The sequence below is a fragment of the Desulfovibrio intestinalis genome, assembly GCF_014202345.1.
GTDB classification, from domain to species: Bacteria; Desulfobacterota; Desulfovibrionia; order Desulfovibrionales; family Desulfovibrionaceae; genus Desulfovibrio; species Desulfovibrio intestinalis.
The window spans coordinates 346,029-403,699 of the sequence record NZ_JACHGO010000002.1 but is presented as its reverse complement, the minus strand read 5'-3'; the positions used below and the strand labels follow the sequence as shown (position 1 = coordinate 403,699).

General features: G+C 55.4%; 50 protein-coding genes and 1 riboswitch (1 of these 51 only partly in view). Of the genes, 26 read left to right on the top strand and 24 right to left on the bottom strand.

Features of this window, described 5'->3' with window-relative positions; genetic code table 11:
- The 4 genes from HNQ38_RS04580 to HNQ38_RS04565 form a co-directional block, all read right to left on the bottom strand.
- Window positions 1–744, bottom strand: the start of a protein-coding gene (locus HNQ38_RS04580; RefSeq protein WP_183718223.1) for a penicillin-binding transpeptidase domain-containing protein. The gene continues 1,392 nt to the left of window position 1, outside the view; 744 of the gene's 2,136 nt are visible here — the first part of the coding sequence; it begins with the start codon at window positions 742–744; the stop codon falls past the left edge of the window.
- A gap of 119 nt (window positions 745–863) precedes the next feature.
- A complete protein-coding gene (locus HNQ38_RS04575) occupies window positions 864–1,166 on the bottom strand; it encodes a hypothetical protein (protein ID WP_183718222.1) in 303 nt (100 codons plus the stop codon).
- Complete coding sequence (gene rsmH / locus HNQ38_RS04570) at window positions 1,163–2,146, bottom strand: 16S rRNA (cytosine(1402)-N(4))-methyltransferase RsmH (protein ID WP_183718221.1); 984 nt, start codon at window positions 2,144–2,146, stop codon at window positions 1,163–1,165. The genes HNQ38_RS04575 and rsmH overlap by 4 nt, the downstream gene beginning before the upstream one ends.
- An 8-nt stretch (window positions 2,147–2,154) precedes the next feature.
- Window positions 2,155–2,601, bottom strand: a complete 447-nt coding sequence (locus HNQ38_RS04565) for a division/cell wall cluster transcriptional repressor MraZ (protein ID WP_183718220.1) — start codon at window positions 2,599–2,601, stop codon at window positions 2,155–2,157.
- Between the two features lie 412 nt (window positions 2,602–3,013).
- On the opposite strand from HNQ38_RS04565, the gene pyk reads away from it, so the two are divergent.
- From pyk to HNQ38_RS04550, 3 genes are all read left to right on the top strand, one after another.
- Window positions 3,014–4,432, top strand: a complete 1,419-nt coding sequence (pyk, locus tag HNQ38_RS04560) for a pyruvate kinase (protein WP_183718219.1) — start codon at window positions 3,014–3,016, stop codon at window positions 4,430–4,432.
- A 3-nt stretch (window positions 4,433–4,435) separates the two neighbouring features.
- Window positions 4,436–5,479: an HD-GYP domain-containing protein gene (locus tag HNQ38_RS04555; protein ID WP_183718218.1), complete on the top strand. Its 1,044-nt coding sequence runs from the start codon at window positions 4,436–4,438 to the stop codon at window positions 5,477–5,479.
- A 212-nt stretch (window positions 5,480–5,691) separates the two neighbouring features.
- A complete protein-coding gene (locus tag HNQ38_RS04550) occupies window positions 5,692–6,690 on the top strand; it encodes an Ldh family oxidoreductase (RefSeq protein ID WP_183718217.1) in 999 nt (332 codons plus the stop codon).
- Window positions 6,691–6,934: 244 nt separating this feature from the next.
- Here HNQ38_RS04550 and HNQ38_RS04545 read toward each other — a convergent pair whose 3' ends face one another.
- The 5 genes from HNQ38_RS04545 to carB form a co-directional block, all read right to left on the bottom strand.
- Window positions 6,935–7,717, bottom strand: a complete 783-nt coding sequence (locus HNQ38_RS04545; RefSeq protein ID WP_183718216.1) for a 4Fe-4S ferredoxin — start codon at window positions 7,715–7,717, stop codon at window positions 6,935–6,937.
- Between the two features lie 271 nt (window positions 7,718–7,988).
- Window positions 7,989–8,231, bottom strand: a complete 243-nt coding sequence (locus tag HNQ38_RS04540) for a glycine zipper domain-containing protein (RefSeq protein WP_183718215.1) — start codon at window positions 8,229–8,231, stop codon at window positions 7,989–7,991.
- Between the two features lie 47 nt (window positions 8,232–8,278).
- Window positions 8,279–8,713 (bottom strand): hypothetical protein, encoded by a 435-nt coding sequence (locus tag HNQ38_RS04535; protein ID WP_183718214.1) that lies wholly within the window; start codon window positions 8,711–8,713, stop codon window positions 8,279–8,281.
- A gap of 143 nt (window positions 8,714–8,856) precedes the next feature.
- Window positions 8,857–9,987, bottom strand: coding sequence for a glutamine-hydrolyzing carbamoyl-phosphate synthase small subunit (gene carA / locus HNQ38_RS04530; protein WP_183718213.1), 1,131 nt, complete (start codon window positions 9,985–9,987; stop codon window positions 8,857–8,859).
- Window positions 9,988–9,990: 3 nt separating this feature from the next.
- Entirely contained in the window at window positions 9,991–13,233 is a 3,243-nt protein-coding gene (gene carB, locus HNQ38_RS04525; protein WP_183718212.1) for a carbamoyl-phosphate synthase large subunit, read from the bottom strand.
- 209 nt (window positions 13,234–13,442) lie between these two features.
- Here carB and HNQ38_RS04520 point away from each other — a divergent pair, with 209 nt between their 5' ends.
- The 14 genes from HNQ38_RS04520 to HNQ38_RS04455 all read left to right on the top strand — a co-directional run bounded on the left by HNQ38_RS04520 (window position 13,443) and on the right by HNQ38_RS04455 (window position 30,670).
- Window positions 13,443–14,648 (top strand): argininosuccinate synthase, encoded by a 1,206-nt coding sequence (locus HNQ38_RS04520; RefSeq protein WP_183718211.1) that lies wholly within the window; start codon window positions 13,443–13,445, stop codon window positions 14,646–14,648.
- A 192-nt stretch (window positions 14,649–14,840) separates the two neighbouring features.
- Window positions 14,841–16,241 carry an argininosuccinate lyase gene (gene argH / locus HNQ38_RS04515; protein WP_183718210.1) on the top strand — a complete coding sequence of 467 codons (1,401 nt, stop codon included), beginning with the start codon at window positions 14,841–14,843 and terminating at the stop codon, window positions 16,239–16,241.
- A 13-nt stretch (window positions 16,242–16,254) separates the two neighbouring features.
- Complete coding sequence (locus tag HNQ38_RS04510) at window positions 16,255–17,199, top strand: hypothetical protein (RefSeq protein WP_183718209.1); 945 nt, start codon at window positions 16,255–16,257, stop codon at window positions 17,197–17,199.
- 20 nt (window positions 17,200–17,219) lie between these two features.
- Window positions 17,220–19,262, top strand: coding sequence for an elongation factor G (gene fusA, locus HNQ38_RS04505; RefSeq protein ID WP_183718208.1), 2,043 nt, complete (start codon window positions 17,220–17,222; stop codon window positions 19,260–19,262).
- A gap of 12 nt (window positions 19,263–19,274) precedes the next feature.
- The gene (gene rsmA / locus HNQ38_RS04500) at window positions 19,275–20,111 is read left to right on the top strand and encodes a 16S rRNA (adenine(1518)-N(6)/adenine(1519)-N(6))-dimethyltransferase RsmA (RefSeq protein WP_183718207.1); all 837 of its coding nucleotides are present in this window, start codon (window positions 19,275–19,277) and stop codon (window positions 20,109–20,111) included.
- A gap of 119 nt (window positions 20,112–20,230) precedes the next feature.
- Window positions 20,231–20,503, top strand: a complete 273-nt coding sequence (locus HNQ38_RS04495) for an HU family DNA-binding protein (RefSeq protein WP_179981664.1) — start codon at window positions 20,231–20,233, stop codon at window positions 20,501–20,503.
- Window positions 20,504–20,861: 358 nt separating this feature from the next.
- Window positions 20,862–21,065 (top strand): 30S ribosomal protein S21, encoded by a 204-nt coding sequence (rpsU, locus tag HNQ38_RS04490; protein ID WP_183718206.1) that lies wholly within the window; start codon window positions 20,862–20,864, stop codon window positions 21,063–21,065.
- A gap of 108 nt (window positions 21,066–21,173) precedes the next feature.
- Window positions 21,174–21,641 (top strand): GatB/YqeY domain-containing protein, encoded by a 468-nt coding sequence (locus HNQ38_RS04485; protein ID WP_183718205.1) that lies wholly within the window; start codon window positions 21,174–21,176, stop codon window positions 21,639–21,641.
- Window positions 21,642–21,926: 285 nt separating this feature from the next.
- The gene (locus HNQ38_RS04480) at window positions 21,927–24,380 is read left to right on the top strand and encodes an endonuclease MutS2 (protein WP_183718204.1); all 2,454 of its coding nucleotides are present in this window, start codon (window positions 21,927–21,929) and stop codon (window positions 24,378–24,380) included.
- A gap of 181 nt (window positions 24,381–24,561) precedes the next feature.
- A complete protein-coding gene (gene dnaG / locus HNQ38_RS04475) occupies window positions 24,562–26,304 on the top strand; it encodes a DNA primase (RefSeq protein ID WP_183718203.1) in 1,743 nt (580 codons plus the stop codon).
- Window positions 26,291–28,060, top strand: coding sequence for an RNA polymerase sigma factor RpoD (gene rpoD, locus HNQ38_RS04470; RefSeq protein WP_183718202.1), 1,770 nt, complete (start codon window positions 26,291–26,293; stop codon window positions 28,058–28,060). Before dnaG ends, rpoD begins: the two co-directional genes overlap by 14 nt.
- A gap of 302 nt (window positions 28,061–28,362) precedes the next feature.
- Window positions 28,363–29,307: a thermonuclease family protein gene (locus tag HNQ38_RS04465; RefSeq protein ID WP_343060087.1), complete on the top strand. Its 945-nt coding sequence runs from the start codon at window positions 28,363–28,365 to the stop codon at window positions 29,305–29,307.
- 26 nt (window positions 29,308–29,333) lie between these two features.
- A complete protein-coding gene (gene queC / locus HNQ38_RS04460; RefSeq protein ID WP_183718380.1) occupies window positions 29,334–30,086 on the top strand; it encodes a 7-cyano-7-deazaguanine synthase QueC in 753 nt (250 codons plus the stop codon).
- Window positions 30,068–30,670, top strand: a complete 603-nt coding sequence (locus HNQ38_RS04455; protein WP_183718201.1) for a serine/threonine protein kinase — start codon at window positions 30,068–30,070, stop codon at window positions 30,668–30,670. Before queC ends, HNQ38_RS04455 begins: the two co-directional genes overlap by 19 nt.
- A gap of 197 nt (window positions 30,671–30,867) precedes the next feature.
- On the opposite strand, the gene HNQ38_RS04450 is transcribed toward HNQ38_RS04455, so the two are convergent.
- Entirely contained in the window at window positions 30,868–31,764 is an 897-nt protein-coding gene (locus HNQ38_RS04450) for a Rossmann-fold NAD(P)-binding domain-containing protein (RefSeq protein WP_183718200.1), read from the bottom strand.
- 293 nt (window positions 31,765–32,057) lie between these two features.
- Between HNQ38_RS04450 and HNQ38_RS04445 the strand changes: the two genes are divergently transcribed.
- The 7 genes from HNQ38_RS04445 (at window position 32,058) to HNQ38_RS04415 (ending at window position 38,287) form a co-directional block, all read left to right on the top strand.
- Complete coding sequence (locus HNQ38_RS04445) at window positions 32,058–32,714, top strand: HAD family hydrolase (RefSeq protein WP_183718199.1); 657 nt, start codon at window positions 32,058–32,060, stop codon at window positions 32,712–32,714.
- Window positions 32,715–32,717: 3 nt separating this feature from the next.
- Window positions 32,718–33,440, top strand: coding sequence for an ATP-binding protein (locus HNQ38_RS04440; RefSeq protein WP_183718198.1), 723 nt, complete (start codon window positions 32,718–32,720; stop codon window positions 33,438–33,440).
- A gap of 193 nt (window positions 33,441–33,633) precedes the next feature.
- Entirely contained in the window at window positions 33,634–34,575 is a 942-nt protein-coding gene (metA, locus tag HNQ38_RS04435; protein ID WP_183718197.1) for a homoserine O-acetyltransferase MetA, read from the top strand.
- A 36-nt stretch (window positions 34,576–34,611) separates the two neighbouring features.
- Window positions 34,612–35,055, top strand: coding sequence for an RrF2 family transcriptional regulator (locus HNQ38_RS04430; RefSeq protein WP_183718196.1), 444 nt, complete (start codon window positions 34,612–34,614; stop codon window positions 35,053–35,055).
- On the top strand, window positions 35,039–35,875 hold the full coding sequence (gene nifU, locus HNQ38_RS04425) for a Fe-S cluster assembly protein NifU (RefSeq protein ID WP_183718195.1): 837 nt from the start codon (window positions 35,039–35,041) through the stop codon (window positions 35,873–35,875). Before HNQ38_RS04430 ends, nifU begins: the two co-directional genes overlap by 17 nt.
- A 4-nt stretch (window positions 35,876–35,879) precedes the next feature.
- Complete coding sequence (gene nifS / locus HNQ38_RS04420; RefSeq protein ID WP_183718194.1) at window positions 35,880–37,034, top strand: cysteine desulfurase NifS; 1,155 nt, start codon at window positions 35,880–35,882, stop codon at window positions 37,032–37,034.
- Window positions 37,035–37,249: 215 nt separating this feature from the next.
- Complete coding sequence (locus HNQ38_RS04415) at window positions 37,250–38,287, top strand: bacteriohemerythrin (protein WP_183718193.1); 1,038 nt, start codon at window positions 37,250–37,252, stop codon at window positions 38,285–38,287.
- Between the two features lie 276 nt (window positions 38,288–38,563).
- On the opposite strand, the gene nrdG is transcribed toward HNQ38_RS04415, so the two are convergent.
- The 12 genes from nrdG to rplM all read right to left on the bottom strand — a co-directional run bounded on the left by nrdG (window position 38,564) and on the right by rplM (window position 53,217).
- On the bottom strand, window positions 38,564–39,091 hold the full coding sequence (gene nrdG, locus HNQ38_RS04410) for an anaerobic ribonucleoside-triphosphate reductase activating protein (RefSeq protein ID WP_246387983.1): 528 nt from the start codon (window positions 39,089–39,091) through the stop codon (window positions 38,564–38,566).
- The gene (gene nrdD / locus HNQ38_RS04405) at window positions 39,084–39,254 is read right to left on the bottom strand and encodes an anaerobic ribonucleoside-triphosphate reductase (protein WP_183718192.1); all 171 of its coding nucleotides are present in this window, start codon (window positions 39,252–39,254) and stop codon (window positions 39,084–39,086) included. Before nrdD ends, nrdG begins: the two co-directional genes overlap by 8 nt.
- Window positions 39,255–39,333: 79 nt before the next feature.
- On the bottom strand, window positions 39,334–41,589 hold the full coding sequence (locus HNQ38_RS04400; protein ID WP_183718191.1) for an anaerobic ribonucleoside triphosphate reductase: 2,256 nt from the start codon (window positions 41,587–41,589) through the stop codon (window positions 39,334–39,336).
- 208 nt (window positions 41,590–41,797) lie between these two features.
- Window positions 41,798–41,981: riboswitch (cobalamin riboswitch) on the bottom strand.
- A 636-nt stretch (window positions 41,982–42,617) separates the two neighbouring features.
- Window positions 42,618–45,248, bottom strand: a complete 2,631-nt coding sequence (locus HNQ38_RS04395; RefSeq protein ID WP_183718190.1) for a M16 family metallopeptidase — start codon at window positions 45,246–45,248, stop codon at window positions 42,618–42,620.
- A 234-nt stretch (window positions 45,249–45,482) separates the two neighbouring features.
- Window positions 45,483–46,205, bottom strand: a complete 723-nt coding sequence (locus tag HNQ38_RS04390; protein ID WP_183718189.1) for an ABC transporter ATP-binding protein — start codon at window positions 46,203–46,205, stop codon at window positions 45,483–45,485.
- Window positions 46,206–46,259: 54 nt separating this feature from the next.
- On the bottom strand, window positions 46,260–47,081 hold the full coding sequence (locus HNQ38_RS04385) for an ABC transporter ATP-binding protein (RefSeq protein ID WP_183718188.1): 822 nt from the start codon (window positions 47,079–47,081) through the stop codon (window positions 46,260–46,262).
- Complete coding sequence (locus tag HNQ38_RS04380) at window positions 47,078–48,118, bottom strand: branched-chain amino acid ABC transporter permease (protein WP_183718187.1); 1,041 nt, start codon at window positions 48,116–48,118, stop codon at window positions 47,078–47,080. The genes HNQ38_RS04385 and HNQ38_RS04380 overlap by 4 nt, the downstream gene beginning before the upstream one ends.
- A complete protein-coding gene (locus tag HNQ38_RS04375) occupies window positions 48,118–49,011 on the bottom strand; it encodes a branched-chain amino acid ABC transporter permease (protein WP_183718186.1) in 894 nt (297 codons plus the stop codon). The genes HNQ38_RS04380 and HNQ38_RS04375 overlap by 1 nt, the downstream gene beginning before the upstream one ends.
- A gap of 135 nt (window positions 49,012–49,146) precedes the next feature.
- Window positions 49,147–50,292: an ABC transporter substrate-binding protein gene (locus tag HNQ38_RS04370; RefSeq protein ID WP_183718185.1), complete on the bottom strand. Its 1,146-nt coding sequence runs from the start codon at window positions 50,290–50,292 to the stop codon at window positions 49,147–49,149.
- A 119-nt stretch (window positions 50,293–50,411) separates the two neighbouring features.
- A complete protein-coding gene (locus HNQ38_RS04365) occupies window positions 50,412–52,205 on the bottom strand; it encodes a YcaO-like family protein (protein ID WP_183718184.1) in 1,794 nt (597 codons plus the stop codon).
- A gap of 171 nt (window positions 52,206–52,376) precedes the next feature.
- Window positions 52,377–52,769, bottom strand: a complete 393-nt coding sequence (gene rpsI / locus HNQ38_RS04360) for a 30S ribosomal protein S9 (protein WP_183718183.1) — start codon at window positions 52,767–52,769, stop codon at window positions 52,377–52,379.
- A gap of 13 nt (window positions 52,770–52,782) precedes the next feature.
- The gene (rplM, locus tag HNQ38_RS04355) at window positions 52,783–53,217 is read right to left on the bottom strand and encodes a 50S ribosomal protein L13 (RefSeq protein WP_183718182.1); all 435 of its coding nucleotides are present in this window, start codon (window positions 53,215–53,217) and stop codon (window positions 52,783–52,785) included.
- A gap of 261 nt (window positions 53,218–53,478) precedes the next feature.
- Between rplM and HNQ38_RS04350 the strand changes: the two genes are divergently transcribed.
- Window positions 53,479–54,720, top strand: coding sequence for an HD domain-containing protein (locus HNQ38_RS04350; RefSeq protein WP_183718181.1), 1,242 nt, complete (start codon window positions 53,479–53,481; stop codon window positions 54,718–54,720).
- Between the two features lie 3 nt (window positions 54,721–54,723).
- Window positions 54,724–55,509: a translation initiation factor 2 gene (locus HNQ38_RS04345; protein WP_183718180.1), complete on the top strand. Its 786-nt coding sequence runs from the start codon at window positions 54,724–54,726 to the stop codon at window positions 55,507–55,509.
- A gap of 232 nt (window positions 55,510–55,741) precedes the next feature.
- Here the strand turns inward: HNQ38_RS04345 and HNQ38_RS04340 are convergent, their stop codons facing one another.
- Both HNQ38_RS04340 and HNQ38_RS04335 read right to left on the bottom strand, forming a co-directional pair.
- Entirely contained in the window at window positions 55,742–56,383 is a 642-nt protein-coding gene (locus tag HNQ38_RS04340) for a LysE family translocator (RefSeq protein ID WP_183718179.1), read from the bottom strand.
- A 40-nt stretch (window positions 56,384–56,423) separates the two neighbouring features.
- A complete protein-coding gene (locus HNQ38_RS04335) occupies window positions 56,424–57,269 on the bottom strand; it encodes an AraC family transcriptional regulator (protein ID WP_183718178.1) in 846 nt (281 codons plus the stop codon).
- Window positions 57,270–57,671 lie beyond the last annotated feature (402 nt).

The following is a 57,671-nucleotide window of genomic DNA, read 5'->3' as shown; positions in this document are numbered from 1 at the left end:
GCTTTGTCCCTCTTCGTGCAAATAAAAACGGCGGCCCATGGCATCACGCTGCACGATCTGCCTGGTGGGGGTGCAGCCCAAGCGGGCTTCCATCGAGCGTTCGATGCCCTCAAGGCCTTTGTCGTCCATTCCAACAAACCCAAGCACCTGACCAGCCATATGCTTGAAGGGGTACACACGGTCGTACTCTTTGGAAAGACCAATACCGGCAATGTTGGTTTTGTGCACCGCCTCAGCCGTAAAATCGTCCACTTTGCGCTTGATCCAGACAAAGCGGCGCTTGGTTTGCGAAAGATCGTCGTAAAGTTTCTGCGGCTCAATACCCAAAATAGGGCCAAGCGTATTGGCCATAGCCTTAAAGTCTTCTATTTCCTGTGGCCGCGCGTAAACAGAACGCGCTTCAATGCTGCGTGCCAGCACTTGCCCATTGCGGTCGAAAATCATGCCGCGGCGGCCGGTGACCAGTTCGGAAGCCGTGTGCTGCCGGCGCGCCCGTTCAGCCAGACGTGGCCCTTCAACCATCTGGAGGTACCATGCCCGGCCCCACAAGCCAGCCCACAACAGACAGAAAACGACCACAACCATCTTGATGCGGATGCGGCCCCAATCAAATTTTTCTGTCCAGGCGAAACGAACCTTGCCCTCAGAAGCATTAACCCGTGCGCGCTTGGCGGGACGGGACACTTTTTCAGCTCTGGGGGCATCAGTATGCCTATTACCCTTGCGGGAATTGAATTTGAACATGGCTTATCCCAAATAGCTTCCGGGTTGTTCCGGTATGGTGAAATCCGGCTTGTTTTGCCGGACCTGTATTTGCCTCATTGGGGCCCGAGCTTTCTTCGGGCACTCTTTTCAACAGGGGTCTAGCGTGCCTCCATGCGGCGAATCTGGCCGGGTTTCGGCTCCCGCATGGAAAATTCCTCGGCCTTGCGGCGCAGTTCGTAAGGCGAAAGCAGACGCTCCCGCTCTACTTCAAGCTTTGCGCGCAACGCGCGGCGTTCACGCATGGTATTCTGCGATATGTTGATGAAATAGGTGGTGTCCATGCGTTCAATGTTGCTCCACACAAGCACCAGTCCCATCACCATGCAGGCCAGCAAACCAAGTACAAGAAACAGCAACCATCCCCTGCCTCCAGCTGGCTTTGCGGTAATGTTGCGCTTCATGAACCGGAAGCCTCGGCTATTTTTTCCACAGCCCGCAGCTTGGCGCTGCTTGCGCGAGGATTGACAGCCAGCTCGTCCGAACCAGCTTGCACGGGCTTTTTGTGTAAAATGCGCACTTCGGGCTGATGCCCGCATACGCAACGCGGAATATGTCTCGCACAGCGGCAGCCTTCAGCCCAATGGCGCATGGCCTGCTTGACCATACGGTCTTCCAGCGAATGAAACGTGATGACGGCCAGACGGCCTCCCACAGGCAAATAGGCCAGAATTTGATCTAAAAAGCGCTGCAATTCGCCCAGTTCATCGTTAACGGCCATGCGCAAAGCCTGAAATGTGCGCGTGGCCGGATGACGCCGGGCCTTGGCCCGCCAGGCTGCCGGATAGGCTTTTTCCACAAGGTTAGCCAACTGGGCCGTAGTATCTATGGCGTCTTTTTGCCTGGCGTCCACAATGGCCCGGGCTATGCGCCCCGCCTGCGGCTCTTCGCCAAGGGTGGCGATGCAATCCTTGAGTTTGTCAAAACTTTCGCGGTTGACCCAATGCCATGCCGAAGGCTGACCAGAACTCTGGTCCATCCGCATGTCCAGCGGCCCGTCGCCATAAAAGCTGAAACCGCGCCCCGCCTCATCCAGCTGGAGAGATGAAACGCCAATGTCCAGCAACGCGCCGTCTACCTTGCTCCAGCCAAGCTGGCCCAAAGCATCGGCAAAACCACTGTAGCGGCAATGAAACAAGTGCGTTCTCGCACCGAACGTCGCCAGACGCTGCTTTGCGAGTTCCAGGGCATCTTCGTCACGGTCAAGGCCACAAAGTTCTATATCTGGCGCAGACGCCAGAACAGCGCTGGCGTGACCGCCCATGCCAAGGGTGCCATCCAGGTAGCGCCCCCCGGCACGCGGAGCCAGCGCGGCCAGCGTTTCCAGAGGCAGAACAGGCACATGACGAACCTGTTCTGCATTTTCGTGCATGGTTTGCATCATGATTAAACCTAAAGGCTGATTGCCACGCCGCTGGCAGCGAGTTCGTCGGAGACGTCCTCAAGCTCCAGAGCGTCAAAGCGAGTCTGATCCCAGACTTCGAATTTGTTGAGCATGCCCACAAGCATGACGTCCTTCTGGAGGCCAGCTTCACGCATGAGGGCTTGCGGAATGCGCACTCGGCCCTGGGCATCGGGCAGCATTTCCTGCGCGAGCCCCATGACCTTGGTCTTGAAGTGTGAAAGACGAGGAGAAGGCATGGGAATACGGCTCAGTTGTTCTGTGATCTTTTCCCAGTCTTCAGGCAGATAGGCCACAAGGCGGCCATAATAAGCTGTAAGCCAAAAAGCGCCCGTGCCGCCCTCCGCATAAAGCCCATCCCGGTATTCCGGCGGCAGCATAAGACGACCCTTGGGGTCTAGGCTGCGAGAGAGACTTTTGGTGAAGAGCTTTTGCACGATTTTTACCACTTTATTACTTACAATTACCACTTTTTCCCACTTATGCCCCAAGGCAATAGGGGTGTCAAGCTAACTGGAAGAAAAGTGTAATATTTATGCCTGAAGCCATTTTTTCGGCGAAATACTTATCAGAAAACCCCTTTTTCATAAGGGTGCGAGCCTGTGGTAAAAAGTGGTTTTTACCACCCTGCTGATCCTGCCTGTGGGTTGGACGCCACGAGCCATGTCTCTGTTCACTTATGGCAGTTCACACAAAAGTTTAGTGGATCTTCACTCCCGGTGCGCGAGGCCGAATATCTTGACAATGCACGGTAAAATCAGGATGATTTAATGTGCTGGCCCCATAATGTTCTTCCCTTGCGCCAATGCGCCGGACCAGCCCCACTTGCCCTCCAAACAAGGACACATCATGAGAACTAAAATTGTTGCCACCATAGGACCCGCGTCCAATAGCAGAGAAAAGCTGCAAGAGCTTGCGGAAGCAGGCGTCAGTGTTTTTCGCCTCAACTTTTCGCACGGTTCTGCCGCAGACTTCGTAACCATCATAAAAAATATACGCGAGGTTGAGCAGGTCATTGGCAGGCCCATCACCATCATGCAGGACCTTTCTGGCCCTAAAATCCGTCTCGGAACGGTGCCCGAAGGCACTATTGACGTAGACAAAGGCATGCATCTGCTGCTGGGCGCAAGCGCTGACCGCACCGACGAAATGCCCTACCTGCCTTTTGACCACGAAGTCATTCTGGAAAGCCTTGACCCCGGCGACCGCATGGTGCTGGCGGACGGCGGACTTCAGTTCATCGTGAAAGAACGCCGCCCGGATGGCCGTGTGCTTCTGGAAGCAGACAATGCGGGCATTGTCACATCCCGCAAGGGCCTGGCCCTGCCCGGCAAGGCCACCAAGGTGCGCGCCCTGACTGACAAGGACAAAAAAGACCTTGCCGACGGCCTTAAGCTTGGTGTTGACGCCGTAGCCATTTCTTACGTTCAAACGGCTGACGACGTGCGCGAAGCCAAGGAACTCATTGCCGCCGCGGGCCTGAAACTGCCCGTGGTAGTCAAGCTTGAGCGCCAGAGCGCCGTGGACAATCTGGCTGAAATTCTGGCTGAAACAGATGTGGTTATGGTGGCGCGCGGCGATCTTGGCGTGGAATGCCCCCTGCCCTTGCTGCCCGCTCTGCAAAAGCGCATCATCAGCGCCTGCAACAAGGCCTCAAAGCCTGTTATTGTTGCCACGCAAATGCTGCTTTCAATGGTGAACAGCCCCGCCCCCACCCGCGCTGAAACCACAGACGTGGCCAATGCCGTTCTGGACGGAGCCGACTGCGTAATGCTTTCTGAAGAAACGGCCATGGGTAATTTTCCCGTGGAAACCGTGCGTTACATGCGGCGCATCACTGATGAAGCCGAAAAGCTGCTCTTGCTTAACCACAGGCTTGAAGAACCCGATGCAGACAAGGGCATTCCCGAGTTTCTGGCGTATTCGGCCTGCCTGCTGGCAGACAAGGCCCAGGCCAAAGCCATTGTGTCCCACAGCCTTTCCGGCAGTTCGGCCCGTCAGGTTTCCGCCAGGCGGCCTCCGCAGCAGATATACGCCCTCACGCCTGATCCCGTGACGGTCAAGGCCCTCAACTTTGTTTGGGGCGTCAAGCCCGCCTTTGTGGCGAGTCCGCAAGATGAAGAAAGCCACCTTGTCAGGGCCGAGCACTTCATCCACAACAGCGCCGACTTTGATCCCGATGACTGCGCCGTTATCACTGCTGGCCAGGTCAAGGGTTCTTCCGCCACCCCCAGAGGCACCAACCTTGTCAAAATCTATTGGAAGTAGGGCATGGCTGAACAAGCACGGTCTGCAAAAGAAGTTCCTCAAAACATTAACGAGGAGTACTATCAGATAAGCAGCGAAATTCTTTCCAGCTTTCCTAAGTATCGCCCGCCGGTGGATCTTTTCAGCTTTCGTGATGACATCATGGTGCTGGCTCCTTATTGCAAAAAGGAAACACGCCTGACCAACGAACAGGTTGAAGAGGTGGCCCGGCTTTGCGATGCTGGCGATCTTTTTGTGGCCCGCTCAGATCACCACATCTATTCGCGCCACATCGTCAAGCAACTTGATCTTGTTTTGCAAGACAAGAACCTCAAGGAAGCCGAAATCGCTGACATCTGCATCCGTGCGCTGTTCCTTCGCTATACCGAATTCAACAGCCAACCCATCAAGCCGCTCTTTGACCCGCTGTACCGCGATGTTATGGTGATTACAGAATATCTGTGGGCAGACAGACATCGCGTCAACACGTTCATGCGCCGCCTGTTCCGCAAGTACCAGCCCGCGCGCCATGCCATAAACAGCATGGCGATCGGCCTCTGGATGTGGATGCAGGTGGGCGGTGAATACCGCCGCAAAGATCTTGACCGGATGGCTTTGGCCTTTTTGCTGCATGATATTGGCATGAGCAAGGTTCCTGCCTTTCTGCTCAATAAGTCTGGGCCTCTTAAGCCCGAAGAGCGTGAAAAAATGTTGCCCCACCCGCTTGTGGGCATCAAGCTTATGCACAAAATGGATGTAAGCTTTGAAGAGCTGGTTCGGGCCTGCTATGAGCACCACGAACGCATGGATGGCTCTGGCTACCCCCAGCACCTGAAAGCGCATCAGATCAGCCGCGTGGGACGCATCACCGCCATCGCGGACTCCTTTTCTGCCATGATCTGCCACAAGCCATATGGCGAAGCCAAGGAACCTCTTGCGGCAGCAAAAGATCTTGCCGGAGACGCCCGGTATGACGGAGAACTCACCAACCTGCTGCTCACAGGCTTTGCCTCGGGCAATATTGGTCAGCTGGTGGATATGGACAAGGTTGTGGATACCCCGCTGTAGCCGCGCCAACTGGACAAATCGAAAATGAAAGGCCGCGCTATCAGGGTGCGGCCTTTCATTTTGCCCTATCATGCGGGCACGGCGGGGGTATATTTGCCGCTTTTCGTCCACTGCATAAACTGTTATCTGCCTAGTTGGTTACAGACACGTATGGGGCAGTGATGCCTTCCCCCCAGGTATGGCGACAACTACCCAACCTTTAAGGTGGAAATATGAGTTCCATTTCGCTGAATGACGCGCGCGACCTCGGCCAGCGCATTCTTACGCGGCACAAGGTCAGTCATGAAAACGCCGTTGTGACGATTGAAGCCCTGATTCGTGCCGAGATGCAAGGCATCCCTTCACACGGTTTTTCCCGTATACCCTATTACGCAGCCCAGGCTCTCGCTGGCAAGATTGACGGTTTTGCAGAGCCGAAGATATTGCGCCCAAGGCCGGGGACCATACTTACAGACGCCCACTGTGGTTTTGCCTTTCGAGCCATTGCTGACAGCCTGCCAGTTGCGGCACAGGCAGCCAAAGAAAATGGCGTAGCCTTGCTGGCTATCAACAATTCGCACCATGCTGGTGTCTTGGGGCTTGCTGTCGAGGATTTTGCCAAGCAGGGTCTTCTGGCGATGGCTTTCGCCAACAGTCCTGCGGCTCTGGCTCCTTATGGAGGCCGCAAGGGAACCTTTGGCACCAATCCTATGGCTATGGGCTGCCCCCGAAAAAACTCGCCGCCCCTGGTTATTGACATATCAATGGGATTAATGGCCCGTGGCAAAATTTTGCAGGCAGCTGAAAAGGGAGAACTCATACCTGAAGGCGCCGCAGTTGATGCTGAAGGCAAGCCCACTCGCGATCCGGCCAAGGCCTTTGCAGGCGCGCTTCTGCCCTTCGGTGGCCCCAAGGGCTACGCGCTGGCGCTGATGGTAGAAATTATGGCAGCTGTTTTGCCGGGTGCTGCCCTGGCAGTGGAGGCAAGCTCATTGTTCACGACGGAAGGGCCGTCGCCGCGCATCGGGCAAAGTTTTCTGATAATGGACCCTGCGGCTACCGCTGGGGAACACTTTACTGAACGGCTTGATACCTTGCTGCACTTTATTACCGATCAGGAAGGCGTGCGCCTGCCCGGTGACCGGAGAACAGCGTTGGAGGCCACAGTACAGGCAAAGGGAGCAATTGATTTGCCAGACCCCCTGCTTGCGCAGCTCCACAGCCTCTGCTAGAGCAGACTAACGTTGAGATGCTTTACATTTCAACGTTGCCACTCGGCTGAGAAATGCACATTTTGGCAGCGCGCGCCCTTACGGCATGCAACGCTGTGTGTACAGAATTTGGGCAGATAAACTTTTTCAAAGTTAAAATGCTCTGATACTTCTCAGTCTGTCAGAAAATAATCTATTGAAAAAGGGGATATGCAAAAGCATATCCCCTTTTTCAATGCGCTCCGATTTGCAGAATCTGGGCAGTCTAAACCGTATAAAATTCCGGTTCCCTGCGGTCTCGGCATTTTTCTTCCAGCATGCCGATTATCTTCAGCACAGGTTCCTGATCGAAGAACTTTGCCTGCTCCGGGCATGCCTTGACGCAAGCACAGCAGCGAATACAGCCCTGCCCCACCACGGCAGGGTTATCTTCACTGATAATCTGCATGGGGCACTGGCTCACGCAGAGCAAACACTGCGTACACGCATCTGATGTTTTGGGCCGTATATCCATTGCTGGAGGCAGATCCTTGTAAGGACGCTTGCCCGGCACAGTTACCGGCCCTGCATGGCCCGAAAGAGCAGCTTGCGCCGCGTGGTGGGCAAACTCTTCGGCGTTTTTCAAATCTTGATTATCTGGCCTGCCCGTACCAACTTTCGGCGTCAGGCTATGCTCCGCCACAAGGGCTCCTGCGGAAACTACGTCACAATGATGTTCCTGAATCGTATCCACAGCCTCCAGCAAGGCGTCGTCGTAGTGGCGGTTGCCATAGACAGCCAGAACCACAGCCCGCGCTCCCCCGCCACTCAGCTGTGCCAAAAAGCTGTTGAGCAGACGTGGAACGCGCCCGGCATATACGGGGAAAGCAAAAAGAAAAATGTCGTCGCTGGTGCAGTGCAGAGATTTGTTGCGGCCTTGGGGAAAGGTCAAATCGTGTTCGCAAAGTTCTTTGCCAAGTGCCTGCGATAAAGGCCATGCGACGGCACGGGCAATTTTTTTGCTGCTACTGGTTGGACTGAAAAATACGGTGTGCAGGGTGCCACTCATGTGAACCTCCCTCATTAGAGCATGCTAACTTTGAAAAAACTTAATTGTACTGCATTTCAACGTCAGTCTGCTCTAGAACAAGTTACGAATAAAATGAGTCAATGATTCTAAACTCTTGCCGCAAACAGACTCAGGCGAGCTTTGCTAGCCGTAAAGCAACTATTTCAAGTATAAATATTTCAGGTGGTTATGCGCCACTCGATGTCCTTCACGCAAAGGGGGCCGGAAACCCGGCCCCCTTTCAAATCCTGAACAAAGTGCAAAAGGTGGGTTACCAGCTGTTGCCCTTGCTTTGCTCGTGACCAACAATGCCACCAGCCAGCGCGCCGATGCCGGCACCGGCAAGAGCACCCCAGCCAGCAGCGCCGCCAGAAATGGCAGCAATACCTGCACCGCCCAGAGCGCCCAGAGCCGCGCCGCTCGCAACGCCCTGCTGGGTTTTATTCATATTCGTGCAACCAATGCCGCTGGTGAACATGACGGCCAGCAGGCCAATAATCAAAACTTTTTTCATGATGATTCTCCTGAAAAGTCTTGTCATCGCATTGAAAGGCTAATGCCCTACTTCGTGGCAAGACGCGGGGCAATCAGTTCATACCAAATAACACCCAAAACCGGACGGTCAAGCTTGTCGGGGTTGGCCGCATACCACTGGTCGACCATCTTGACGATGTCCGCGCGGTTAACGTCCTTGAAAGCCTTCATCCAGCCCTTTTCAAAGGGCGACAGGGTGCAGGTGGGTTTTTTGCCGGTTTTGGCGGCTTTTTCCGTTATTTTGGCATTAACAAAGTATTCCACGGCAATGGCAGATTCGACTCCAAGAAGAAAGGCTGCCTTATCGGCTTCAGCCGTCTTTTGCCATACTTTGCCTGTAAGCTGCTCAACCGGATTACTCTGAATCGCATCGCTGACGGCGGGTGCTTCTGCCGCACGAACGGGAGCGCAGGCCAGAACCAGAGCCAAAACCAGCCCAAGGCTCAAAACTGACTTTTTCACACGAAGCTCCTTGCTGTTTGCAGATAAGGCGGCCTAGACCGCCGGAATATCCTCATACCAGAAAATAAAAAGCGCTAATCGCTATCAGTGCTTGCCACAATCTAGCCATAAGAAGACGTGCATATCAAGTCTTTTCCGAAGAATCAGGACCCAGTGGCCTCGCCAATCAGTTTCCTGAAGCTGGCAAACAGGTATTCTCCGTCATGCGGCCCGGCGGCGGCTTCCGGGTGATACTGCAAGCTCATGACTGGCAGCGTTTTGTGGCGCAGCCCTTCAAGCGTATTGTCATTAAGATTAATGTGGGTAGCTTCTACATCTTCCAATCCGTCCAGAACCACATGAAACCCGTGGTTCTGCGAAGATATTTCAATGCGGCCCGTGGTCAGGTCCTTGACCGGATGGTTGCAGCCGTGGTGGCCGAACTTGAGCTTATCGGTGGTGCCCCCAAGGGCGTGGCCGATGAGCTGATGGCCAAGGCAAATTCCCGTAACAGGAAAAGCCTGAATAAGCTCGCGCACCAGTGCAATTTCATTGGTCAGCGTGGCCGGGTCGCCGGGGCCGTTGGACAGAAAGACCCCTTTGGCCCCACTGGCTTTGGCCTGAACGGCACTGAAGTTTGGCGGCACAACCAGAGGTTCAAAACCAGCTTCACACAAGCGGCGCAAAATATTCCACTTGATGCCGTAGTCATAAACCAGAAGCGGCAGCCCGGCGTTACGCCATGCGTAACTGCCGTCTTCGGCCATTGGTGCTTCCTGAACGGCGTTATCGTACCAGGTGTAGGGAGCTTTGGCAGCCACAAAAGGCACGAGATTGCGTCCTTTCATGGTTGGCAGCGCCTTGGCGCGTTCCTGCAACACGCGAAGATCCATTTCCTTTGTGGAAATGATGCCGCGCATGGCTCCGTTGATACGCAGATGCAAAGTCAGAGACCGGGTATCGATTCCTTCCATGCCGGGCTTTTCATAGCGCTGTAAAAACGTCGGCAAAGACATTGTGGAACGCCAGTTAGAAGGCTTTTTGCAGCACTCCTTTACCAGCAGAGCCGCGCAGTGCACCCCGGCAGACTCCATATCTTCACGGCTGGTGCCATAATTGCCGATGAGGGGGTAGGTCATGCAGACCATCTGCCCATAATAAGAAGGATCGGTAAGAACCTCCTGATATCCAGTCATACCTGTAGTGAAGATAACTTCGCCACCGGTTTCAAATTCGCCAGTAAAGGACTTGCCTTCAAGCGTAAATCCGTCTTCCAGCACCAGCAATGCTTTCATAACTTACCCCCGCACTTCCCGCGCGTAGTATTCCTGCAAACTTTCCACATGGGTTTCGTCCCGCCGCGAACCGATGGCCGTGGCCGTGGCGCGCGCCGCAGCGATGGTGGTGCAGTACGGCACCTTGTAGTTCAGAGCCGCCTGACGAATGGCCTTGGAATCCTTGGCGGTGTGTTTGCCCGAAGCCGTATTCACGACCAGAGCCACCTCGTGATTGATAAGCAGATCCACAATATTGGGGCGGCCTTCGTAAACCTTACGCACTTCCTCAACCTTGAGGCCGTGCTCGCGCAGAATCGCCGCAGTGCCTTTGGTCGCCAGCAGATCAAAGCCCAGATTGGCAAACTTTTCTGCCACTTCAGGCAGGAAGGGTTTGTCGCGGTCATTCACAGAAAGGAAAAGCTTGCCTCCCTGCGGCGGCACCTGACCTGCACCAAGCTGGCTCTTGAGGAAGGCTTCACCAAAGTTGGAGCCCATGCCCATAACTTCGCCAGTGGAGTGCATTTCAGGTCCAAGTATTACGTCCACACCCGGGAAGCGCTGGAAGGGCATAACCGCTTCCTTCACGCAGGTGAAACCACCCTTGCGCATGCTCCAGGGGTCAAGTTCGTCCAGAGTCTTGCCCAGCATGACCTGGGTGGCAAGGTACGGCAGGGGCACGCCCGTGGCCTTGGACACAAAGGGAGCCGTACGCGAGGCGCGCGGGTTCACTTCAAGGATATAGATATCGTCGCCCTTGATGGCAAACTGGATATTCATGAGGCCCACAACTTTGAGTTCGCGGGCCAGAGCTTCAGCCTGAACCGCAATAAGGGCCACATGGTCGTAAGACAGCGAATAGGAAGGCAGCACGCAGGCCGAATCGCCGGAGTGAATACCGGCTTCTTCGATATGCTCCATAATGCCAGCCACATACACGTCCTTGCCGTCAGACAGGGCGTCCACATCCACTTCAACCGCATGTTCAAGGAACTTGTCGACAAGGATGGGGTGTTCCGGCCTTTCGGGCACCTGGGCGTGGAAGTACGCGGTCAGCTCCGAAGCGTCATACACAACGGCCATAGCGCGGCCGCCAAGCACGTAGCTTGGCCGCACCACCACAGGGTAGGTGATGCGCTCGGCCACTTCCAGAGCATCTTCAAGGCTCATGGCTGTGCCGTTGGGCGGCTGCAGCAGACCCAGCTTCTGAATCAGAGCCTGAAAACGCTCGCGGTCTTCTGCGCGGTCGATGGCGTCGGGGCTGGTGCCAAGAATGGGCACGCCTGCACGCATGAGCGGCACAGCCAGATTCAGCGGAGTCTGGCCGCCAAACTGAACGATAACGCCTTCGGGCTTTTCTTTTTCCACAATGTTCATGACATCTTCGAAGGTCAGCGGTTCAAAATAGAGCCGGTCTGAAGTGTCGTAGTCTGTGGAGACCGTTTCGGGGTTGGAGTTTGCCATAATGGCCATAATACCGGCATCCCGCAGAGCAAAGGAGGCATGGCAGCAGCAGTAGTCAAACTCGATGCCCTGGCCGATGCGGTTGGGGCCACCGCCCAGGATGAGCACCTTACGGCGGTCTTCAAGTTTGATTTCTTCACCCTTCTCGTAGGTCGAATAAAAATAGGGTGTGTAGGCTTCAAACTCCCCTGCGCAGGTGTCGACCAGATAATAGGTCGGCAGGATGTTCATTTCGTCGCGCAAACGGCGAATATCGGCTTCAGGGCGCTTCCACATTTCGGCAAGCTGCCTGTCGGAGAAACCGTATTCCTTGGCTTCGCGCAAGATGACCGCCAGAGCTTCATTGCTGGCTGTCATGTCATTGGCCATGCCAAAGTTGCGGATGCGCTGCTCCATATCCACGATGTCCTGCAACTGCCGAACAAACCAGGGGTCGATGGCGGACACGTCAAAGATTTCTTCTTCCGTGATGCCCGCCAGCAGAGCCTGACGCAGCGCAAATATGCGGCGTGAATTGGGCCGCTGCAGAGACTCAAGGATAACTTCGCGGTCAGGCAGTTCGGCGTTGAAGTTGAAACCCAGGCCAGTGGCCCCGATTTCCATAGAGCGCAGGCCCTTCTGCAAAGCCTCCTTGAAGGTACGGCCAATGCTCATGGCTTCGCCCACGCTCTTCATAGAAGTGGTGAGTTCGTCCTTGGCACCGGGGAATTTTTCAAAGGTAAAACGCGGAATCTTGACCACGCAGTAGTCGATGGCAGGTTCAAAGCTGGCCACCGTCTCACGCGTGATGTCGTTGCGCAGTTCGTCCAGCGTGTAGCCCACAGCCAGTTTGGCCGCGATTTTGGCGATGGGAAAACCCGTCGCCTTGGAGGCCAGCGCCGAAGACCGCGACACGCGCGGATTCATCTCAATAACAACAATTTCGCCGTTGGCCGGGTTGATGCCAAACTGCACGTTGCTGCCGCCGGTTTCCACGCCGATTTCACGCATGATGGCAATGGAAGCATCGCGGATCTGCTGATATTCGGCGTCGGAAAGAGTCTGCACCGGAGCCACGGTGATGGAGTCGCCCGTGTGAACGCCCATGGGGTCAAGATTTTCAATGGAGCAGATGATGACGCAGTTATCCTTGGCGTCGCGCATCACTTCCATTTCAATTTCTTTCCAGCCAAGCACGCTCTGCTCGATCATGACCTCGGTGGTGGGGCTGGCTGCGAGGCCGTTGCTTGCCACTTCTTCAAGGTCGGCAAGATTATAGGCTACGCCGCCGCCCGTGCCGCCCAGGGTAAAGGCCGGGCGCACAATGAGGGGGAAAGGCAGTATGTTGCCGAGGTGGCGAACTTCTTCGATATTTCTGGCAATACCGCTGGCAGGCATATTGAGGCCGATGTGCTCCATCGCTTCGCGAAAAAGCTCACGGCTTTCGGCCTTTTCAATAACCTCAGCGCGTGCACCGATAAGTTCAACGCCGTACTCCGCCAAAACGCCGCTCTTGGCAAGTCCAAGAGCGGCGTTCAAAGCCGTCTGCCCGCCAAGGGTCGGTAACAGTGCGTCGGGGCGTTCTTTTCGGATGATGGCAGTCAGGGTATCATGTTCGATGGGTTCCACATAGGTGGCGTCGGCCAACTGGGGATCGGTCATGATGGTAGCGGGATTGGAGTTGACCAGCACCACTTCGTAGCCCTCTTCTTTAAGGGCTTTGACAGCCTGTGAGCCGGAGTAGTCAAACTCGCAGCCCTGGCCGATGATGATGGGTCCCGCGCCGATAACAAGAATCTTGTGTAAATCCGTACGCTTAGGCATTGGACATTCCTGCGGCTTTGGAGATCGGTACGAAAGGGGCGACTCAAGAGTCGCCGTTTGCTCAAACTGAAGAATAATACATGCACTTCGACTTGACGTCAACATTTTCTCTGAACAGGCAAACAGGAACACTGTAGCCTATTAAAGCCTTGCGCACCATCCTGATTTACGCAATAATTCACCTCTTGAATCCATAAGGGGGCTTGATAATGCAAGACATAAAAAAAGTTGTCCTCGCCTATTCTGGCGGGCTTGATACATCTGTTATTCTAAAGTGGCTTATTGAGACTTACAAGTGTGAAGTCATCGCCGTCACCGCCAACCTTGGCCAGCCTGAAGATCTTTCCGGTGTGGAAGAAAAGGCGCTCAAGACCGGCGCTTCCAAGGCCTATGTTGTTGATTTGCGCGAAGAAATGGCTAAAGATTTTGTGTTTCCGATGATGCGCGGCGCGGCCATCTACGAAGGACGCTACCTGCTTGGAACCTCCATTGCACGCCCCCTCATTGCCAAAGCTCTGGTTGACATCGCCCGCAAGGAAGGCGCTGACGCCATTTCGCACGGCGCCACCGGCAAGGGCAATGACCAGGTGCGCTTTGAATTTGCCGCCAGCGCTCTGGCCCCTGACATCAAGGTCATCGCCCCCTGGCGCGAATGGGAACTCATGTCCCGCACGGCCCTCACCGCCTTTGCCGAAAAGCACGGCATTCCCATTTCCAGCGCCGCCAAGCGCTACAGCATGGACGCCAACATGCTGCACACAAGCTTTGAAGGCAGCGAGCTGGAAAACCCCGGCAATGAACCGCACGAATCCTGCCACGAGCGCTGCGTGCCCGTTGAGCAGGCGCCGGACACTCCTGAAATTGTCAGCGTTGATTTTGAATGCGGCAACCCGGTTGCCGTTAACGGCAAGGCTCTTTCGCCAGCGGCCATCATTACCACCCTGGCCGAAATCGCTGGCCGTAACGGTATTGGCCGCGACGACATGGTGGAAAACCGTTTTGTCGGCATGAAGTGCCGCGGCGTGTACGAAAACCCCGCTGGCACCCTGCTGTACAAACTGCACCGCGACCTCGAAGGTATCTGCCTTGACCGCGAACTGCTCGGCATCCGCGACATGCTGGCCGTGCGCTATTCCCAGTGCGTTTACAACGGCTTCTGGTACTCGCCCGAACGCGAGGCCATGCAGGCCTTTATGGATAAATCGCAGGAAAGCGTCACCGGCACCGTGCGCGCCAAGCTGTACAAGGGCGGCGTGTGGCCCCTGGCCCGCACCTCCCCCAACTCGCTTTTCTCTGAAGATCTGGCTACCTTTGAAGGTGGCGACTACGACCACAAGGATGCGGCGGGCTTCATCCGCCTCAACAGCCTGCGGCTGCGGCTGCATGCGGCTGTCAAAAACAAGATCGAAGGTTAGTGCGCCCAGACGGGCCTGCATAATGCCTCCGTCGGCCAGACAATGGTCCCCGGGCCAACCGTCTGGCAAGCCTTCAGCGGTGGAGCATGGCTCCACTGATATGGCCCAAGCGTGATGGGACTTCGGGGGCAGGAGCGTTCACTATGGCGTCCCTGCCCCCGAATTACTACTTTAAAAGCAATGGATACTGCCATGAAGACCAACCAGAGCTGGGGCGGACGCTTCGCCGAAGGCCCCAAGGAAGCTGTAGCCCAATATACGGACTCCCAATCCTACGACAGGGCGCTTTACGCCCAGGATATCCGCGCCTCACAAGCCCACGCCCGCATGCTGGGACGCCAGGGCATCATCGCCCCCGGCGAGGCGCAGCTTCTGGTTGAAGGACTCGACCGCGTGCGCGAAGAAATCCGCTCTGGCAATTTTGTCTGGAAGCCGGAACTGGAAGACGTGCACATGAATATTGAAGCACGCCTGACGGAAATTATGGGCAATGTGGGCAAAAAACTGCACACTGGCCGTAGCCGCAACGACCAGGTCGGGTTGAGCTTTCGTCTTTTCGTGGCAGACAGGCTTGAAACCTGGCGGCAGCGTGCCGCTGGCCTGTGCGCCGTGCTGGTGCAGCGCGCCACCGAACACGCCAATGACATACTGCCAGGCTGCACCCACTTGCAGCCCGCCCAGCCCGTGAGTTTGGCGCACCACCTGCTGGCCTATGCCTGGATGTTCCGTCGCGACGCCCTGCGTCTGACCGACTGTCTTGACCGTGTGTGCATATCCCCTCTGGGAGCGGCCGCACTGGCGGGCACAACCTATCCCCTTGATCCGCAAAGCGTAGCGGAAGACGTTGGATTTTCCGGCATTTACGGCAACTCGATGGACGCTGTTTCCGACAGGGATTTCGTGCTGGAAGCTCTTTTTGACGGCTCAACCATCATGATGCATCTGTCACGTATGTGTGAAGAAATCATTTTGTGGGCCAACCCTGCTTTTGGCTTTGTGCGCCTGCCCGACAGCTACGCCACAGGCTCATCCATCATGCCGCAAAAGAAAAATCCTGACGTTGCCGAACTTATGCGCGGCAAAACGGGGCGCGTCTATGGTTCGCTCATGGGCCTGCTCACCACCATGAAGGGTTTGCCCCTGGCCTACAACCGCGACATGCAGGAAGATAAGGAAGGTTTTCTCGACGCCGACAAGACCGTCGAAGCCTCCCTGCGCCTTATGGCGGGAATGATGGAAGAACTGACCTTCCGCACTGACCGTATGCGCGAAGCCTGCAAGGCTGGCTTCCTCAATGCCACAGAACTGGCAGACTACCTTGTGGGCAAAGGCATACCCTTCCGCGAGGCCCATCATATAACGGGGCAATGCGTGGCTGCCGCCGAAAGCCAGGGCAAGGGACTTGAAGACCTCCCCCTGCCTGAAATGCAGGCGCTTGAACCCCGCATTGAGGATGATGTTTACGCCATACTGGATTACGCAGCCGCTGTGCGTCGGCGCGAAACGCCCGGCGGCACTGGCCCGCAGTCTGTGGCGGCCCAGGTGGCGCAACTCAGAACGTGGCTTGCCGGTATGGACGGCATGACCAGATAGTCCGGTAAACACTATGACTGCCTTCACGGATCAGAAGCCGGAAATCCCGCAAAACGCCTATTGGCCCCAATGGGTAGAAGACGCGCGCCTGAGTGACGACCTTGTGGCCCAGTCCTACGAAGAGACCCCTCCGCAATGGCGGGCGGCCATCAAGACGGGACTCGCCCTGGCGCATATGCACTTTGGTTCAAACTCTGACCAGCTGCGTGAACAACGCAGCAACAGGCATTTGGGATTTTGGCAGCGATCTGAAAGCAGTGCCGCCCCGTGGGCCATCATTGCCTTCACTCCTTCCTATGCAGCGGCTGCCAGACTGGCCGCCGCCTGCATCCCGGCAATCCTTGCGGGCGTGCCCCAGATCGGGGCCGCATGCGTGGGCGGGCAGCCCCACCGCTCTGCCTTGGTCAGTCTGGAATTGAGCGGTGTTGAAGACATCTTTGTTTTGGATTCTTCAAAGTTACAAGCGCTGCTTGAAGAAAGCTCCGGCCCCGGCCGTCTGGTGCTGCTGCACACTGGCGAACTGTCGCAGATTGCTGATTTCGCGCACGCTGCGGGCCTGCCCTGCTGGCAGGAAAGCCGCACGCCAAGGCTGGCTCTGACAGAAGGAGACAGCCTGAATGACGGGCAGGGCTTGTCTGCTGAAGACGACTATCTGGATTTGGAAGCGCTGTATTTTGCCCAGGCGGAAGCTCTGGATTCTGCCATAAGCATTGCCCCCGGCACCTTGGCTAATGGCTCGCAAGAAGTGGCTATGATTGCTGCGGGTAATTCGCCACTGGCAGATGCTCTGTACCTCGCCTCTACAGCCGGGCAAGCGGCGAACCTTCCTCAGAGTGAATTCTTTTCCCCAAACGGCCCTGAATTGGTCCTGACACCGGGCTGTGAAGGTTTCTGGCTGCACCCCGGCCTTACGCCGGATTTTTTCCGGGTGCGCCGTCTGGCTTTCGGCACACTGTAAAAATCTGCCCAGGAGCCGTCATGTCCAACATCAGCCGCATTCGTAACATTGGCATCATTGCCCATATTGACGCTGGCAAGACCACCTTGTCGGAGCGCATGCTTTTTTACAGCCGCAAAATCCATCGCATGGGCGAGGTTCATGACGGCGCTGCCACAATGGACTACATGCCCGAGGAACAGGAACGTGGCATTACCATCATGTCGGCCTGCACCACCTGCCAGTGGAACGAGCATACTATCAACCTCATTGATACCCCCGGCCATGTGGACTTTACCATCGAGGTTGAACGCTCCTTGCGCGTGCTGGACGGGGCCGTGGGCGTGTTTTGCGCCGTAGGCGGCGTTGAACCGCAGTCTGAAACCGTATGGCGGCAATCAGAAGATTTCGGCGTGCCCAAGATAGCCTTTGTAAACAAGATGGACAGGTTGGGCGCAAATTTTGAAGCGACGCTGGAAGCCATGCGGCAGCGCCTTCACACCAATGCCGTTGCTGTTATGGCTCCCCTGGGTCAGGGTGAAGATTTTAGCGCCGTTCTTGATCTCATTCATGAAGAATGCCTGTTTTTTGATGAAGACGATCAGGGGCAAACAATAAAGCGTACTCCCTTTACTTCAGAGCAGGCCGCACTGGCCGCTCCCTGGCGCGATCTGCTGCTGGAAAAACTGGCTGAAGCTGATGAAGATTTTCTGGAGCCCTATCTGGAAGGCGTTTACAGCACAGAAGACATTCATGCAGCCCTGCGCCGTGCGACGCTGGCCCGCAGCATCACCCCCGTATTCTGCGGCTCCGCCCTGCGCAACACAGGCATACAGCCCGTGCTGGACGCCGTTTGCCGCTGGCTGCCCTCGCCGCTGGACGTGCCTGCGCCTGTTGGTGTGGATTCTGAGGGCAACGAAGTCGCTGTTATGGCCGATCCCGACGCTCCGGCTGTTGCTCTGGTCTTTAAGGTTCTGCTCGAAGACAGCCGCAAGCATTCCTTTATTCGCATATATGCGGGCCGTATTCATGAAGGTGACAACCTGCGCAACACCACCCAGAACAAGGACGACAGGCTGGGCCGTCTTTACCGCCCCCATGCCGACAGACGCGAACAGCTTGAATCCGCAGGAACTGGCGAAATTGTTGTTGCCGTTGGCCTGCGGTCTGCCCATACGGGCGAGACCTACACCGCGCGTGAACGCCTTCTGAAGCTTGAAAGCATTGAGGCCAACGCGCCAGTCATCACGCTTGCCCTTGAGCCGCGCAATGCCGACGAAGGTAAAATTCTTGACGAAGCGCTGACTCGGTATGTGGAAGAAGACCCCACGCTCAAGGCGCAACTGGACGATGCCACTGGCGCACGCATGATTTCCGGCATGGGCGAACTGCATCTTGATGTTCTGCTGGAACGTATGCAACGCGAATACGGCATCAGCCCCCGCGCGGGCAATCCTCAGGTGGTTCTGCGCGAAACCATACGCAAAGAAGCTGACGCCAGCGTGGTTTTTGACCGGGAACTGGGCAAGGAACACCACCAGGGTGCAGTCGCCCTTCATGTAAGTCCGGGCGCGCGTGGCAGCGGCAATACAGTGACCGTGGGCGATTTTCTGCCTGCCGATCCCAACGAAGCTCGCAAGCTGCTGCCCCAGATATACCTGGACGCGGCCCTTGAGGGAGTGCGTGATGCCCTGCAAAGCGGTGAACTCACGGGCTACCCGGTAGAAGATGTGCAGGTGATGGTTACCAATGTGGAACGGCGTGAAGGCCTGACCACCCTGCCGGGCTGCCATATGGCTGCTGGGCAAGCCTTGCGTGAGGCTTTGGGCACTGCCGCTCCCATTGTTATGGAGCCCATTATGCGGGTGGAGATAGTGGTGCCCGATGATTTTCTGGGTCCCTCAATCAGCCTGTTCAACTCTTGCGGCGGCAAGGTCGAAAACCTTGAAGACAATGGAACGCGCAAGGTGTTGAGCGGTATTGCTCCCCTGCGCCGCTTGTTTGGCTTTTCCACCTCCCTGCGTTCAGCTACGCAGGGCCGCGCCGGACTTGTGATGACCTTTGACCGTTTTGACCTTCCATGAGGCCTTATACCCGTGACATCCAGTAATTCAGGCAACAACTCCGGCAAGGGGCACGCCCCTCGCGCCAAGAAAAGCCTTGGCCAGCATTTTTTGCGCCGTGAAGATATTTGCCACCGTATTGCCGCTCTCATCGCCCCTTGCGCCACTGACCGCATTATCGAAATCGGCCCTGGCCCCGGCGCGCTGACCCGCGCCATCGAAGCCGCGCCGCATGCCCGCCTGCTGCTGCTTGAAAAAGACCGCCATTGGGCCGCTGAACGGCAACGCCTGGGCGGCAAGCATACGCAGGCAGTGCTTACAGACGCCCTGCGCTTTGACTGGCGGCGCATCAGCCCTCAAGAGCCGTGGAAAATCATAGGCAACCTGCCCTACAATGTGGCATCCCCCCTTATATGGGATATTGTGTCCCTGTCTGAAGGCTGGCAGCAGGCCGCATTTATGGTGCAAAAAGAAGTGGGACAGCGCCTTGCCGCACCGCCGGATTCCGGCCACTACGGCGCGCTTTCAGTGTGGGTGCAAAGCTATTCGCGCCCGCGTGTGGAATTTGTGGTGGGGCCGGGAGCTTTCAGTCCTCCTCCCAAGGTGGATTCCGCAGTATTGAGCTTCATGCCCTTGCCCGTCAGTGAGCGTCCTGCACATCCCGCGCTTTTATCTCGCCTGTTGCGTATCTGTTTTCAGCAACGACGTAAGCAACTTGGCGGAATATTTCGCCGTGCCGCCCAGCCTGGTCTGGAAAACGCGTTTGAAAGTGCGCAAATTGCATCCAACTTGCGTCCTGAAGTTCTTTCTTGTCACGATTTTCAGCGCATAGCTGCTTTTTGGGCGTCACAGCTTGACAACAAGGCATAAAAAGTTTTCAGTCTATCCATACTCTTGCTGCGTTGTGCACCAGTGGTGCATTCAGGCAAGTGGTCATGCAAGAGGCCATTTGTAAACAACGCCGGGGAACTTTTCAGGAGGACATGCTGATGACTAAGGCTGATCTGGTTGAAAAAATCGCTGCCAAGGCCAATCTGACCAAGGCCGCAGCCGAACGGGCTCTCAACGCTTTTCTCGCTTCCGTCGAAGACGCTCTTGTCAAGGAATCCAAACTTACCCTCACTGGCTTCGGCACCTTTGCGGTAGAACACCGTAAAGCCCGGCAGGGCCGCAACCCCCGCACCGGTGATACTCTCACCATTCCCGCGTGCAAGATTCTCAAGTTCCGCCCCGGCAAAATGCTCAAAGATTCTTTAAACTGATCTTATGCAGCCGTGCCGCACGGCATGGCGCCAACCGGCAATGCTGGCTATCACTAAAGCCAGCATACCGGGGTACAACTGTAGATGACATGTATGCCCGCGGCGACTGGGAGTCGGGGCATGCGTGTCATTTGCGGTTTCTGGGCATGCGCTCTGGTAGCCTGTGTGCTGCGGCCCATGCAACGTGTACTTTTCATCTTACCCGCCTTATCAAGAAAAAACTTGCCCTTTTCAATATTGCGGGCTATATGAACTCTTCATTTGGCGACACTGTCGCTGTCCGTAGACGGGTAAACCGTTGACGGTTATTTTTGTGGGCTGCTTATAGCACGCCCCGCCGCCGAAGGGGGTGATTTTCTTGCCCGGAGTTTTTCTTAACGACGACGATTATAATTTCGATATCGCGCTGCGCCGCTTTAAGAAGCAGGTAGAAAAGGCCGGTGTTCTTTCAGAAATGAAGAAGCGCCAGCACTACGAAAAGCCCAGCGTCATGCGCAAAAAGAAAAAGGCCGCCGCTCGTAAGCGGCTGATGAAAAAAATCAGGAAGATGAACATGGCTTAACCGGCTGCGCATTTATGCGCCCGGGGCCTTCATCCGGCCAGTTATGCGGGAAGCCCCTAGGGTTTCCCGCATTTTCTGCATTACTCCACCCTCCACCCAACGACAATTATGACCGCCACTACCACGCTTTTTGACCAGATCGAAAAAGATTACATTTTGGCCTACAAAGCCAAGGACAGTGTTCGGCTCATGGTGCTGCGCCTGTTGAAAACGGCGGTCAAAAACCGTCTGGTGGACTTGCGGCGGCCCGGCGGCAGCCTTTCCGACGAAGAAATGATGGACGTCATCATCAAGGAAGGCAAACAGCGTCAGGATTCCATTGAGCAGTACACGGCGGCCCAGCGCCCCGACCTTGCTGAAAAAGAAGCTGCCGAGCTTGTAGTCCTTAAAGAATACCTGCCCAAGGCCCTCAGCCAGGAAGAACTGCTGTCTCTCGTTGAGTCCACAATTACCGAGCTGAGCGCAACTTCCCCCAAGGATATGGGCCGGGTTATTTCTGCCATTATGGCAGGGCATAAAGGTCAGGTGGACGGCAAGGTTCTGTCCGAGGCCGTCAAAAAACGCCTGCAGCCGTAGCCAGATCCTGCCATTTTTGCACAGCGGATATGTAATTGTTCGCCGTGCAAAAGTGACCACATTCTGTTTTCAAGCCGCATTTCCGCAATGGCGGGCGTGCTGCCTCATTCCTGTGTGAAACGCCCCACGGCCTGACTTGTCGCCCCATCGGGAGTTGCCTCACAATATGGAAAAACTGTGCGTCCGGCGAAAGAGCGTTCGTAGCGCTCTGTGGGCTGCAAGGTCCAGCAGTTCGTGCGTTCTTTTCTCTACGGCAAGCCATACCATCATTTCCGAGGCATCAGCATGATTCACGCCCGCACTCTTCAGGCCCTTGAATACCATCATATCACCGACCACCTCGCGTCGCTGTGCATTTCCGGCGTAGGGCGTGAACGTGCCCAGGGGCTGACCCCGTTTGCCGAAGCAGAGGACGTCAATCTTGCCGCCCGGATATATGCGGAAGCTGCCGACTGGTCTTCACGCCCGGCTATCGGCGGCGCAGTCTTTGCGCTCAACGCCTTTCCTGATGTATCGGGCTTTTTGCAAGCGGCACAAACATCCCGTGCCCACGCCTTTCAGCCAGACCTTGATGCGTTTTGGGCTTTGCGGGAAGTGTTAAGCATGGCACGCGATGCCCATGCCTCCATTGCCGCGCCCGATGCCGCCAAACAATGGCCGCATCTGCTGGCTATGGCTGACGGCACGCCCCTGCCTGTACAGCTGACGGCAGCCCTTTTGCGCTGCATTTCCGACGACGGCTTAATGAAGGACGAAAGCTCGCCAGAGCTTTACCGCCTGCGTGGCGAACTGCGCCGCCTGCACCAGAGCTGCATGGGCAAGGTGAAAGATTACGCCCTTCAATATAACATGCTGGCTTATTTGCAGGATGAGTTCATGACTCTTTCGTCGGACCGTTATGTGCTGCCGCTCAAAGCCAATTTCAAAGGCCGTATGCAGGGCATCATTCATGACTGGTCGCAAACGGGTGAAACCTGTTATTTTGAGCCTATGTTCCTGGTGGAGATCAACAACCGCCTTCAGGAGCTGAAACGCGAAGAGCGCGAAGAAGAACGCAAGATACTGCTATACTTGCGGGGCCTGCTGGAAGCAGAGTTGCCCGGAGCTCAAGCGGCCCTTGAACTTCTTGCCCAACTGGATCTTTTGCAGGCCAAGCGCCGCTTGGCTGCGCTGCTGGATGGCCGCTGCCTGCCGCTTACCCCTGTGACCGAAGGCATTCAACTGCTTGAAGCCCGCCATCCCCTGCTCGTGCTTAACAGGGCCAAGGCCGCCAACGCGTCAGATTCTGCCCATAGCGCCAAAAATGCAGCAAAATCCGCTGCTGCGGTGCGCCCGCTGGACATCATTCTGCGCCCCGGCGAACGCGCGCTGGTCATCACTGGCGGCAATGCGGGCGGCAAAACCGTTTGCCTCAAAACTCTTGGGCTTATCGCGGCAATGACCCTCAGCGGGTTGCCCGTTCCGGCTGGCGCTGGTTCGCACCTGCCCTGGTTCAGCCGTATGGATGCCTTTATCGGCGACGAACAGAGCCTTGCCGACAACGTGTCCACATTCACCGCCCAAATCGAGCATCTGGGCAAGGCATGGAAGCATCTTGACGGCAGCGGCATTGTCCTGCTGGACGAATTTGGCGCAGGTACCGACCCGGCTCAGGGCGCGGCACTGGCGCAGGCGGTACTTGACGAATTGCTGGACAAACATACCTTTGTCTTGGCAGCAACACATTTTCCCGCGCTCAAAAGCTATGCCCTTACCAAGGAAGGGGCCAGGGCGGCCTCTATGCTCTTCGATACACAGAGCAAAAAGCCTTTATTCAAGCTGGCCTATGACCAGGTTGGGGCAAGTCAGGCTCTGGATGTGGCGCGTGAACACGGCTTGCCTGAAAGCATTATACGCCGGGCCGAGCATTATCTTTTGCAGGACGGGCAAGACGCCACTACCCTGCTTGCGCGCCTTAATGATCTGGCTGCCAACCGCGAAGAAGAACTTGTGCTCCTCAAACAGGAGCAGGAAAAGGCACGTTCCGTTGCCAAGCATGAGCGTGAAAAGCTGGAAAAAGAGCGCCTGCGCCTGCATGACGAGGTGCGTGCCCAGGCAACCGAGCTTATGCGCGCCTGGAAAGAAGGACGGGCTACTCACAAGCAGGCCCTGAAAGAAATGTCACGGCTACGCGCTTCGCTGGCAACGGATAATGATCCGGAGCAAAACCAGTCAATATTGCCAAGCCCCCAGCATTTTGCCGTGGGCCAACAGGTGTTGCATACGATTTTTAACAAACGCGGTGTAATCACTGACGTGGACGAACGCAAAAGCCGCGTTCGCCTGGACATGAACGGCGTGAACCTGTGGGCCGATATGAAGGCGCTGCGGATACCGGGGCAGCAGGCACCTGCAAACGCTCCGGGCAAACCCTCTTCCATTCTTGACAGCACACCCCGTCAGGCTGCCGCCCCCACAAGCGGAGGTTCAGCCCGCCCGGCGGGAGCGGCAGATGGAGCATCACTACGACTTGACATGCGGGGACATCGTGCCGATGTAGCTCTTGCAGAACTTGAACGCTTTATGGACAAGACCCTGCTTGCGGGTTTTCGCGAAGTGGAAATAGTGCATGGGCGCGGCACAGGAGCCTTGAGACGACAGGTTCATGAATTTTTGCGGGCCTTTCCCGCTGTGGAAAAATTCAGCCTTGCCCCTGAAGATCAGGGTGGCGACGGCATGACCATTGTGACCCTGCGCTAGGCGAGCAGCCAGAAAATTACGCTTCAAAGCTATAGAAATTCTGTGTTGGGAGGCATTTTTTGCCCGCATCCTGACGAAACAAGTGTTGTTATCGGCAGAGAGCAATTTTTTTCAGGCCGTCAGGCCTGAAAAATACAGCCACGAGTCTGAACGCTGTTCTCTGATCAAGGAAAAATCTGCAATGCAGTCCAAGGATGCCATACGCGCCATCAAGGAGCGCATGAATATTGTGGACGTTGTGCGCCGCTATGTGGAGCTCAGGCGCAACGGGCCACGGTGGGTGGCGCCTTGCCCATTTCATCAGGAAACAAAACCGTCTTTTTCAGTTAACGAAGAGCAGGGACTGTTTTACTGTTTTGGGTGCCACGCATCAGGTGATATTTTTGATTTTTACAGCCGTATCAACGGACTGGATTTTAAAGAAACGCTGGAACAACTGGCTGCGGAATCGGGTATAACCATTGACCGCGGCCCAAACAACGCCCGCCAGCAGGGTGAAGAACGTGAACGCCGCTCTTCGCGTCAGCAGATGCTGCGTATGTATGAACTGGCTGCCGGGCATTTTGCTGCCACGCTCAATGGCCCCGACGGCGAAGAATGCCGCGCGTACATAGAAAAGCGCGGCCTGAGCCAGGAAATAGTGCAGCGTTTTGGCATCGGCTGGGCCAAAAGAGAATGGCAATCACTGGCAGACGCGCTGCGGCGCGCGGGTTTCGACGCCCGCATGGCGGTTGAATCGGGGCTTTTGGGGCAATCGGGCAATGGGCGTGCCTATGACCGTTTTCGGGGCAGGCTTATTTTCCCCATCAAAAGTCTGTCCAACCAGATCATAGCCTTTGGCGGACGCATCATCGCTGATGAAGAAGAAGCCAAGTACATAAACAGCGCCGACACGCCCATCTATAAAAAGGGCGAGCATCTTTACGGCCTGGCGCAGGCCCGCAAGGGTATGGTCACCAAGGGGCGGGTGCTGCTGACCGAAGGTTACATGGACGTGCTGACCCTGCACCAGTTCGGGTATGACAATGCCGTGGGCGTGCTGGGAACAGCGCTGACCCCGGAACAGATCAAGCGGCTTTCAGGGTTTGTTTCGCAGCTGACGCTGCTTTTTGACGGCGACCGCGCCGGGCGCAAGGCGGCCCTGCGCTCGTGTGAAATGCTGCTTACGCGCGGCCTGTCCTGCTCGGTAGTGCTTATGCCCGAGGGCGAAGACATCGACAGCCTGCTGCGCGGTGCTGGACCAGAAGCCTTTGAGACCTTGCAGGCTCAAGCCCCGGACGGCCTGCGCTTTTGCGTTGATGTGCTCAAAGCGCTTGCCCCACGCGAAACTGTGGAATGGGCGCGCAACTTTTTGCGTCAAGTGGAAATTCCCGAGTTGGTCAGCCCCTATGTTTCACGGCTGGCCGGGCAGTTACAACTTTCAGAAGCCGACCTGCGTGAAGGGCTTGTTCAATCACGCGGCTCCCGGCCAGACAAGGCACGCGCAGAAACAGGCGGAGCACCGTCAGGAAATGCGCGCCAGAACATACGCGACCGTGAAGTCATGATGTACGCCGTGCGTTATCCTCAGCGTCTGGCAGATATGCAGGAAATGGGGGCCGACCTGGCTCTTCAGTCTCCAATAGCCCGTCAGCTGTGGGACAAAATCGAAACGCATGGCCCGGAGGCAGTTTTTCACCAACTGGACCAGAGGGAAAAAAATTTCTGGTGCAAATGTTGTGGCCCTGAGGCCGCGCCACGCGACGATGGCGACAAAGAACTGGAATCACTGCGGCATTACTTGAATAATTATTACGCATCAGCGCAAAAATCTTCTCTATCCGCAGCCTTGAGAGCTAACACCGGCACAGGTGACTTTGAGGCTGATTTGGACTATCTTCGCGCACTTAAGGAAACCTTGGAGAAAGGGCATGAGCAATCTTAAAGATATCCAGCAGATTCAATCGCTTATTGCGAAGGGCAAGGGCGCGGGCTTTCTGACTTTTGAAGAAGTCAACAAGGCTCTCCCCGTGGAGATGAGCACCCCCGAGCAGTTTGAAGAGATTATCGGCATTTTTGAACAGCTGGAAATCGTTATTGTGGACTCGGAAAAGGAAGGAAAGAAAATTTCTGCCGCCGCCACCGAGTCTGATGAAGAAATAACTGACAGCTCCCTTGATCTGTCCGAAGACGAAGAGTCTGCCGACTATTCGTCACGCAGCACTGACCCTGTGCGCATGTATCTGCGCGAAATGGGTGCCGTGCCGCTGCTGGACCGTGACGGTGAAGTTGTCATCGCCAAAAAAATCGAAATGGGCGAGCAGGATGTGCTTTACGCCTTGGTTGAAGTTCCGGTGGCGGTTGAAGAACTCATCAATGTTGGCGAAGACCTGCGCCAGAACCGCATCAAGCTTAAGGATGTGGTTAAAACCATTGAAGAAGACGACCCCAGCGAAGACGAAATGAACCAGCGCTCGCGCGTTATTCTGCTGCTTGACGAAATCAAGCAGACCTTCAAGAAAAAACGCAAGATTTACAAAAAGCTGGATACATGCGCCTGCATGGACCGCCGCGTCACTGCCGTGCAAAAGGAAATTATCTGCTTCAAGGAAGAGATCGTCCTTCGTCTGCGCGACATCAAGCTGGAAAAGACCCTCATCGACCGCATCATTGAAACGGTTGAAGACTATGTGCGCCAGATGCACAACTGCCAGCGCGACCTTTCGGCCTATATTCTTTCCACGGGCCGCACCCAGGCTGAAATTCAGGCCATGTTCGACGGTCTTGAAAAGCGCGAGGTCAACCCTGTTGACGCTGCCCGCGACCTCAAACTCAGCGTGGACGAGCTCTTTTCCTTTAAGGAAATGATTATCGGCAAGATCGAAATTCTTAGCCGCCTGCAGGAAAAGTGCTGCCACAACGTCACTGACCTTGAAGAAGTGCTGTGGCGCATCAAGCGCGGCAATACTGCGGCCATGCGCGCCAAGCAGGAGCTCATCCGCTCCAACCTGCGCCTCGTGGTCTCCATCGCCAAAAAGTACACTAACCGTGGCCTGCAATTCCTTGATCTTATTCAGGAAGGCAACATCGGCCTTATGAAGGCCGTGGACAAGTTCGAATACCAGCGCGGCTACAAGTTTTCCACCTATGCCACATGGTGGATTCGGCAGGCCATTACCCGCGCCATTGCCGACCAGGCCCGTACTATCCGTATTCCCGTGCACATGATCGAGACTATCAACAAGCTTATTCGCACGTCGCGCTACCTTGTTCAGGAACTGGGACGCGATCCCACTCCGGAAGAAATCGCCGAACGTATGGAATACCCGGTGGAAAAGGTCAAAAAAGTACTCAAAATCGCCAAGGAACCCATTTCGCTGGAAACTCCCATTGGTGACGAAGAAGATTCGAGCCTGGGCGATTTCATTGAAGACAAAAAGGCTGTTGCCCCGGCGGAAGAAGTTATCAATACCAAGCTTTCAGAACAGTTGGCTGCGGTATTGGCCGACCTTACCCCACGCGAAGAGCAGGTTCTGCGCAAGCGTTTCGGCATTGCTGAAAAAAGTGACCACACCCTTGAAGAAGTGGGCAAGCTCTTTAACGTAACCCGCGAACGTATCCGCCAGATCGAAGCCAAGGCGCTGCGAAAGTTGCGCCACCCTGTGCGCAGCCAACCCCTGCGCTCATACTACGAAAACTAGTTCGTCCCAGAGCGGCTTGGTCTTTTCAAGGCCAGGCCGCTCTGATGTTAGAGCATTTTACCTTTGAAAAAATTTGAATGCCCTAATGCAATACAAGGATGCAGCACGCCGCAGCGCGGCGTAAAGTTTGCCTCAAACTGTATTTTTTGGCAAAATGATAACTTTGGAATGTAAAGCATTTCAAAGTTTGTCCGTTTTAGAAGCGTTGACAGTACACTGAGACCGTTTTACTTCCGGTACAAAACAGTTTGAGGGGCGGATCTAACCCGCTACTTTTTTCACTCATGCAGCAGGATACCATAGTGGTTGTGTCAGTTTTGCGCAGATTCGGGCGGCTGCACAGTGCGCCCAAGTTCTTTGGCCTTCTTTGTCTGCTGGCTCTTCTGCCTTTCCTGAGCTTCGGCGCAAATGCCCAAGCTTCCGAGCAGGTTGCCGCCGAGCGGCCTGTGGTGAACACAGAAGGCGACAGCGCGAGTACGGCGTCCCGAGACACCACGGCAGTGCTTACTGATGGGGCTGAAGCTAATATTCCTGTTCCCGAAGCACCAGCTGATATGCCACCCCCCGATTTTCCGCCGCCTCCTCCGCCTCCGCCCGGGCCCGAAGACGATCCGGCTTTTTTTGATCCTTCTGATCTGCCCCCAAAGGCCCCGCCCCTGCCGCAACCACTTGGTTTCGTGGCGCATTGCTTTGACGGCGACACCTTCAAGCTTACAGACAGACGTATAGTGCGTCTGGCGGGCATTGACGCTCCCGAGCTGTCCAAGGGCGACCGAAAGGGCCAGCTTTTTGCGCGTGAAGCCAGAGGCCAGCTTACAGATTTGACGCAGGGACAGCAGGTGATGCTTCTTCAGGCAGGCGTTAAGCACCGTGACATACATGGCCGTATTCTGGCCGAAGTTTTGCTGCCAGACGGCAGTTCGCTGAATGAAATTATGGTACGCAACGGTGCGGCCTATTTCTATCCACACCGCGACCTGAGCCCTCAGTTGCAGGAACGCCTGCGCAATTTGCAGCACGAGGCTATTGCCGAACGCCGTGGCATGTGGGGCTTCTTGCTTTCGCAGCCTGTCGCCAAGAACAACTACCTTGGCAACAAGGAGTCTTTGCGCTTCTTCCCCGCTGACTGCGCAGAAGCGCAGAGCATACGGCCAAGAAACCGCGTATATTTTGGCAACTTGATGGACGCCTTTATGGCGGGCTATGCACCTGCACGGGTTTGTCCTTTCTGGCCGGTGACGCCATGAACGCGTGCTCCCGCCAAAACGAGGCCATGCTCAGTCCCTTGGCAGAGCAAACAGCTCTGGTAATTTTTTCCGGCGGTCAGGATTCTGCAACGTGCCTGGCCTGGGCCTTGGACAGGTTTGGCTGCGTGCGCACCCTTGGCTTTGATTACGGGCAGCGCCATTCCGTCGAATTGGCCTGCCGTGAAAATATCCGCCAGAAAATGGCAGCCATGAATCCGCAGTGGCAACAACGTCTCGGCCCGGATTGTCTGCTGGACATTGATCTTTTTCGCCAGCTTGCCAATACGGCACTCACCTCCACTGCTCCTATTGAAGAAAACGGTCCTGAGGGCCTTCCAAACACCTTTGTGCCCGGACGAAACCTCATCTTTATTTTGCACGCGGCAGCCTGGGCGTATGGGCAGAACATACGGCATATGGTGCTGGGCGTGTGCCAGAGCGATTATTCCGGCTACCCCGACTGCCGTGACGACAGCATCAAGGCCATGCAGGTAGCCCTTAATACGGGAATGGCTGCGAACTTCGTTTTGCACACGCCTCTTATGTGGCGCAGCAAAAAAGACGCCTGGACTCTCGCCCGCAGCTTGGGCGGCCCGGCGCTTGTAGATCTGATTGTTGAGGAAAGCCACACCTGCTATGCGGGCCAGCGCGGCAACCGCCACGCCTGGGGCTATGGTTGTGGCCAGTGCCCTGCCTGCCGTTTGCGGGCAGCCGGGTACGCCGAATATATGACGCCCCTCCTTCAAGAAAGTGAAGAGTCATGTCCAAAAAACAATTGAGCGCCGCACAGGGCATTGAAGCCGCCTGCATTCTTTTTTCCATCAATACTGATGCAGAGGGTATGGTGCGCCTGGCGCACAGCGCCCAGTTGCCGCCAGTCTATCTTGAAGGAGCGGGAGCCATCTGCTTTTGTTCAGAATGGCGCGCCTTCACCCATGCGGTGGTCACGGCAGGGCTCATGCAGTACGCCCCCAACAGTGTTTTGATGGGCTATCTGCGCCAAACAGGCAATCTTTTGCAGAATGCCGCCAAAGCGCAGCCCACAGATCCGGCCAAGCCTGTAAATCAGGAGGCACCGCCTGCATCGGAATCTGCATCTGCAGAAAAAACGGACGGCCTGCCCTCTGGCCTGGAAGCCTTTGTTGATGGGCCCTTTGCCCAGTATATGCCCTTGCTGGCGCAGAGTGAGCAATCACAGTGCCCGGAACTTTTTTGTCAGCGCCTTGCGGTAGAGACTGCCAGAGTGCGGGGTGAAGCCTCGCCGCTGGACGATCAATCCAAGGCCCGGCTGACAGCCGTAATGGCCATGCTTATCAGCGCAGTGTGGGACAAACTGGAACAATACGAAATACTGGCAGACTAGAGCATTTTTACGTTGAAAGAATTTGGGCGACTGTGTTGGCAGACGTCCGGCAAGGAAGCGTAAGCGCTGTTCTTTTGCGGGGGTAAATGCCGTGGCTGGCATGCCTTGAACTACGAGGATGCATATCCTCAAAATTCATCTGTTTCAAATTTTTCAGTATACAACAGAAACGCCCGTTCTTACGGGCGTTTCGATTTTTACATATCGTCTTCGTTATCCAAAAACGCCCAATGCAACATGCGTTTATGCACACGCAGGCGGTATTCAGACTGTTGCGCCAGCAAGGATGTTTTGTTGTTGCGCAAAATATTGCTTCCTACCATGATGGCATCGGCGGGCGCCGCGCAGAGCATGACCCTTGCGTGCGGTTTTGCCTTGGCCAGCAGCTCTTCGCTTACGCTCCAGTCTTCATATTCTTCAGCGGTAATGCCGCCGCGGCAGCCGACCAAAAGATAATCGGCGCCCTTTACCGCTTCATCCGGCGTATCCACGAAGGTGATATTTGTTCCCAACCGGGCCGCTTCCGCTTTAAGAGGAGCAGCGTCCACATGCTCCGGCAGAGCCACACGCAGAGCAAAGGGAAACCATGCTGTGGCTTCAATCAAAGAGTGTAAAGTGCCGTTGAGGCAGCCAAGCCATGCGCAGGTTACGCCGCGAAGATCCCGTGAGTTACGCAGCATGCAGGCAATGTCGGCCAGAGCATGCGCAGGGTGCGCATCAGGGCTGCCCGCATTGATTATCGGAAAACGAAGGTCAAGACGGGCCGGATCCCAGGAACTTACAGTCAGTCCATGCGTATAGAGGCAGTCGACGTAGTAGCTAAAGATTGGCATAAGCTGTTCACGAAAAGCCGCCAATTCTTTGCGCCAAACAGTGCGGCTGCCTTCATAAACCACAGACCCGCCCATTTGACGCACGGCAGCAGATACGCAAAGCCTTTCAGGCAGCGAATTATCGGCAAATAAAAGCACTGCCACCCGATCCGCCATAAAATTGGTGTGCGTTTTGGCCTCTGGCATGCCCATTGCCTGTTGCACAAGCAGCCAGGACGCCTTTTCTCCCAAACTTTTGATGGTCAGAATATGTCGTGCCATAGATCCTCCGTGACGAAGGTCACATACGTTAGTTCACCCTAGTGCTAAGACTCTATCAAGGCGATATGCCTCTGTCCAGAAGTACGGCGCAACCATTTGACACCATAAGCAAAGCATTTGTACAAAAACAGTCTGGCCTCAACGGACCTGTTTGAAACAATGCCCTGTGCCACAAACAGCGCAGATGCTTTTTACCCGGATGCAGACTTGTGACTTGTACTGCTTATCCGCTACACTGTCTTACAGAATCCTTGTGAAATCTTTCTTGTTACCAAGGACCAACGGGAGTTTTGATGAAAGCCTTTTTCTTTGACCTTGACGGCACTCTGCTCGATTCTCTTGCTGACATAGGCAATGCCTGCAACGCCATACTGGAAAAACATGGCTATCCCACACACCCCTTGCCGAAGTACAGGCATTTCGTGGGGAACGGCTTTGGCAAGCTTGTTCGCGCTACCTTGCCCGCTGACGCTGCGCTGGACGATCAGACCAAGGCGCAGCTGGTTGAAGAGGCGCGCCAGTACTATGGCCTCCATATGTACGATTGCACGCGCCCTTACGACGGCGTGATTCCCGCCCTGGAAAAGCTGTCTGCAGCGGGGCACCCTCTGGCTATCCTTTCCAACAAGCCCGAAGAGCATACCCTGGAAATCGTTCAGCGCTACTTTTCCGCCATACCCTTCACACTGGTTCGTGGCGCGAGAAAAGACGTGCCCTTGAAGCCCCAGCCCCATGCCCTTCTGGACATGATGAAAACAATGAATACATCTGCTGCACAAACCCTGTATGTGGGCGACAGCGATGTGGATGTTCTGACTGCACGTAACGCTGGCGTGATTTCAGTAGGCGTAGCCTGGGGATTCCGCGGCGCAGATGAACTGCGTCAGGCCGGGGCCGACCATATAATTGACACACCATCACAATTGCCAAAACTGGCAGAAGAGGCGTAGTGTATGAAACGTCTTATAATTCAGATTGACGAAGACAAGTGTAACGGCTGCGGCCAGTGCATACTGGACTGTGCCGAAGGCGCATTGGCTATAGTTGACGGCAAAGCCAAACTCATTAAAGATTCTTACTGTGACGGGTTGGGAGCTTGCCTGAATTGTCCTGAAGGCGCATTGCAGCTTATTGAACGTGAGGCAGACGACTTTGATGAAGAGGCTGCCCTGACTGCCAAGGCTGAACGTGAAGGACACGGCAAGCCCATTGGAGGCTGTAGCCCCCACGGCATGCCGCACAAATCAGGCGGCGGTTGCCCCGGCAGCATGGCGCGTGCCCTCAAACCCCTGTCGCCCGGCGCAGTAGCCAGCAACCCGGGTTTAGCCGTTGAGCTGCCTTCATGGCCCATTCAGTTGCGGCTTGTGCCGCCCACGGCTCCCTTCCTTAAAGGAGCCCATGTACTGTTGGCAGCTCATTGTGCTGGCTTTGCCCTGCCCAATCTGCACAAAGACTGGATTGCAGGCCGCATTCCCATTATTGCCTGCCCCAAACTTGAAGACAATGCGGCCTTGCTGGAAAAACTTACGGCCATCATAAAGTCGGGGCAGATAGCAAAACTGACAGTGCTGCGCATGAGCGTGCCGTGCTGTGGCGGTCTTGAAAGGCTGGTTCAGCAAGCCCTGAAAGACGCGCAAAGCGATCTGCAGATGGAATGCCATGTGGTTACGGTTTAGCACCAAGGATCAATATTTCTGCTATCTGTGAAAACAATAGCGGGCACAGCATCTTGACAAAACATATCTAATTGCTATGTTTTAAGCGGTATCCCGACATAGTTTATGTTATACAGGAAACCAGCATTGAACAAAGCGCATAGTTTGCAAGAACTGCTGCCTGCATAACAACTTCAGGGTCAAGGAAGAGGACATGCCTATCAAGATCCCGGCGGATTTGCCCGCCTGCGCAGCTCTCGAAAACGAAAATATCTTCGTGATGACCGAAGACCGTGCAGTAATGCAGGACATCCGCCCTCTCGAAATAGCTATCGTCAACCTTATGCCTACCAAGATCGCAACAGAAACCCAACTGTTGCGGCTCTTGAGCAACTCGCCGCTCCAGGTCAACATTACCCTGCTGCGTACCGAGGCGCACGAGTCCAAAAATACTCCGGCACGGCACCTTGAACGTTTTTATAAAACGTTCAGCGAGATACGGCACGACAGTTTTGACGGCATGATAGTAACGGGCGCGCCTGTGGAGCACCTGCCCTTTGAAGATGTGGATTATTGGCACGAACTGCTTGATATCATGAATTACGCGGCCAACCACGTCTATTCGACCCTATACATTTGCTGGGCTGCCCAGGCGGCCCTGTACCATTTTTACGGGATACCCAAATTCAGCCTTTCACGTAAGCTTTCCGGCATCTATGAGCACGACATTTTACAGTCGGGTTGCCGCCTTTTTCAAGGTTTTGACGACACGTTCACAGCCCCGCACTCGCGAAACACCGAAGTGCGCGCCCAGAGCATTCTTGAAGAATCCCGCCTGCGCATGCTGGCCCAGTCCGCGCAGGCAGGGGTAACTCTTTTGGAAAGCATTGATCATTCGCAAGTTTTCATGACAGGCCATCTGGAGTATGATCGGGGCACGTTGGATGCTGAATATCGCCGCGATGTTGACCGGGGTCTGAACCCGGATGTGCCTGAGCATTACTATCCGAACGATGATGCCTCTGTCATGCCGCATATGAACTGGCGTGCGCACGCACATTTGTTCTATTGTAACTGGCTTAACTATTATGTGTACCAGGAAACTCCATTCAGCCTCACAGCCATTACCAGGAACCGCGAAGGGCGGCCCTTGTAATAACCAAACCGACCGCTTGCCGGAGACGAGGAGCCTATGCGATTTTCAACCAGAACCCGTTATGGATTGCGTTTTCTATTGCGGCTGGCAGCCCAGCCTCAGGGCAGCCTTTTGCAATTGGGGCAAGTGGCTCGCGAAGAAAGCATTTCTTCGGGCTATCTGGAGCAGATTGTCCGGGCTTTGCGCCCGATGGGCATACTGAGGGCAGTGCGCGGTTCAGGCGGAGGCTACGCCCTGGCGAAAGCTCCGGCAGATATCAATATGGAAGAAGTTTTTCAGCACCTTGAGGGCGAAATATCTCCAGTGCGCTGCTTGAGCAAAGGCCGTTCCTGCCTGCGGGAAAAGCATTGTTCAACGCGCGGCTTCTGGAGTGAACTGGACGGACATATCCGCAGCTTTCTGCAACAAAGAACGCTGCAAGAAATCATAGATACAGAGAAGCACTCCGCTTCGGGAGGCAATTATGTGGAACTACACTGAAGCCGTACATGACCATTTTCTCCGTCCGCACAACGTGGGGCCGCTGGAAGGAGCCAACGCCATTGGCGAAGTGGGCAGTCTGGCCTGCGGCGACGCCCTCAAGCTTTACCTCAAGATCAGCGAACAGGGCATTATTGAAGACGCTACCTTTGAAACCTTTGGCTGCGCCAGCGCCATTGCCTCCAGTTCCGTACTTACGGACATGATCAAGGGCATGCACGTTGAAGACGCCCTCAAGATCAGCAACAAGGACATCGCCAACTCCCTCGGCGGGCTGCCCAAGCAGAAGATGCACTGCTCCGTCATGGGGCAGGAAGCTCTGGAAGCTGCAATTCGCCAGTGGAAGGGCGAGCCTCCGGTGCCGCACGCTCATGAAGAAGGCAAGCTTGTCTGTAAGTGTTTCGGCGTAACCGATGCCCAGATCATTCGCGCCATCCGCGAAAACGGGCTCAAGACCGTTGAAGAAGTCACAAACTACACCAAGGCCGGCGGCGCTTGCGGCGAATGCCTGGATGAAATTGGCGAAATTCTGGCGGCTGAACTCAAGCAGACGTCTTTTGTGGAACTGAAGCCCAAGCAGCGCCTGACAAACGTGCAGCGCATGCAACTGGTGCTCAAGACCATTGAAGAAGAAATTCGTCCCCTTCTTGCCGCTGACGGCGGTGACATAGAACTGGTGGATGTGGATGGCCTGCGTGTGGTGGTATCCCTGCGCGGACGCTGCGCGCAATGCCGGTCCAGCGATGTGACCATCCGTGACCTGGTGCAGCGCCTCCTGCGTGAACATGTGGAACCGGACATTGTGGTCGAGGAGGCATAGGGCCATGAAAACTATCTATCTTGACAATAATGCCACCACGGCGGTTGCCCCTGAAGTTCGGGACGCCATAGTGCCCTACCTTTCAGATCTTTACGGCAACCCTTCCAGCATGCACACCTTTGGTGGGCAGGTGGGCGACGCCGTGGAAGCCGCCAGGGAAAATCTGGCGAACCTTCTGGGCGCCAGCCCGGACGAGATACTGTTTACCTCCTGCGGGTCTGAAAGCGACAATGCCGCCATCTGGTCGGCTGTTCAGACGCAGCCGGAAAAACGCCACCTTATTACCACCCGCGTGGAACACCCCGCTGTGCTCAATGTCATACAGCACTGGGAACGACACGGCTATCGCGTTACCTACCTTGGAGTGGACAACAAGGGCAGGCTGGACATGGATGAGTACGCCCAGGCTTTGTCTGAAGACACTGCCCTCGTCTCCATCATGTTTGCCAACAACGAAGTAGGAAACATCTATCCCATTCAGCGCATGTCAGAAATGGCGCACGAAAAGGGCATACTTTTCCACACTGATGCCGTGCAGACCGTAGGCAAGACGCCTATCGACCTCAGCCATCTGCCTGTGGACATGCTGTCCCTTTCCGGCCACAAGCTGCATGCTCCCAAGGGCATCGGTGCTCTTTACATCCGTAAGGGCGTGCGGTTCCGTCCCTTCCTGCGTGGCGGACATCAAGAACGTGGGCGCAGGGCCGGAACAGAAAACGTGCCCTACATCATCGGTATGGGCGTTGCCGCACAGCTGGCTCTCGACCATATGCAGGAAGAACGCGTGCAGGTAGCCTTGCTGCGCGACAAGCTGGAAGCAGGCATTCTTGAGCGCATCCCCGACTCTATGGTCAATGGTGATATTGAAAACCGCCTGCCCAATACCTCCAACATCTCGTTCAAGAATGTTGAAGGCGAAGCTATTCTGCTTATGCTTGACAGGCTGGGCATCTGTGCCAGCTCAGGTTCGGCCTGTACATCGGGCAGCCTTGAACCTTCACACGTTCTGCGAGCTATGGGCGTGCCCTTCAACTATGCTCACGGATCCGTTCGCCTTTCGCTTTCACGGTACACGACCGATGAAGATGTAGATTTTGTGATCGAGCATTTTCCCCAGGTCATTGAAACCCTCAGAGCCATTTCGCCTTTCAAGGACTAGACGCGTCAGCCTGACCAGTTCGTCCGTCTGCATTGATATTGATACCCGCCGTGGCGTTGACCTTTGGCCACGGCGGGGCAATTCTTGAGGCTTTGTACAGCCATGCAGCCGTGTGCCTTGCCTTTGGCGGCGCCCTCCCCCGAATATGCCTACAAAGCCCGTGCCTTCCGGCAAGTTCGCCAATGGCATGTGCAGACATCACCCAAGGATGCCATATGCCTGCTTTTTTTCTTCTTTTGGCCATTGCCCCCGCTATTGGCGCGGCGGGGCTCCTTCTCTATCCGCCCCTTTCTTATGTTGCAGGCATAGCGGGGCTTGCATGCGGCTTTGGCGGACTTTTTCTCCTTTACCGAAGCCTGCTCAAACCTCTTCGAAATATCTGCGACAGCCTCAAACAACCTGGGGCGCTTCATTTGCCCCACGACTCCGATTGTGGGGCCTTGTGTTATCTTGCTGAACTGATGGCTGCCCACGGGGAAGCGCGCGCCAAAGAACTTGCTGCGACCCGCCGTGACATGGAACAATCCCGTCATGATGCCGCTGAATGGCATGAGAAATATAAAATTGCCATGTCTGGCCAGGCCATGACCAAGGACAGCCTGCGCGAGGCCGCACGCAAACTGCACAGATTGGCCGCAGATCAGGCAGAGCAAGAACGAAAGCTTGTGTCAGCACACCCGACATTGGCGCAAACGCCCCTTCGGGACGGACTTACCACACAATGGCTGGACAAGATCGCTGCGGAGCTGGAATACTGCGAGAACTATCTGAACCAGATAAATGCTTTTCTGGGTAAGGAAAGCTCTTCTTTGAGCCACGCGGAATCCGAGCAGGAAGACGAGTATTTTAAGTGGTCAGCCAGCTACTCCACTGGGGTACCCGTTATTGACGGCCAGCATAAGCTGTTGCTTTCCTATATTAACAGGCTGCACAATGGCCTTCGCCAGGGCAAGGACCCTGCCCTTCTTCTCGAAATCCTCGATGCTCTGGCAGGGTACGCCTTCACTCATTTCAATACAGAAGAAATTTTCTTTGCGCACTCCGACTACCCCATGTCCAAAGAACACGTCGAAGTTCACCAACGGTTTAAAGACAAGGTCGTTCTTTTTAGAGAAGCCCTTTTGGAAGGCAAAGCCGACGTTGATCTGGCCCTGCTTGAATTTTTAAAGACGTGGCTGATTGAACACATACAGGGTATGGATGTAAGTTTTGCTCCCTATGTAGCGCAGCGCCACGACATTGCACAGGACTAAAGCCAGAACATATGAACTAGAGCTATTTTAACTTTGAAAAAATTACATACGTTAACGCTGCTCAGGAGCGCAGCAAGCTGCAACGCGGTGTGGATTCCGCCGAAAATTGCATTTTCCGGCAGCATGACAACTTTGAAAAGCGATACATTTCAAAGTTAATTTGCTCTAGACATTTTTTTGCTTTGCCTTCATTGACCGAGCATCAGTAAAAAAGCCCGCCAAATGGCGGGCTTTTTTACTGATGCTGATATGACCAAGCAGACTAAACTGCCAATACTACTTTTTGGACGTTTGAAGATACATTGCAAGAGATTCGCGGTCTTGCCTGCTCAGCAGCCGTTGATTGGAGCTACCACGAAAAAGCAATTCCAGATCGCGAAGCTCTTCCACATAGGGGCCATCAATCAACAAATCTGTAAGCTCCAGCAGGCGCGCGGTCCAGGGGTCCCCTTGGGCGCGCTGCCACAGATCCTCAAATGTGTACCCTGTGTAGGTAATCACAGTCTTGCCCTTGCTTTGCACGCCTTGCGCTACAACACAAAGGGGAGCTGCCTGGGCAAAAGGCTCGCCGCCAGAAAGAGTCACGCCTGCAAGCAGGGGATTTTCTTCAAACTGCTTAAGCGCGTCTTCTGCCGTAAATAGAAAACCGCCATCAAAGCTGTGTGTCTGCGGGTTGTGGCACCCTTTACAATGGTGCGGACACCCCTGAGTAAAAAGCACATATCGCAGCCCCGGCCCGTCTACTATGGATTCCTCCACAATACCGGACAGACGCATGGACTGCGAAGCCGCGTCCTCAGGCATGCTTTACCCGGTCGCGTTCCTCGGCGCGCTTGGCGTTGTTGAAGCGGTCCAGCGTGCCCACAAGGTAACCGGTGATGCGGCGGGTGCGCTCAAAAGTCATGCCCTGTCCCACCAGTTTCTGCGCGGGCTTCACTTCATCAAACAAACGCGACTTCATCAACATAGACTTTCTCCTTGAGCTTAAAAATAAGTATTAGGTTCAGGGCAGGCCGCCGAAGCGGCCGCCGTAACAGCAAATAAACTTAGCTCCACTTGGGAATGTGCGGATACTTTTTGCGCAGTTCGTCAAGAAGTTCGGGGCTGATGCCTTCGCCTTCCTTGCGTCCGCAACGTGGGCAACAACCGTTGATTACGCCCACATAGCCGCACAAAGGATCACGATCAAGCGGGTGGTTGACCGAACCATACCCAACGCCATTGTCGTGCATGAAGCGGATAATGCTTTCAAAAGCCTCCGGATTCTTGCACGTGTCGCCATCCAGTTCCACATAGGTAATGTGGCCGGCGTTGGTCATGGCATGGTAAGGGGCTTCGATCTCAATTTTTCTGAAGGCCTTGATGTGGCAGTACACGGGTACATGGAAGGAGTTTGTGTAGTAATCCTTGTCTGTAACACCGGGAATGTTGCCAAACTTGGCCTTGTCCAGCGTAACAAAGCGACCGCTGAGGCTTTCCGCAGGGGTAGCAATGAGCGAGAAGTTGAGTCCGGTACTTTCCGATTCATCATCGCAGCGCTTGCGCATATGATTGATGATCTCAAGACCGAGCTTCTGAGACTCTTCGCTTTCGCCGTGGTGCTTGCCAAGCAGCGATATGAGCGCTTCAGCCAGGCCGATAAAGCCCATACTGAGCGTGCCGTGCTTCAACACTTCTTCAATGCAGTCGTCCCAACCCAGCTTTTCAGAGTCAAGCCAGATCCCTTCACCCATCAGGAAGGGATAGTTACGCACCTTCTTGGTGCTCTGCACCTTGAGCCGGTGCATGAGCTGACGAAATACCAGGTCGATCCTGTCATCCAGCAGGGCAAAGAACTTTTTTACGTCGCCCTTGGCTTCAAGCCCCAGCCGCGGAAGGTTCACCGAAGTGAAGCTCAGGTTGCCGCGCCCGCAGGTAACCTGCCTGTCCTTGTCGTACACGTTGCCGAGAACGCGCGTGCGGCAGCCCATATAGGCGACTTCGGAGTTGTAGTCGCCCGGCTTGTAGTACTGAAGGTTAAAGGGAGCATCCAGAAAGCTGAAGTTGGGGAACAGCCGCATGGCTGAAACTTCAATGGCCAAGAGGAAGAGGTCGTAGTTGGGGTCTTCTTTATTGTAGTTAACCCCGGACTTCACCTTGAAAATCTGCACGGGGAAAATGGATGTTTCCCCATTGCCAAGACCAGCCTTGGTGGCCTTGAGCAGATTTTTGGTCACCATGCGGCCTTCGGCGGAGGTGTCAGTACCATAGTTGATGGAACTGAAAGGAACCTGAGCCCCGGCGCGTGAGTTCATTGTGTTCAGGTTGTGGATAAAAGCTTCCATAGCCTGATAAGAGCGGCGCTCGGTGTACTTCAGGGCTTCTTCGGCGGCATAGGCATGGGCTTCTACTGCCATGCTCTTCTGCTCCGCAGGCATGACCTCGTTCAATTTACGGCCAAATTCTTCCATATTGCCAAGGCGCGGGCACAGGTCGACACTTGCCAGCAACTTTTCAGTAAAGGCAGCAGCTTCCGTAGCTTCGAGATGCATGGCAATGCGCACAAAGGCCGTAAAAGCCCTTTCGTATTCCTTACGGTACGTCTTGATAACGCCTTCGGCCATAGCGAAATCAAAGTGCGGCACACTCTGCCCACCGTGCATTTCATTCTGGTTGGCCTGAATGGCTATGCAGGCAAGAGCCGAATAGCTTTCAATGGCGTTGGGTTCACGCAGATAGCCGTGCCCGGTGGAAAATCCGTTTTTGAACAATGGGATAAGATCTATCTGGCAGCACGTTTCCGTGAGCATATAGAAATCTTTGTCATGAATGTGGATATCGCCATTGATATGTGCTGACGAAGCATCCTTGGGCAAAATATAGTTGTCGATAAAGTACTTGGAGCCTTCGGAGCCATACTTGAGCATGGTGCCCATGGCCGTATCACCGTCAATATTGGCATTTTCACGCTTGATATCTTCGTGAATGGCCGGGGAATACGTAAGCTTTTTATAAATATCCATGAGATACGATTCCGCATTGCGGATCTTCGTATGCTCGGCGCGGTACAGAATATAAGCTTTGGCAGTCTTGGCGTAGTCGTACTGAATCAGTGTTTCTTCAACCAAGTCCTGAATTTCTTCAACGTGCTTCAGCTCGCGTGCGTCCAGTTTTTTGCAGACTTTTTCCGTTACAAATAAAAGATCGGTAGGGGACATATCCTCACCACCAACGGCCTGATTGGCCTTGGTAATGGCGTTGAGGATCTTGACAGAATCAAAAGGCACTGCCGTGCCATCGCGCTTGGTAATGCTGGCGGGCATGGAGAAAAACTCCCAAACGTAACAACTGTGAACAAAGGTTCGTTCGGAACCCGAACGAACAAAACACCGATGACCTATATGGGGCGATGGTTGTAACCCAAAGACATGCCTGTAGTCGGGAGCAGGTAGCTCCCCGGCAATGGACTGGTCGGCAAAGGCCCCGTACCGACAACCCATACTGAGTCTGCTCAGGAATATACCTGGCAGCCGTTGATTATGTTTGAAAGCAGGTCTTCCGGCTTGTCGACCATCTTTTGGCCTTCCCAGGCTGTCAGCCCAGTGGCACATGTAAAAAGGTGGCATTTATCCGACTTACGGCGGCGGGTCCGCTCCCGTTTTTCACGGGATTCTCTATTAAGCCCCAAAAGGGCGCTTTCAATGTCTAGAAAATCTCAAAAGAACTGCACCGTGTCAATCGGGGTAGGCAAAAAAGGCTTCCTAGCTTCGTAGGAACAGTTCAGTTTATATTGAGAAAATTTATTATAAAGCCTTTCTTAGGCCGAAAAAAGACCGCAAAAAAGCGATGGACACGAGCCGTACTCTGCCCAAGATGCATCTGCCGGAACCGCCATTGAAAGTTCCGCAGCCTGTTATGGTTGGCTGGTGACTCCCTAGGTGCAGAGTGCAATCTAGCGTACTGGGCAGAGGATTTCAAGGTTGATCAAGCCCTTGGGAAATGCGGATTTGCGGATGTGAGCGCCGGAAAACCGCACTAACTGCCACTTTTCCGAGGTGCATTTTTTTCAATAAATATTCCTGACAAGCAAGATAAACCGCTTCTCCAGTGCCTAAACAGCAGCTAGCAGGCTTAGTTTATTAACAAAAAATATGTGCTCTTTTGCCTGCCCAATGCTGTCGTTCTCCGCCATGCCGTGCACAGGGAGGGGCAATCAGCTCCACCGCATTGTGAGGGGATCGGTTGAGCGCGCCTGGCCGCTAACCCCATTCCTCCACCCAGCACGCAAAGATCCCCCGGCGCTTGCCGGGGGATCTCCCGTTCAAAATGTACTAATGTACTGCTGAATATACTACGGCAGCAGTATCAAGTCATAGGCATTGGCCTCGCCCAGATACTTCTTGGCGACTTCCAGAACCTGAGCCGGGGTCAGTTTCGCAGCCTTTTCGATGAGCTGGCGCTCAAAGTCGAAGGGGCGTCCCAGCAAGGCGTCGCTGGCGGCGTCTGCGGCGCGTGATCCAAGGCTCTGCCTGTCACGGTAGTATGCGCCAAGCAGGCGGTTGGCCCCGGCTTCCAGAAGAGGCACGGGCAAAGGCTTTGTCATGATGTCACCAATAATTTTGGCAAAACCCTTCTGGGCCTGCTCGACCTTATCCGGCGTGGTGCCAATATAGAAGGCCATCATGCCAGCCTCGGGCATACTGCGGTAAAAGGCCGTTACAGTATAGCCAAGCCCTTCCACATCACGCATCTGGCTGAATAGCAGACCGCTCTGCCCTGAAAGCACAGACTGAAGCAGCATGAGGGCCGGAGCATCCGCATGGGTGGCGGGCACAGCTTTGAAGACCTGAAGCACATGGGCCTGGTTTCTGCCGGGCAAGTGAAGGTCGAGCTTTTTGTCTTGCCCCCAGGTGGGAGCGCCGGGCGCGGGAATATCTGTTTTGGGTGCGGGCAGGGAGCGGGCAAAGGCCACCACAGCTTCACGGTCAAAATCACCAGCCACGGAAAGCACCCACGGCTGCCCCATCTGTTCCTGCCAGAACGCACGAACGTCCTTATTGGTAAGGCGGTCCAGCGTTTCCACGCTGCCTAGCCCGTCGTACCCGTAGGGTTGCCCGCCGGGGAAAAGAAGCCCGTTAAGGCGTGAGAAAAGGAAAGACGTAGGCCTGTCCGCACGCTGCCGGATAGCGGCCTTCATGCTGTCTGCCTCACGGCGTATTTCCTTTTCTTCAAAGCGCGGACTGCGCAACACTTCAGTCAGCATTGAAAAATAATCGGCGTTGAAACGAGCCGGGCCAGTGATGGACAGGGCAAAGCTTTGCAGCCCGGCGCTGGCGTCAATGGCCGCCGCCCTGTCTGCAAAAAAGCGCTCCATTGCCTGAGCATCCAGTTTGCCGCTGCCTGTGGTGAGGGCACGGGCTGTCAGACCGGCAAGCCCCTGTTGAGCAGGTTTGAGCATGGCATTGCCGCCGGGCAGCATCATATCTATAGCCACATACGGAATAGTGGCGTCTGGCAAAAGAATGAGGGTACGCCCAGCGCCCAGTTGCAGAACTTCGCGCTCACCCGCTTTCATGGCGCGGGCCTTCTGCGCATGGTCGCCATCCAAGCCGGGCCAGTTCTGTTGCAGTATGGCTTCCAGATCAGGCAACTTGGCCCCTTCGGGAGCCAGAACGCGCACGCGCGCCTGACGGGGGTTAATCCATTGTTCCAGAGCCTGCGCCAATTGCGCAGTGTCCACATTACGCTGGGCAAAACGCAGGTTCATTTCAGCCTGCTCGCCGCCCAGCTCAAACTGCACAGTGCCAAGCCAGGAGGCCAGCCCGTTGAGCGTTTCGCCAGCGCGGTCCATATTGTCTTCAAGGTTGAACCGGGCACGAGCGATGGCTTCGGGTTTGAACTGCCCTGCCTTGAGCGCGGCCATATCCTTGGTCAGTTCACGCCAGAAGGGCTCCACCTTGTCCACATCAAGCTGCGCGCTCAGATAGACAAGCCCGGCACGCGCCAGACTCATGTTGCCCATGCTGATGTTGTCCACCATCTGCTTTTCGTACTTGAACTTGCGATAGAGGTCTGAGGTGCCGTCGCCGCCCAAAAGATAGCAAAGGATATCAAGGTCAACAGACCGCAAATCGCGCAGCCCCGGCACGGGAAAAGCCATGCCCATGTAAACCTTGTTCCAGGGGCCGTGTATGACTTCAACGCGGGGGCCGCCCGAGGCATCAGCCAAACTTATGGGCTGGGCTTCAGCCAGGTCGCCGCTGTTGGTCAATCCGCCAAAAAGCTTTTGGCTGTAGGCCAGAACCGCCTGTGGTTCAACATCGCCCGCTACGAGAAGCAGCATATTTTGCGGCTGGTACCAATGACGCACATAGGCGCGCAGGTCTTCTGCCGTAACAGCGCGTATGGTGTCTTTGAAGCCGATGATGGGCCGCCCGTAAACTGTATTCTGCAGGGCAGACGTTTGCAGGCTTTCAAACAGCCTGCTCATGGGAGAATCCTGATCGCCTTCCAGTTCGGAGATGACCACGTCCTTTTCCGATTCCAGTTCCTTGGGATCAAGCGAAGGCTGGAAGGCCATTTCCTTTACCACATCCATGCCTGTGCGCCAGTGCGCGGCGGGCATATCAGTCATGTACCAGGTTTTGTCAAAACTGGTGGCCGCGTTGAGGTAGCCGCCAAGGGCTTCCACATCACGGGCAACCTGGCCCTTGGGTCTGTGCTCCGTGCCTTTGAAAACCATATGCTCCAGCAGGTGACTTATGCCCGCCTGCTCCGGTTTTTCATTGGCTGAACCAGTACGGACGTAAAGGCGCGTGGCTACAAGGGGAAAACGTGCATCCTTGATAATATAGACTGTAAGCCCATTGGGCAGCCGTGTAATAGTCCGGTCATCATTCTGAACCTTTTCGCTGGCCGCCAAAACTGTCGACGACAGAGCCAGTATCAGGGTCAGAACTACAAAAGAAAAGAAACGCCGCATGAATCCTCCTGCGCTGCGGCCTTGGCCGCTGTTGATGTCGGGCTTTTCACATTTTTACGGTTCGCTGTGAACCGCAAAAGGAAAAGCCTTGCAGGGATGTAAAAAAAGCGGGACCTTTCAGCCCCGCTTATAATGATAGTTCTCAATGCGCTGCGAAGCAAGCTCACCAGCATCAACTTCACAACTTGACGCCCTGCCCTGCTCCCGCGTTTTCCGCAACCAGGACGCGACGATCTAGCCGCCCAGGTACGCGTCCTTGACTTTGGGATCTTCCAGCAACTGCTTGCCCGGGCCTTCCAGAACCACGCGTCCCACTTCCAGAATATAGGCATAGTGCGCAACGGAAAGAGCCGCATAGGCGTTTTGCTCAACCAGAAGCACGGTTTTGCCGTCAGCATTGATGCGCCGGATGATTTCAAAAATCTCACGCACCAGCAGCGGAGCCAAGCCCAGCGACGGCTCATCAAGCATGAGCAGGTCAGGACGGCTCATAAGCGCCCGGCCAACGGCCAGCATCTGCTGTTCGCCACCGGAAAGGGTGCCGCCCTTCTGCCAGCTACGCTCTTTGAGGCGCGGAAAAAGCGAATAAACCCACTCTATGTCATCGGCGATTTCTTTGCGGTCACTGCGGGAATACGCGCCAAGCATCAGGTTTTCTTCCACCGTCAGATGGGGCAGAATGCGCCGCCCTTCGGGCGAAAGCGAAATGCCCCGCCGCACCATATCCTCGGGTTTGAGCCCCATAAGCGATGACGGGCTTTCGCCTTCGTGTCTGGTCAGCAGAATTTCGCCGGTAACGTTTTTGTTCAGGCCTGCAATGGAACGGATGATACTGCTCTTGCCCGCACCGTTGGCTCCAATGAGCGTCACGATACTGCCGCGCGGTATCTTGAGGCTCACACCCTGTACGGCCTGAATGCCGCCGTAGCGCACATGAAGGTCACGAATTTCAAGCATGCTGCACCATATCCATTATTTCTCCAGCCATCATGGCAACATTATGGCCGCACATCAAAACATGCCGCCCGAACCCATGTCCTCGCCGAGATAGGCGCGGATGACCACGGGATTGTTTCGGATATCTTCCGGATTGCCTTCCGCAATAAGGGCGCCGTATTCCATAACCCATATATACTGGCATACACCCATAACGACCTTCATATCGTGCTCGATGAGCAGAATGGTCAGGTCGAATTCTTCACGGATATGGCCGATGAAGTGCATGAGCTCAATGCTTTCCTGCGGGTTCATGCCCGCAGCGGGCTCGTCCAGCAAGAGCAGGCGTGGTTCGGTGGCCAGAGCGCGGGCGATTTCAAGGCGGCGTTGCGCCCCATAGGGCAGGCTGCTGGCCAGATCATCAAGGTGATCGCCAAGATTTACCCTTTCGGCCAACAGGCGGCTTTTTTCCTTGATGGCGGCTTCTTCGCGGTAGAAGGCGGGCAATCCCAAGGGAGCCATCCACCAGGGGCAGTGCCGCCGCACATGACAGCCTACCATGATATTTTCAAGCACGGTCATGTGCTGCGAAAGGCGGATATTCTGAAAGGTACGGGCCATGCCGCGCCGGCAGATGTCATAGGGTTTCAGCCCTTTGATGTTCTGTCCGTCAAGCGTGATCTCACCTTCCTGAGGCGTGTAGAACCCGCTTAACACGTTGAAGGCAGTTGTCTTGCCCGCACCGTTGGGGCCGATGACTCCCGCAATGCTTCCCTTGGGCAACGCCAGGGAAAGCTCGCTCACGGCAGTTACACCGCCAAACCGCATGGTTACGTCCTTGGCAACCAGCAGCGCGCCTTCATAATGCGGGGGACGGGGCAGAATGAATTCGCTCATGCCTTGTGCCTCCTCAAAAACGCGCCTATTCGCTTCCAGGTCAATTCTCTTGTGCCCATAATACCTTCGCGCCGGAACAGAATGATGGACAGCAGCACAAGCGAAAAGACCACCATGCGCATGCCGGGAATACCGGGAATTTCAAACAGCCCAAAAATGTCCATTGGTTCCTCGATGGCGCGCAGCCATTCCAGCAGAACGGTAATGACAGTAGCGCCAAGAAGGCTGCCCGTCAGTGACCCCAAACCGCCAGCGACCACAAACATAAGCACGTTGAAGGTCAGCAGGAAGTTGAACATTTTCGGGTCAATGGTGGAAAGGTGGCTGCCCAGCAAGGCTCCGCCCACCCCGGCAAAAAATGCGCCGATGCAGAACGAAAGCACCTTGTTCCAGAACACATTGATGCCCATAACGCTGGCCGCGATTTCGTTGTCGCGTATACAGCGCAGCACGTTGCCGTAATTGCTGAATACCAGCCGGGCGAGCACAATGAGGGTAAAGAGCATCCAGCCATAACAAATCAGCAGCGTGGCGTGACCAGGTATGCCCTTGATGCCCAGAGAGCCGTTGGTTATTGGCGTGGCATTGACGATGAGCACCCGGATGATCTCGGCAAAACCAAGAGTCGCAATGCCCAGATAGTCATCACCAAGGCGCAGTACCGGCACGGCAATGAAAAAGGCAAATATGGTGGCGACTACCCCGCCAGCCAAAACCGACGCCCAGAAGGGGGTGAACAGTTCAGAGAAAGGCCAGATCATCGGCTCAAGAATCCACATCATTTCCTTCTGTTCCGGCGGCAAAATGCATAAAGCCGAAACATAGGCACCCACGGCGATAAAGCCAGCGTGCCCAAGGGAAAATAACCCCGTGAATCCGTAAATGAGGTTGAGCGAAAGGGCCAGGATAGCGTTGATGAAGATCAGCTTGGCGATGTAAATCTCGTAGTCGCCAAGAAAGAACTCAGCCTGCCAGACCGCGCAGCCCAGCAAGGCCATGACCAGTATGCTCAAAATCGTGCTGCTGTTCAGGCGCATCAGATCTTCTCCTCCGTGCGTTCGCCAAGCAGGCCCGTGGGCTTGTAAAAGAGCACAAGCACAAGCAGCACAAAGGCAAATGCGTCACGGTAGCCCGAAAGTTCGGGCATGAAGGCCACGGTCATGATTTCCACAAAGCCCAGAGCCACACCGCCGATAACAGCGCCCTGAATGGAGCCAATGCCGCCGAACACAGCGGCAATAAAGGCTTTAAGCCCCGGCATGATGCCCATATAGGGATGCACCTGAGGATAACGCAAGGCCCACATGATGCCAGATGCGGCGGCCAGAGCCGAGCCTATGCAGAACGTCAGGGCAATGATGTTGTCCACCCTTACCCCAAGAAGGCGCGTAGTCTCAATATCCTTGGAAATGGCGCGCATGGCCAGCCCCGGCTTGGTGCGGTAAACCACAAACAGCAGAATGCCCACAAGAACAACGGTCATACAGGGCACAAGAGCCGTGAGCGGCAGAATGCGCAGGCCGCCGATATGCCACTCTGAAACCAGCCAGTCGGGCTGCAGCACGGGGCGCGGTTGACCGGTAAAAATCACTACTGCCAGACTTTCAATAAAAAAGGAGACAGCAATAGCGCTTATGAGCGCCGAAATTCGCGGGGCGTCGCGCAAGGGGCGGTAGGCTACCCTTTCAATGGCAACACCCAACAAGCTTGCACCCGCAACGGAAACCACGGCGGCCACACCCCAGGGCCAGCCGAAAGCAAAGGTGCCGAAAAAAACAAAGTAGGCGCCAATCATCAAGATGTCGCCGTGGGCGAAGTTAATAAGGCGCAAAATGCCGTACACCATCGTATAGCCGATGGCTATCAACGCGTAGAGCGACCCCAGGGTAAGGGCGTTAAAACAATGCTGCAAAAACATGTCAAGGCTCATGTGGCCACCTCAAGCTGCCGTTCAGGATAGCGACGGAATAAAGGGCACAGGTGCCCTTTCCGCCTGAACAGCGGCAAAAAAGAGAAAAAGCGCCCCGCGGCGCATGCACCGCGGGGCCGGGAAAAAACAACGAGCTTATTTAGGCGTTACTTCGCCCACGTATTCGCGCTTGCCATCTTTGTATTCAATGATGCCCACGGGCATTTCAGCGTCGTGGGAGGCATTGATGGAAAGCAGGCCAAGAGCCGTGGGCAGATCCTTGGTTTCGGCCAGAGCCTTGGCAATGGCCTGGGGCTCGGCGGAATTGGCACGCTTGATGGCGTCAAGAATAAGGAAGTAGGTATTGTAGCCAAGAGCGCCGTTAACGTTGGTTTCCTTGTCAGGATAGGCGGCCTTCCAGGCTTCGGTGAAGCGCTTGGCGGCTTCGCTCATGTTGGGCATGGCGGGGTCATAGGGGAAGGTGGTGTGCAGGAAGCCTTCAGCAGCCTTGCCGCCGAGCTTGAGGGTGTCGGGGTTATCCATAGCGTCCGCACCCATAAGGCGGAACTTCGCACCCAGTTCGCGGGCCTGCTTCATGATGATGGCGCCTTCAGCAAAGTAGGCGGGCATGAAAACGATGTCAGGATCCTTGGAGATCAGCTCGGTAAGCTGGGCAGTAAAGTCCTGGTCGCCGGAGCTGTACTTGAGCGTGGCGACAACATCGCCGCCCTGCTTTTTGAAAGACTTGGTGAAGAAGCTGGACAGGCCCACGGCATAGTCATTGGTCATATCCATCAGCACGGCGGCTTTTTTGAAGCCCAGGTTTTCACGTGCATAGGTGGCCGCAGCGGCGCCCTGATAGGGGTCAATAAAGCAGGCGCGGAAGTAGTACTTCTTGCCCTGGGTCACGAGGGGGTTGGTGCAGGAGGTGCCCACGCCGGGAACCTTGGCTTTTTCGGCGATTTCCGCACCAGCCATAGCCAAGGAGGAACCGTAGGTGCCGATAAGAGCCACAACCTTGTCGCGCTCCACAAGGCGCTTCACGGCGTTGGCGGCTTCGACTTTGTCAGACTTGTTGTCCACCACAACCAGGTCCACGGGGCGGCCCAAAACGGTGGGCATTTCCTTGTGGGCCAGACGCACGCCTTCAAGTTCAAGCTGGCCGCCAAAGGCATTTTGTCCGGTCAGGGGAAGGTATACGCCGATTTTGATAGGAGCGGCATCAGCGGCAGGCGCTTGGCCGGCAAAACCAAGGGTGAGCGCCAGTCCGGCCAGCGCTGCAAAAAGTTTTCCCAGTTTCATCCTTTCCCTCCAGGTTTTTTGTGTTGGCAGGGCTGCGCCAAAGGGCGGGCCACTAGGCCAGCACTATAAACAACTTGTGCATGGCCTGCAATTCAGAAAAGCCCATGACCGTATAAAAATCAGGCAAAAAGGCTGGCATAGCGCGCAAAAAGCCGCTTGCCAGGGCGTGAAAAACGGTCCCACTCACCCGTGAGGGCCAAACCGGGAACAATCGCCCGCACCACGGGCAGGTCAAAATCCTTGCGGCTGATGTCCACATAAAGCGGGCCTCTGCCGTGGTCGCACAGCACAGCTTCCAAAAGGCGGCAATTGTCAGCGGGCGAAGGGAGGCTGTAGTCTGGCAAATCTTCAAGAAACCGCACCGGCAGTCCTGCCAGGCCGGGACCGGAAGGCTGGGGACGCGTCGTTTGCGCCGTGGAGTACGGCCACGGAGTTTCAGTAAGAGCAGCCAGAGCAGCGCGCGAACCATTCAGGTTTGCGCCAGTGGCACGGGCGACGCTGCCGTCGCGCCCCATAACGAAGCACTGATACACGGGCAGCCCGAATTCCGTAGTAATATCCTGAAACTGCACGTTGATGCCGCAAGCCGCATAATCGTCCAGCAAGGATTGCATGCGGGCGTCGCGGCTTTTCAGAATAAAACAGCGTGAACGGCTGAAAGGCGTGGTGGCCTCGGCATCCCGCTCAAAAATTTCGGTCAAGGCCGCCTGCTTGGCTTCATCCAAGGTGTTGCCCGAGGCAAGCCCCGTTGAGCCGCCAGCCAGAAACAGGGCAGGCTCATCAAGATTGCAGAACAAAAAGACCGCCTGAGCCGGAACCAGCACTTCATTTCCATCCGTGTTCACGGCGCTGATCCAATGCAGGGAGGCATCCAAATACGGAGCCTCAATGGGCAGAACATTGGGATCAAGGACCGCCCTGCCCTGCAGCTGCAATTCGGAAAGCCGCGCCTTGAGGAGGGGCATGGGATGTTTGCGGTGCAGCACCTGCCCGGCGTCCCCCGTACCGCCGTCTTCAATTGGGCCAACACTTACATAGGTACTGGCTCTCTCAACAATTTCCATTGCGTAGGAAGCACGGGCGGCTGCCAGCGACATTCCCCGCCCGTAGGCAGTGGCCTTGCCGTGCAGGTGATGCTTGACCGCACCGCTATGCACCTCAATATCCACCTGCCAGGACCGCAACAGGGCAATGGGCGAAAGTGAGGCTTCGTGCCGCATTTCAGGCCCGTCGACTGTAGCTGATTCCATAAGCGCATCCAGCGCGCGCAGAAATGTCTCCTGCGCTGGCGGGCGTTCCCAGGCCGCTGCGGGATTGGCAGACAAGCGCGCATGCTGCCGGGACAAACTACCCGCATTGGCTGCCATATCTTGGGCAGCCGCTGCAATTTCTTCCTGCGAAAACAGTGGCAAAATTCCGGCCTCATCGGGGCGCGGCAGCGCGTGGTGGTCGCAGATATTGCTGCGGAACAGCTCACTCCAGGCAGCGCTTGCGTCTGCATCAGGCTGACTGACCGCACGCAGATACAAGGCTGGGCTGGAAGAGGCCAAACGAACAGCGGCATCTGCGGGAAAGCCCGCGCAGGCATCGGCATGTTGCGGCAGCAACGTAGCGCATTCAAGCAACAAGGCCGCCAGTACGGGCCTGCTAAAGACATTCTGGGCAGCATCGTAGCACGAGGCCGCCAGACGCGCCAGTTCTTCGGTTTTTTCAGCACTCAGCAGACGCAAAATATGCTGATGCAGAAAATCGTCCATCGGCGCGGCTTCAAGGCGTTCCAATGCTGCGTCAAAGCCAAGATCAACGGGCGGCACGCATGAAAAATATCCAGTGGTGGCCTGCGTTTGCTCATGCGTATAGGCATACTCAAGCACAGGCAACTGGCCGGAAGAAAGGGGAATATCCCTGGTCATGTCAACTCTCTCTGACTGTTTGAGGCGAGGTATATTCCACACAACATACACTTTTACTGGGAAAATACCAGCGCAAAAGCACTATACGCATGACAGTACAAAAAAGGCGGGCCGCAAGCGGCCCGCCAAATAAAACGAAAGCCCTGACAGGCAGGGCTTTCGAAAGGCGTATTAACGCTTGGAGTACTGGTACCGGGCGCGGGCAGCGCGCAGGCCGTACTTTTTACGTTCTTTCTTACGGGCGTCGCGGGTGAGGAAGCCAGCCTTCTTGAGCATGGGGCGCAGGGCCGGATCAACCATCAGCAGGGCACGGGAAATACCGTGGCGCACAGCTTCAGCCTGACCAGTCACACCGCCACCAGCTACATTGATGCGCACATCAAGCTTGTCGGCAAGCTTGGAAAGCACCAAAGGCTGACGGATGATCATCTGCAGGGTCTTACGGGGAAAGTAATCCTCGAAAGAACGCCCGTTGACCGTGATGCCGCCGGAGCCGGCATAGATGCGGGTACGCGCCGTGGCGGTCTTGCGACGGCCGGTGCCGTATTCAAATTTCTCGCTCATGGCATTCTACTCCTTAATGCGGCAGCGTCAGCGGCTGGGGATTCTGGGCCGTGTGCGGATGCTCGGACCCGGCGTAAATCTTAAGTTTCTTCAGCATGGCGCGGCCCAGGCGATTCTTGGGCAGCATGCCCTTCACGGCGGCCATCAGGACGCGGGAGGGCTTGTCAGCGAGCACATCGCCGAGGATGGTGGTCTTAAGACCGCCAACCCAGCCAGAGTGCCGGTAGTATTTTTTGTCGGCCAGCTTGTTGCCGGTGACCTTGATCTTTTCGCAGTTAACTACCACGATAAAGTCCCCGTTATCCATATGCGGGGCGAACTCCGGCTTATGCTTGCCGCGCAGGCGGTGGGCGATCTGGCTAGCCAGACGGCCGAGCACCTGATCCTGAGCGTCAACCACGAACCATTCGCGATTGATGTCTTTGGGGGTGGGGCTGAACGTCTTCATCGGAATGACTCCTCACATCTGCAAATATCAGCAGCCGTTGGCTGCAAAAAAGTTCATTGCGCGATAGCCGTCGAACGGGGGTGACGATATTTATCGCAGTAAAGATGGCTTCAATACGGCAAACGCCAGACACTGTCAAGAGCCGTTGCACTATTATGCACCCAAAGGCCGTAAAATCGGGCCGTGGCATGAAGCCCTTGAGCTTTACCCCATCTACCCCTATACTGCCAACTGTTTTTCCGACCCACACCCGGAGAAAATATGGCGGACATTCGCAAGAGCCTGCTTCAACTGATTTTTTCAGGCGCATACCTTTTACGCTGGAACGACAAGCTGCGCCCGGTGGAACTGCTTGAAACAGACAAGCAGGCACACAAGATGTTGCTGGCCTGTGTGTTGTGGCATGAAAACTCACGCCACATGTCTGAAGAAGAGCGCGTAAACCTTGCCTCTGAAATCATAGAAGGTGGCCTGTTTGACTACTTTTACCGGCTCATCATCACCGATATCAAACCGCCCATCTTTTACCGCATCAAAGAAAATCCCGAGCAGCACCGCCAATTGACAGAGCATGTGCTTGACAGCCTGCAACCGGCCCTGTCGCCTCTGGGTTCATTTTGGCAGCGCATGTGCCACTGGCACCACAACGCTGACGAAGACAGCCTTTCCCGGCGCATACTCACCGCAGCCCATCTTTACGCCTCACAGTGGGAATTCAATCTCATCAAGCCGCTCAACAGCCCTTTTGACGATGAAATGGATGACATCGGCCAATCGTTTGTAGATCGGCTGGACAGTTTTCGCGATCTGAAGGGTCTGGAACAAATGCGCCAACCGGGCACTGCCCTTCTCAGGCTGGCCAACCTCTGCGGGCAGTTGCGCTTTCAGATTCGCTGGACCCAGGCCCCACGCATTCCCGCCACTTCGGTTCTTGGGCACATGTTCATTGTGGCCAGCTTTGCCTATTTTTTCAGTTTGTCTGTAAATGCGTGCCGCGCACGGGCCAACAACAACTTCTTTTGCGGGCTTTTTCATGATTTGCCGGAAGTGCTTACCCGCGACATCATTTCGCCAGTGAAGCGCTCCATAGCAGATTTACCCAAAATCATTAAAGAATACGAAGAAAAAGAGCTGGAGCGCCGCATTTTTGCTCCCTTGCGCCAGCAGGGTTTTACTTCGCTGGTGGAACGCATATCTTACTATCTGGGCCTTAATGTGCAGTCTGAATTTCAGGAATGCGTTTGCCGCAACGGGAAAATAGAAAAAGTGCCTGACTTCGACGTTCTCCAGCGCGAATGCAACTATGACGACCTTGATCCCAAGGACGGACGCCTCATCAAGGATTGCGACAATCTCGCAGCCTTTCTTGAAGCCCATAGCTCCATCCGCAACGGCGTTTCTTCACCGCACCTTCTTGAGGCCCGCGTTCGTCTGCTGACCTTTTTGCGCCAAAGCCCCCTCACCTGCCTCAAACTGGACGCCCTTCTGGCGGATTTTGACTAGCCCATGCCGATTATCACAAGCTTTTTCGCTGCCCGTCAGTACCAGATGTCAAACGTTGCGCCTTCAAGGCGGCTTGCCCTGCGTACCCTGTTTCTCGCGCTGGCTCTCTGGTTTATGCCCTGCCAGGATGCTTTTGCTCTCACCGTCTCCAAAAATCTTTCATTTTATGCGAGAGATATGGAGTACTATTATAAGGAAAAAAGGGCTGAAACCCTGCCGGGTATTCTTCGCACTTTTGACGCGCAGAACGTTCTTTATGATCGGCAAAAGCAGCTCACACTGGCCGCATTTCTTGCTGAAACGCTCAAGTCAGAATCCACAGCCCGCCAGACCCTGCTGGCGCAGGTTCCCACGCTGAGCAGAGATGGCAAGCGCACCCTGGCCTGGGCTGTGCATCTGGCGCAGCTCACGGACGAGGCCGCGCTTATGAACCAGTTGCTGGACCAGCGCGATGCCGTGCTTTTACAGCAAATACGCCTGAACCCCACGCCCCTGTTGCAATGGGATATCACCAGCGAGAAAACTGTCCTTCAAATGTACTGGGCCGCATATACAGCTTCAGGCAATGTTGCCTACCTGGACGCCATCATTGACGCGGCCCTGCGCTATGCGGATCTCAATTCCAGCGGCCGTCAAAATGACCCGGCCTTTCCTGTAAGCCAAACCGCCGCCGCGTCATTATATGAAATGAGCCCCCGCCATGAGGCTGTGCAAAGCCGTGTGGAGCAAAGGCTCAAAGGCCTTACCGGCCCACAGGCAGAGACTTTGCGCACCGTATTGCGCAAGTAGCCGCAATAGCGGATATTTTTTTAATGGGTTCTGCTCCGGGCAAAACCCTGCCGCAAGAACGCCCCCCCACTCCACAGCAGACTGATACAACTGCTGAAACAAGAAGCACTGCCATTGCGCCAGTATGCCCTGCTGGCAACCCGCCTGTAACGCAGCGTAACGTATCCCCACAATTGCTCTGTCATGCCCACATAGCCCTGCCTGTTTCAGTGGAGCGGATTTGCCGCCACCACTACAGCAAGGGGATTGCCACAAGCAATACTGCCATCAGCATAAGGCAGGCCCCTGCCAGAATTTCGATAAGGCCCAATCGCTTACGCAAGATATTTTGCACGGCAGGATGGGCAATGGCAGCGGCAAGCCCTGCATCCCAGGCAAACACAAGCCCCGCCATCCACGCGCCTGCAAAAAGCTGCTGCTTCAAACTGGCGGCAGACCCCATAATGGTTGTCATGAGGGTGAGGTAGAAAATGGCATTTTTAGGATTAAGCAAGGCCGATGCCAGCCCTGTGAGCAATTGCCTGCCAGCGGCAAGGGGAGCGGCCACAGTGAGGCGCAAATCTGCTGGCTGCCGCCCTGACCGGACAAGAGCCCAGCCTATCCACAAAAGATAGCCCGCCCCCGCCAGCTCCACGCAGCGGTAAAGCCACGGCCACTGCCGCACAAACGACCAGCCCGAAATGGCCAGAGCAATATAGAGGGCATTGCCCAAAGCGATGCCAAGGCAGATGAACGCTGTTCCCCGCAAGCCACGCCGCACTGCGTGCCCCACCACCAGAAAAAAATCCGGCCCGGGACTGAGCAAGGCCATAAAGTGCGCCAATGCCAAAGCAGGAAAGGTAGGAGCAATAAATTCCGCAAGAATCTGTGTCATGAGCTTTTGCCTCCAACACAGACCCTACTCTTCCGGCAGACTATTTCTTGTACGAATGTGACCCGCCTCTGCGGTAGCAGCCGGGTGTAACGGAATAAAACTTCACGAACATGCGGTGCAAATGGCTTTGGTCTGCATAGCCCACAGCAACGGCGGCATCAGCAATGCTTTTGCCCTGGCGCAGCAGGCGGCGGGCTTTTTCCAGCCGCAAGCAATGCAAATAGCTCCCTGGGGGAAGCCCTGCACCGCGCCTGAAAGCGCGGGAATAACTTTCGCGGCACAGGCCGGATTTTTTCGCCAGTTGGGCTACCGCATGACGCTCAGTGTCCAAGCTGTCCTCTTCTTCCTCAGGCAGAAATTGCGCCGTAATTGAAGAATGTTTTGTGGCGGCCTTGAAGCAGTGATACTCGCTCTGCAACTTGACCAGAAATGCCTGCAACGCCTGTTCGCTGCTCTCCTGACCGTCGACCACTGCTTGCACGATATTGAGGGCGCAGGCAAACAGCGCACGGTCACATATCAGCGGCAGCGCCACTTCATAGTCTTCTGGCAAAGCTAACACCGGGCAGACGTTCTGCACAAACCAGCGGGAATCCACATGGGCCATGTGATAGCTTCGGCATTGCGTTCCCACGGGGTTACAGCTGTGGGGTACGCCTGGCCCGATGAGCACAAGATCGCCCTCTTTTGCCTCATGCGTCTGGCTATGGAGCTGGCCGTGAAGCTTAAAGCGCGTGCGCCCTTCAAGGATCATCCCCAGCGACAGGCTGGAATGGAAGTGCTCCGCATATGGCTGCACACTGCCCAAGGTAGTGCGCACCTCCACAAAAGGGAGGGACTGCGGGGCTGCAAAGGTCTGCACGGCAATTGGCGTATGGTGCCGCATGGCTCTACCGGAGTAAGAGGTGGATGGGGGCTGTTCTTAGAAATATGGGGGTTGTTCTTAGAAATTATGGCAAAAGTTATGGCAGAAACAGCACGCCTGCAACCAGGGTATTTTTACCTTTGAAAGCGTTATTTTGCTCTAGTGCTGCATGAACGTGTAGCGCACCGGAATCCAACATGGATTCTGCCGAAGTTTGCATTTTCGACAGGATGGCAACGTTGAAAGGTGAAGCATTCCAACGTTACTTTGTTCTAGATGTAGTGTTCCAACAGGTTGTTCCCCTCGTCTTCATTCGGCTTGCTGTTGTTTGCGGACACCAGCTTTATCGACTGGGAAGAGGGGGAACAACCTGTTGACATTCTATATCCAGACAGTGCCGTCACGAGATGGATTTCCAGTTAT

What these genes read in the sequence shown, in the direction of transcription:
- HNQ38_RS04575 (WP_183718222.1), bottom strand. Translation starts at nt 1,166, where the DNA reads ATGAAGCGCAACATTACCGCAAAGCCAGCTGGAGGCAGGGGATGGTTG.
- rsmH (WP_183718221.1), bottom strand. Translation starts at nt 2,146, where the DNA reads ATGATGCAAACCATGCACGAAAATGCAGAACAGGTTCGTCATGTGCCT.
- pyk (WP_183718219.1), top strand. Translation starts at nt 3,014, where the DNA reads ATGAGAACTAAAATTGTTGCCACCATAGGACCCGCGTCCAATAGCAGA.
- HNQ38_RS04555 (WP_183718218.1), top strand. Translation starts at nt 4,436, where the DNA reads ATGGCTGAACAAGCACGGTCTGCAAAAGAAGTTCCTCAAAACATTAAC.
- HNQ38_RS04550 (WP_183718217.1), top strand. Translation starts at nt 5,692, where the DNA reads ATGAGTTCCATTTCGCTGAATGACGCGCGCGACCTCGGCCAGCGCATT.
- HNQ38_RS04545 (WP_183718216.1), bottom strand. Translation starts at nt 7,717, where the DNA reads ATGAGTGGCACCCTGCACACCGTATTTTTCAGTCCAACCAGTAGCAGC.
- HNQ38_RS04540 (WP_183718215.1), bottom strand. Translation starts at nt 8,231, where the DNA reads ATGAAAAAAGTTTTGATTATTGGCCTGCTGGCCGTCATGTTCACCAGC.
- carA (WP_183718213.1), bottom strand. Translation starts at nt 9,987, where the DNA reads ATGAAAGCATTGCTGGTGCTGGAAGACGGATTTACGCTTGAAGGCAAG.
- carB (WP_183718212.1), bottom strand. Translation starts at nt 13,233, where the DNA reads ATGCCTAAGCGTACGGATTTACACAAGATTCTTGTTATCGGCGCGGGA.
- HNQ38_RS04520 (WP_183718211.1), top strand. Translation starts at nt 13,443, where the DNA reads ATGCAAGACATAAAAAAAGTTGTCCTCGCCTATTCTGGCGGGCTTGAT.
- argH (WP_183718210.1), top strand. Translation starts at nt 14,841, where the DNA reads ATGAAGACCAACCAGAGCTGGGGCGGACGCTTCGCCGAAGGCCCCAAG.
- HNQ38_RS04510 (WP_183718209.1), top strand. Translation starts at nt 16,255, where the DNA reads ATGACTGCCTTCACGGATCAGAAGCCGGAAATCCCGCAAAACGCCTAT.
- fusA (WP_183718208.1), top strand. Translation starts at nt 17,220, where the DNA reads ATGTCCAACATCAGCCGCATTCGTAACATTGGCATCATTGCCCATATT.
- HNQ38_RS04495 (WP_179981664.1), top strand. Translation starts at nt 20,231, where the DNA reads ATGACTAAGGCTGATCTGGTTGAAAAAATCGCTGCCAAGGCCAATCTG.
- HNQ38_RS04485 (WP_183718205.1), top strand. Translation starts at nt 21,174, where the DNA reads ATGACCGCCACTACCACGCTTTTTGACCAGATCGAAAAAGATTACATT.
- HNQ38_RS04480 (WP_183718204.1), top strand. Translation starts at nt 21,927, where the DNA reads ATGATTCACGCCCGCACTCTTCAGGCCCTTGAATACCATCATATCACC.
- dnaG (WP_183718203.1), top strand. Translation starts at nt 24,562, where the DNA reads ATGCAGTCCAAGGATGCCATACGCGCCATCAAGGAGCGCATGAATATT.
- rpoD (WP_183718202.1), top strand. Translation starts at nt 26,291, where the DNA reads ATGAGCAATCTTAAAGATATCCAGCAGATTCAATCGCTTATTGCGAAG.
- queC (WP_183718380.1), top strand. Translation starts at nt 29,334, where the DNA reads ATGCTCAGTCCCTTGGCAGAGCAAACAGCTCTGGTAATTTTTTCCGGC.
- HNQ38_RS04455 (WP_183718201.1), top strand. Translation starts at nt 30,068, where the DNA reads ATGTCCAAAAAACAATTGAGCGCCGCACAGGGCATTGAAGCCGCCTGC.
- HNQ38_RS04450 (WP_183718200.1), bottom strand. Translation starts at nt 31,764, where the DNA reads ATGGCACGACATATTCTGACCATCAAAAGTTTGGGAGAAAAGGCGTCC.
- HNQ38_RS04445 (WP_183718199.1), top strand. Translation starts at nt 32,058, where the DNA reads ATGAAAGCCTTTTTCTTTGACCTTGACGGCACTCTGCTCGATTCTCTT.
- HNQ38_RS04440 (WP_183718198.1), top strand. Translation starts at nt 32,718, where the DNA reads ATGAAACGTCTTATAATTCAGATTGACGAAGACAAGTGTAACGGCTGC.
- metA (WP_183718197.1), top strand. Translation starts at nt 33,634, where the DNA reads ATGCCTATCAAGATCCCGGCGGATTTGCCCGCCTGCGCAGCTCTCGAA.
- HNQ38_RS04430 (WP_183718196.1), top strand. Translation starts at nt 34,612, where the DNA reads ATGCGATTTTCAACCAGAACCCGTTATGGATTGCGTTTTCTATTGCGG.
- nifU (WP_183718195.1), top strand. Translation starts at nt 35,039, where the DNA reads ATGTGGAACTACACTGAAGCCGTACATGACCATTTTCTCCGTCCGCAC.
- nifS (WP_183718194.1), top strand. Translation starts at nt 35,880, where the DNA reads ATGAAAACTATCTATCTTGACAATAATGCCACCACGGCGGTTGCCCCT.
- HNQ38_RS04415 (WP_183718193.1), top strand. Translation starts at nt 37,250, where the DNA reads ATGCCTGCTTTTTTTCTTCTTTTGGCCATTGCCCCCGCTATTGGCGCG.
- nrdG (WP_246387983.1), bottom strand. Translation starts at nt 39,091, where the DNA reads ATGCCTGAGGACGCGGCTTCGCAGTCCATGCGTCTGTCCGGTATTGTG.
- nrdD (WP_183718192.1), bottom strand. Translation starts at nt 39,254, where the DNA reads ATGTTGATGAAGTCGCGTTTGTTTGATGAAGTGAAGCCCGCGCAGAAA.
- HNQ38_RS04400 (WP_183718191.1), bottom strand. Translation starts at nt 41,589, where the DNA reads ATGCCCGCCAGCATTACCAAGCGCGATGGCACGGCAGTGCCTTTTGAT.
- HNQ38_RS04395 (WP_183718190.1), bottom strand. Translation starts at nt 45,248, where the DNA reads ATGCGGCGTTTCTTTTCTTTTGTAGTTCTGACCCTGATACTGGCTCTG.
- HNQ38_RS04390 (WP_183718189.1), bottom strand. Translation starts at nt 46,205, where the DNA reads ATGCTTGAAATTCGTGACCTTCATGTGCGCTACGGCGGCATTCAGGCC.
- HNQ38_RS04385 (WP_183718188.1), bottom strand. Translation starts at nt 47,081, where the DNA reads ATGAGCGAATTCATTCTGCCCCGTCCCCCGCATTATGAAGGCGCGCTG.
- HNQ38_RS04380 (WP_183718187.1), bottom strand. Translation starts at nt 48,118, where the DNA reads ATGCGCCTGAACAGCAGCACGATTTTGAGCATACTGGTCATGGCCTTG.
- HNQ38_RS04375 (WP_183718186.1), bottom strand. Translation starts at nt 49,011, where the DNA reads ATGAGCCTTGACATGTTTTTGCAGCATTGTTTTAACGCCCTTACCCTG.
- HNQ38_RS04370 (WP_183718185.1), bottom strand. Translation starts at nt 50,292, where the DNA reads ATGAAACTGGGAAAACTTTTTGCAGCGCTGGCCGGACTGGCGCTCACC.
- HNQ38_RS04365 (WP_183718184.1), bottom strand. Translation starts at nt 52,205, where the DNA reads ATGACCAGGGATATTCCCCTTTCTTCCGGCCAGTTGCCTGTGCTTGAG.
- rpsI (WP_183718183.1), bottom strand. Translation starts at nt 52,769, where the DNA reads ATGAGCGAGAAATTTGAATACGGCACCGGCCGTCGCAAGACCGCCACG.
- rplM (WP_183718182.1), bottom strand. Translation starts at nt 53,217, where the DNA reads ATGAAGACGTTCAGCCCCACCCCCAAAGACATCAATCGCGAATGGTTC.
- HNQ38_RS04350 (WP_183718181.1), top strand. Translation starts at nt 53,479, where the DNA reads ATGGCGGACATTCGCAAGAGCCTGCTTCAACTGATTTTTTCAGGCGCA.
- HNQ38_RS04345 (WP_183718180.1), top strand. Translation starts at nt 54,724, where the DNA reads ATGCCGATTATCACAAGCTTTTTCGCTGCCCGTCAGTACCAGATGTCA.
- HNQ38_RS04340 (WP_183718179.1), bottom strand. Translation starts at nt 56,383, where the DNA reads ATGACACAGATTCTTGCGGAATTTATTGCTCCTACCTTTCCTGCTTTG.
- HNQ38_RS04335 (WP_183718178.1), bottom strand. Translation starts at nt 57,269, where the DNA reads ATGCGGCACCATACGCCAATTGCCGTGCAGACCTTTGCAGCCCCGCAG.